At 42.8% G+C, this 57,671-nt stretch carries 42 protein-coding genes and 1 tRNA gene (1 of these 43 running past the window's edge); 32 read left to right on the top strand and 11 right to left on the bottom strand.

What is annotated here, in order from left to right:
- The 5 genes from AC1DQW_RS14865 to AC1DQW_RS14845 form a co-directional block, all read left to right on the top strand.
- A protein-coding gene (locus AC1DQW_RS14865) for a sodium:solute symporter family transporter (RefSeq protein WP_477454799.1) crosses the window boundary here: on the top strand, window positions 1-1,364 show its 3' portion. The gene continues 226 nt to the left of window position 1, outside the view; the window shows 1,364 of its 1,590 coding nt (coding positions 227-1,590); the start codon falls outside the window, past its left edge; it ends in the stop codon at window positions 1,362-1,364.
- Window positions 1,365-3,560: an alpha-L-rhamnosidase-related protein gene (locus AC1DQW_RS14860; RefSeq protein WP_477454798.1), complete on the top strand. Its 2,196-nt coding sequence runs from the start codon at window positions 1,365-1,367 to the stop codon at window positions 3,558-3,560.
- A gap of 45 nt (window positions 3,561-3,605) precedes the next feature.
- On the top strand, window positions 3,606-6,836 hold the full coding sequence (locus AC1DQW_RS14855; RefSeq protein ID WP_477454797.1) for a glycoside hydrolase family 2 TIM barrel-domain containing protein: 3,231 nt from the start codon (window positions 3,606-3,608) through the stop codon (window positions 6,834-6,836).
- 31 nt (window positions 6,837-6,867) lie between these two features.
- Window positions 6,868-10,275 (top strand): glycosyl hydrolase, encoded by a 3,408-nt coding sequence (locus tag AC1DQW_RS14850; RefSeq protein ID WP_477454796.1) that lies wholly within the window; start codon window positions 6,868-6,870, stop codon window positions 10,273-10,275.
- Window positions 10,276-10,363: 88 nt separating this feature from the next.
- Window positions 10,364-12,406, top strand: a complete 2,043-nt coding sequence (locus tag AC1DQW_RS14845) for an aceric acid hydrolase (RefSeq protein ID WP_477454795.1) — start codon at window positions 10,364-10,366, stop codon at window positions 12,404-12,406.
- Window positions 12,407-12,563: 157 nt separating this feature from the next.
- Here the strand turns inward: AC1DQW_RS14845 and AC1DQW_RS14840 are convergent, their stop codons facing one another.
- Genes AC1DQW_RS14840 through AC1DQW_RS14810 form a run of 7 tightly spaced genes read right to left on the bottom strand, consistent with a single transcriptional unit; the run spans window position 12,564 to window position 22,242 of the window.
- The gene (locus AC1DQW_RS14840; RefSeq protein WP_477454794.1) at window positions 12,564-14,891 is read right to left on the bottom strand and encodes a DUF5703 domain-containing protein; all 2,328 of its coding nucleotides are present in this window, start codon (window positions 14,889-14,891) and stop codon (window positions 12,564-12,566) included.
- Window position 14,892: 1 nt separating this feature from the next.
- The gene (locus tag AC1DQW_RS14835; protein ID WP_477454793.1) at window positions 14,893-16,317 is read right to left on the bottom strand and encodes a sialate O-acetylesterase; all 1,425 of its coding nucleotides are present in this window, start codon (window positions 16,315-16,317) and stop codon (window positions 14,893-14,895) included.
- 32 nt (window positions 16,318-16,349) lie between these two features.
- Window positions 16,350-17,933, bottom strand: a complete 1,584-nt coding sequence (locus AC1DQW_RS14830; protein WP_477454792.1) for a sodium:solute symporter family protein — start codon at window positions 17,931-17,933, stop codon at window positions 16,350-16,352.
- A 12-nt stretch (window positions 17,934-17,945) separates the two neighbouring features.
- Window positions 17,946-19,097, bottom strand: a complete 1,152-nt coding sequence (locus AC1DQW_RS14825) for a four-carbon acid sugar kinase family protein (RefSeq protein ID WP_477454791.1) — start codon at window positions 19,095-19,097, stop codon at window positions 17,946-17,948.
- Window positions 19,094-20,140, bottom strand: a complete 1,047-nt coding sequence (gene pdxA, locus AC1DQW_RS14820; RefSeq protein WP_477454790.1) for a 4-hydroxythreonine-4-phosphate dehydrogenase PdxA — start codon at window positions 20,138-20,140, stop codon at window positions 19,094-19,096. The genes AC1DQW_RS14825 and pdxA overlap by 4 nt, the downstream gene beginning before the upstream one ends.
- Window positions 20,137-21,069, bottom strand: coding sequence for a dihydrodipicolinate synthase family protein (locus AC1DQW_RS14815; protein ID WP_477454789.1), 933 nt, complete (start codon window positions 21,067-21,069; stop codon window positions 20,137-20,139). The genes pdxA and AC1DQW_RS14815 overlap by 4 nt, the downstream gene beginning before the upstream one ends.
- Before the next feature lie 6 nt (window positions 21,070-21,075).
- The gene (locus tag AC1DQW_RS14810; protein WP_477454788.1) at window positions 21,076-22,242 is read right to left on the bottom strand and encodes an iron-containing alcohol dehydrogenase; all 1,167 of its coding nucleotides are present in this window, start codon (window positions 22,240-22,242) and stop codon (window positions 21,076-21,078) included.
- Between the two features lie 448 nt (window positions 22,243-22,690).
- Here AC1DQW_RS14810 and fbp point away from each other — a divergent pair, with 448 nt between their 5' ends.
- The 3 genes from fbp to AC1DQW_RS14795 all read left to right on the top strand — a co-directional run bounded on the left by fbp (window position 22,691) and on the right by AC1DQW_RS14795 (window position 25,353).
- Window positions 22,691-23,713: a class 1 fructose-bisphosphatase gene (gene fbp / locus AC1DQW_RS14805; RefSeq protein ID WP_477454787.1), complete on the top strand. Its 1,023-nt coding sequence runs from the start codon at window positions 22,691-22,693 to the stop codon at window positions 23,711-23,713.
- 314 nt (window positions 23,714-24,027) lie between these two features.
- Window positions 24,028-24,507 carry a GNAT family N-acetyltransferase gene (locus AC1DQW_RS14800; protein WP_477454786.1) on the top strand — a complete coding sequence of 160 codons (480 nt, stop codon included), beginning with the start codon at window positions 24,028-24,030 and terminating at the stop codon, window positions 24,505-24,507.
- Between the two features lie 372 nt (window positions 24,508-24,879).
- Window positions 24,880-25,353, top strand: a complete 474-nt coding sequence (locus AC1DQW_RS14795) for a MarR family winged helix-turn-helix transcriptional regulator (protein WP_477454785.1) — start codon at window positions 24,880-24,882, stop codon at window positions 25,351-25,353.
- 622 nt (window positions 25,354-25,975) lie between these two features.
- Here the strand turns inward: AC1DQW_RS14795 and AC1DQW_RS14790 are convergent.
- Together AC1DQW_RS14790 and AC1DQW_RS14785 are read right to left on the bottom strand one after the other, a co-directional pair.
- Window positions 25,976-26,674: a Crp/Fnr family transcriptional regulator gene (locus AC1DQW_RS14790; protein ID WP_477454784.1), complete on the bottom strand. Its 699-nt coding sequence runs from the start codon at window positions 26,672-26,674 to the stop codon at window positions 25,976-25,978.
- 58 nt (window positions 26,675-26,732) lie between these two features.
- A complete protein-coding gene (locus AC1DQW_RS14785) occupies window positions 26,733-27,176 on the bottom strand; it encodes a DoxX family membrane protein (protein ID WP_477454783.1) in 444 nt (147 codons plus the stop codon).
- A gap of 130 nt (window positions 27,177-27,306) precedes the next feature.
- On the opposite strand from AC1DQW_RS14785, the gene AC1DQW_RS14780 reads away from it, so the two are divergent.
- The 23 genes from AC1DQW_RS14780 to AC1DQW_RS14670 all read left to right on the top strand — a co-directional run bounded on the left by AC1DQW_RS14780 (window position 27,307) and on the right by AC1DQW_RS14670 (window position 54,073).
- Window positions 27,307-29,169, top strand: coding sequence for a chloride channel protein (locus AC1DQW_RS14780; protein WP_477454782.1), 1,863 nt, complete (start codon window positions 27,307-27,309; stop codon window positions 29,167-29,169).
- A gap of 23 nt (window positions 29,170-29,192) precedes the next feature.
- Complete coding sequence (locus AC1DQW_RS14775; protein WP_477454781.1) at window positions 29,193-29,474, top strand: 2Fe-2S iron-sulfur cluster-binding protein; 282 nt, start codon at window positions 29,193-29,195, stop codon at window positions 29,472-29,474.
- Window positions 29,475-29,787: 313 nt separating this feature from the next.
- Window positions 29,788-30,093: an ArsR/SmtB family transcription factor gene (locus tag AC1DQW_RS14770; RefSeq protein ID WP_477414258.1), complete on the top strand. Its 306-nt coding sequence runs from the start codon at window positions 29,788-29,790 to the stop codon at window positions 30,091-30,093.
- A gap of 12 nt (window positions 30,094-30,105) precedes the next feature.
- The gene (locus AC1DQW_RS14765) at window positions 30,106-30,582 is read left to right on the top strand and encodes an SRPBCC family protein (RefSeq protein WP_477454780.1); all 477 of its coding nucleotides are present in this window, start codon (window positions 30,106-30,108) and stop codon (window positions 30,580-30,582) included.
- Between the two features lie 26 nt (window positions 30,583-30,608).
- Window positions 30,609-31,172, top strand: a complete 564-nt coding sequence (locus AC1DQW_RS14760; protein ID WP_477454779.1) for a dihydrofolate reductase family protein — start codon at window positions 30,609-30,611, stop codon at window positions 31,170-31,172.
- A 174-nt stretch (window positions 31,173-31,346) separates the two neighbouring features.
- A complete protein-coding gene (locus tag AC1DQW_RS14755; protein ID WP_477454778.1) occupies window positions 31,347-32,015 on the top strand; it encodes an ABC transporter ATP-binding protein in 669 nt (222 codons plus the stop codon).
- A 344-nt stretch (window positions 32,016-32,359) separates the two neighbouring features.
- Complete coding sequence (locus AC1DQW_RS14750) at window positions 32,360-35,542, top strand: histidine kinase dimerization/phosphoacceptor domain -containing protein (protein ID WP_477454777.1); 3,183 nt, start codon at window positions 32,360-32,362, stop codon at window positions 35,540-35,542.
- 5 nt (window positions 35,543-35,547) lie between these two features.
- Complete coding sequence (locus tag AC1DQW_RS14745) at window positions 35,548-36,288, top strand: LytR/AlgR family response regulator transcription factor (protein ID WP_477454776.1); 741 nt, start codon at window positions 35,548-35,550, stop codon at window positions 36,286-36,288.
- A gap of 353 nt (window positions 36,289-36,641) precedes the next feature.
- A complete protein-coding gene (locus AC1DQW_RS14740) occupies window positions 36,642-37,307 on the top strand; it encodes a peroxiredoxin (RefSeq protein ID WP_477454775.1) in 666 nt (221 codons plus the stop codon).
- Between the two features lie 245 nt (window positions 37,308-37,552).
- Window positions 37,553-38,680, top strand: a complete 1,128-nt coding sequence (locus AC1DQW_RS14735; RefSeq protein ID WP_477454774.1) for an NAD(P)/FAD-dependent oxidoreductase — start codon at window positions 37,553-37,555, stop codon at window positions 38,678-38,680.
- 43 nt (window positions 38,681-38,723) lie between these two features.
- Complete coding sequence (locus tag AC1DQW_RS14730) at window positions 38,724-39,017, top strand: hypothetical protein (protein WP_477454773.1); 294 nt, start codon at window positions 38,724-38,726, stop codon at window positions 39,015-39,017.
- A 655-nt stretch (window positions 39,018-39,672) separates the two neighbouring features.
- Window positions 39,673-39,798 (top strand): hypothetical protein, encoded by a 126-nt coding sequence (locus tag AC1DQW_RS14725; protein WP_477454772.1) that lies wholly within the window; start codon window positions 39,673-39,675, stop codon window positions 39,796-39,798.
- Window positions 39,799-40,396: 598 nt separating this feature from the next.
- Window positions 40,397-41,113: a 5-oxoprolinase subunit PxpB gene (gene pxpB, locus AC1DQW_RS14720; protein WP_477454771.1), complete on the top strand. Its 717-nt coding sequence runs from the start codon at window positions 40,397-40,399 to the stop codon at window positions 41,111-41,113.
- Between the two features lies 1 nt (window position 41,114).
- Window positions 41,115-42,107 (top strand): 5-oxoprolinase subunit C family protein, encoded by a 993-nt coding sequence (locus tag AC1DQW_RS14715; RefSeq protein ID WP_477454770.1) that lies wholly within the window; start codon window positions 41,115-41,117, stop codon window positions 42,105-42,107.
- Window positions 42,108-42,117: 10 nt separating this feature from the next.
- Window positions 42,118-42,879: a LamB/YcsF family protein gene (locus AC1DQW_RS14710; protein WP_477454769.1), complete on the top strand. Its 762-nt coding sequence runs from the start codon at window positions 42,118-42,120 to the stop codon at window positions 42,877-42,879.
- Window positions 42,880-44,061, top strand: a complete 1,182-nt coding sequence (locus tag AC1DQW_RS14705) for an NRAMP family divalent metal transporter (RefSeq protein ID WP_477454768.1) — start codon at window positions 42,880-42,882, stop codon at window positions 44,059-44,061.
- On the top strand, window positions 43,977-46,658 hold the full coding sequence (locus AC1DQW_RS14700; RefSeq protein WP_477454767.1) for a M1 family aminopeptidase: 2,682 nt from the start codon (window positions 43,977-43,979) through the stop codon (window positions 46,656-46,658). The genes AC1DQW_RS14705 and AC1DQW_RS14700 overlap by 85 nt, the downstream gene beginning before the upstream one ends.
- Window positions 46,648-46,788: a hypothetical protein gene (locus AC1DQW_RS14695; protein ID WP_477454766.1), complete on the top strand. Its 141-nt coding sequence runs from the start codon at window positions 46,648-46,650 to the stop codon at window positions 46,786-46,788. The genes AC1DQW_RS14700 and AC1DQW_RS14695 overlap by 11 nt, the downstream gene beginning before the upstream one ends.
- A gap of 213 nt (window positions 46,789-47,001) precedes the next feature.
- Window positions 47,002-47,352, top strand: coding sequence for a hypothetical protein (locus tag AC1DQW_RS14690; protein WP_477454765.1), 351 nt, complete (start codon window positions 47,002-47,004; stop codon window positions 47,350-47,352).
- A 224-nt stretch (window positions 47,353-47,576) separates the two neighbouring features.
- Complete coding sequence (locus AC1DQW_RS14685; RefSeq protein WP_477454764.1) at window positions 47,577-50,741, top strand: SusC/RagA family TonB-linked outer membrane protein; 3,165 nt, start codon at window positions 47,577-47,579, stop codon at window positions 50,739-50,741.
- An 11-nt stretch (window positions 50,742-50,752) separates the two neighbouring features.
- Window positions 50,753-52,273, top strand: coding sequence for a RagB/SusD family nutrient uptake outer membrane protein (locus AC1DQW_RS14680; protein WP_477454763.1), 1,521 nt, complete (start codon window positions 50,753-50,755; stop codon window positions 52,271-52,273).
- 31 nt (window positions 52,274-52,304) lie between these two features.
- Entirely contained in the window at window positions 52,305-53,018 is a 714-nt protein-coding gene (locus AC1DQW_RS14675) for a hypothetical protein (RefSeq protein ID WP_477403134.1), read from the top strand.
- Window positions 53,019-53,086: 68 nt separating this feature from the next.
- Window positions 53,087-54,073, top strand: coding sequence for a hypothetical protein (locus tag AC1DQW_RS14670; RefSeq protein ID WP_477454762.1), 987 nt, complete (start codon window positions 53,087-53,089; stop codon window positions 54,071-54,073).
- A 941-nt stretch (window positions 54,074-55,014) separates the two neighbouring features.
- Here AC1DQW_RS14670 and AC1DQW_RS14665 read toward each other — a convergent pair.
- Window positions 55,015-55,088: transfer RNA gene (locus tag AC1DQW_RS14665), tRNA-Ile, on the bottom strand.
- Window positions 55,089-55,152: 64 nt separating this feature from the next.
- On the opposite strand from AC1DQW_RS14665, the gene AC1DQW_RS14660 reads away from it, so the two are divergent.
- Window positions 55,153-55,794, top strand: a complete 642-nt coding sequence (locus tag AC1DQW_RS14660) for an HAD family hydrolase (protein WP_477454761.1) — start codon at window positions 55,153-55,155, stop codon at window positions 55,792-55,794.
- 89 nt (window positions 55,795-55,883) lie between these two features.
- On the opposite strand, the gene AC1DQW_RS14655 is transcribed toward AC1DQW_RS14660, so the two are convergent.
- Window positions 55,884-56,861 carry a GlxA family transcriptional regulator gene (locus AC1DQW_RS14655; RefSeq protein ID WP_477454760.1) on the bottom strand — a complete coding sequence of 326 codons (978 nt, stop codon included), beginning with the start codon at window positions 56,859-56,861 and terminating at the stop codon, window positions 55,884-55,886.
- Between the last annotated feature and the right edge of the window lie 810 nt (window positions 56,862-57,671).

The raw sequence follows: 57,671 nt of genomic DNA, 5'->3' as shown, positions 1-57,671 counted from the left end.
ATAGCACGGGCATAGTAGCCGTAAATTTTGATTGGTATGCCTTTGTATTCCTGATGCTGCTGGCCCTGGTTTTCGCGCCCAAATATATTGCTGCTAAAGTATCTACCATGCCTGAGTTTATGGGCAACCGTTACGGCGACTCAACCCGGAACATCCTGGCCTGGTATGCACTTATTAAAATGCTCATTTCCTGGTTGTCGTTAGGTTTGTTTGCCGGCGGTTTTTTGGTAAGGCAGATATTAGGAATCCCCATGTGGCAATCGGTTATTGTATTGGTTTCATTTGCGGGGCTGTTTGCATTTGCAGGAGGCTTAAAAGCTATTGCCAAAGTGAATGTATTCCAGATGTTATTGCTCATCGGTGTATCATTAACCTTAACGGTTTTAGGTATAAACAAGGCGGGCGGTTTGTCGGCGGTATTTCATAAAGTACCCGGCAATTACTGGAACCTTATTCATCCGGCCAGCGATGTTAAATATCCCTGGTATGCCATATTGCTGGGTTACCCGGTATCTGCCATCGCGTTTTTTTGTACCGATCAGGCTATGGTACAATCTGTGCTGGGTGCTAAAAACCTGGAGCAGGGCCAGCTTGGGGTTAACTTTATAGGCTGGCTCAAAATCCTGTCGCTGCCCCTTTTTATCCTTACGGGTATCTTGTGCTTTATCCTTTACCCGCACCTGGATGATCCTGCATTTGCCTACATGACCATGGTAACCAACCTGTTTCCTCCCGGTATGAACGGGCTGGTGATAGTAGTGCTGATAGCCGTTTTGGTGGGTACTATCGGCTCGTCATTAAACTCGTTAAGCACGGTTTTTACCATGGATATTTATGCCGAAAAGATAAACCGGAGTGCCAGCAACCAGGACCTGATCAGGGTTGGGCGTTGGGTGGTTGTGGCAGGCTGCCTGTTTGCAATAGGCATGGCACTGGCTATTGATAGCATTAAAGGGCTTAACCTTTTCGATGTATTTCAGTCGGTACTGGGCTTTATAGCCCCGCCGCTGGCAGTTGTGTTCCTGCTTACCGTTTATTGGAAACGCACTACACGTAAAGCGGTAAATACGGTTCTTTCGGCAGGTTCGGCTTTTAGTTTGGGTACGGGAGTGGTTTACCTGTGGGTGCTGCCATCTGCTAAGTACCATTTCTGGCCGCATTACCTGCTACTGTCGTTTTACATTTTTGTTTTTCTTGCTGCCCTGGCCGTTGCCATTTCCTTACTGGATACCTCGCCCGAAATTTATAAACCGGATGCTTCAGAAATCAGCCGGATAGCCAAACCAACCAAACGGGTAAAATTAGCCTGGACATTACTCACCATAGTAATGATTGTTTTATACCTCATTTTTAACGGACACTAAATGAAAAACACTACTACATATAAAAAATTACACGGCTGGCATTATGTGATGCTGTGCCTGGGTTTCCTGTTTTTTGCTGACACGGCAATGGCGCAAAAAGCCACCTGGATCTGGTATCCCGGCGACTATGAAGTATGGCTGAGCAATAGAATGCAAAACAGGCGTACAGAGCGGGGAGCATTCCTGCCCCCTTTCTGGAAGCTGGACAGCCATTACGTGCTGATTGATTTCCACAAGGATTTTGTGTTACCTAATGCGGAAAAGGTGGAATTAGCCGTTGAAGGGCAGTACAACGTAAAGCTGGATGGTAAAGCTTTATCAGGTTATCCAAAATCAATAAATATCCCTGCAGGTAAGCACCGGTTGAGCCTTAAAGTATCTAACCAGGCAAGTGTACCGGCCATATATGTAAAAGGACAATACCTGGTATCGGATACCTCATGGCTGGTTACCTATGAGGATAAGGAGTGGATAGACGAATCCGGTAAAACATCTGATGTATCAGCCACAAAATATGTATCAGCCGGAGCCTGGAATTTTGATTCATCAGCGCGGCTGCCTTCAGCGTTCCGTTTGCCTGTGGAAGAGCATCAACCCGAAAAAACTGAGAAAAAAGATCAATCCATACTGGTAGATTTTGGCAAGGAAACCTTTGGTTATGCTAAGCTGATCGGCTTAAAAGGCAAAGGCAACATCAGGCTTTGCTATGGCGAATCAAAGGAGGAGGCCTTGTCTGCCGCTACCTGCGAATTGCTGGATAGCATCCAGGTTGATCAGCCGCAAAAGACCGATCTTACGATGGAAGGTTCGCGCGCGTTCAGGTACATTAATGTATTGTTTGATGATGATGTGAGCATAGATAATGTATCCATGCTTTACGAGTACTCGCCGGTGCAGCAGCGGGGAAGTTTCCGTTGTTCTGATGAGCAGGTTAATAAGATCTGGGATGTATCGGCCTATACGCTGCATTTAAATACCAGGGAATTTTTTATTGATGGTATAAAGCGCGACCGCTGGGTATGGTCGGGAGATGCCTACCAAAGTTATTTAATGAACTACTACCTGTATTTCGATTCGTCCACGGTAACCCGCACACTGTACGCCCTGCGCGGAAAAGACCCGGTAACCAGTCACATCAATACCATTATGGATTATACCTTTTACTGGTTCATGGGTATTTATGATTATTACCAGTATACGGGCGATAAGGCTTTCATTAAACAAATGTACCCCCGTATGCAAAGTATGATGAACTATTGCCTCTCCCGCAGGGATAAGGACGGCTTGATGGAGGGCCTGCCCGGTGACTGGGTGTTTATTGACTGGGCTGATAAACTAAGTAAAAAGGGAGAGGTGAGCTTTGAGCAATTACTGCTTTGCCGCAGCCTGGAAACCATGGCTTTGTGTGCCAATATTATGCAAGATCAATCCCAGGCTGCGCAATATCAGCAATTATCAACCGGTTTAAAATCAAAAATATTTGCTTATTACTGGAATAGTGAAAAGCACGCCTTTGTACACAGCCGGGTAAACGGCGCGCAAACGGATAACGTAACCCGCTATGCCAATATGTTTTCCATCTTCTTTAACTATTTCACCGAAGCCCAAAAGCAGGAAGTTAAAAAATACGTGCTGCTGAACGATAAGATTCAAAAAATAACCACCCCATATATGCGCTTTTACGAACTGGAAGCCTTATGCGCTATGGGCGAACAAAGTTATGTGCTCAAAGAAATAAAGGATTACTGGGGAGGTATGCTCAACCTTGGGGCTACTACTTTTTGGGAGGTATATGACCCGGCTGAAAGCGGCGCGGCACATTATGCCATGTATGGCCGCCAGTTTGGTAAAAGCCTTTGCCACGCCTGGGGTGCAAGCCCTATTTACCTGTTGGGTAAATATTATTTAGGGGTTAAGCCAACAGCTCCAGCATACCAGCAGTACCTTATTGAGCCAAAACTTGGCGGCTTGCAATGGATAGAAGGCAGTGTGCCAACCCCACATGGCGACATTAAAGTGTATTGCAGCACTAAACAAATAAAAGTAAGTGCGGGTAGTGGCACAGGAACATTACGTTTTGCCAGCAAAACAACACCAGTTTGTAAGGATGGTGTGATAGTAGTAAAAGATAAAGGCCTGTATGAAATAACCATTCAAAAGGATAAAAAATACACGGTAGCATATAGTGCATTGTAAGTGATGATGAAAAGACTGATTTTTATTTTATTCGTTTTGGGATTTTTGCCCTGTAGGCTTTACGCCCAACTGGTTGATAAAACCCCGGCGCCTATACCCAATGTGCCGGCGGTTTATGATGCCGAACCCTGGGAAAACCCATCTGTTGATGGTATAAACCGCGACCCGGCCAGGGCTACAGCTTATTCATACAGCAGTATTAAAGATGCGCTTGCGGGCAACCGTGAAAAATCGGGCAGAATGATGTCCTTAAACGGTTACTGGGATTTTAGCTATGCCGTTAAACCGGCTGATGCGCCAAAGGATTTTTATAAAGGCCGGGTAAGCGGGTGGAAAAAGATCATCGTGCCCTCCAGTATCGAGATGCAGGGTTATGATAAGCCTATTTATAAAAGTGCTGTTTACCCGTTTCGGCCGGTGAACCCGCCGCATGCGCCACAGGATTATAATGGCGTTGGCAGCTATCAGCGTGCTTTTACCCTGCCTCAAAACTGGAAGGAACTGAACATCACGCTGCATTTTGGCGGTGTAAGCTCGGGTTTTAAGGTATGGCTTAACGGCAAATTTTTAGGTTATGGCGAGGATAGCTTTCTGCCGTCTGAGTTTAATATCACCCCTTATTTGCAGGCCGGTGAAAACGTAGTATCTGTACAGGTGATCCGCTGGAGCGATGGCTATTTTTTGGAAGATCAGGACCAGTGGCGCATGAGCGGGATTCATCGCGAAGTAATGCTGCTGGCCGAACCTAGATTGAGGATTGCCGATTTTCAGTGGCAGGCTAAGCTGGATAAACAATATAAAGATGCCGTGTTCTCCATCCGCCCGCGGATGGAGAACCTTACAGGCAAAGCTGTTCCCGGTTATAAAATTGAGGCCCGGCTTTTCGACAAAAACAACAAAGAAGTATTTCAAAAGCCGCTTGAACGCAGTGTGGAGAGTATGATTAACGAAATCTATCCCCGGCTGGATAATGTAAAGTTTGGTTTGCTGGAAACAACGCTGAAAAATCCTGGTAAATGGAGCGATGACCGGCCTAACCTTTATACGCTTACCCTGTCGCTGTTGGATAGCGCCGGGCAAACTTTGGAAGTTAAAAGTTGCAAGGTAGGCATCAGAAGCATTGAGTTTGGCAAGGATGATGGCAAATTACTCATCAACGGAAAAGTTACTTACCTCTACGGCGTAAACCGGCCCGATCATGACCCGGTAAAAGGCAAGGCATTATCCCGCGAGGATATTTTAAATGATGTGCGCACCATTAAACGCTTTAATTTTAACTGTATTCGTACAAGCCATTACCCAATGGACCCTTACCTGTATGACCTGTGCGATGAATATGGCATTCTTGTAATTGACGAAGCTAACCTGGAAACACACGGCCTCGGCTCCAAGCTAAGCAACGACCCCATGTGGACGGGCGCTTACCTTGACCGTGCCACCCGCATGGTGATGCGCGACAAGAACCACCCAAGCATCATCACCTGGAGTTTAGGGAACGAGGCAGGCAGGGGACCAAATCACGCGGCTATGGCTGCATGGATCCATGATTTTGATATTACCCGCCCGGTGCATTATGAACCCGCCCAGGGAACCCCGCAGGCCGAAGGTTATATAGACCCAACCGATCCGCGTTATCCCAAAACAAACGATCATTCACACAGACTGCAAAATCCAATTGATCAGCCTTATGTAGATATTGTGAGCCGGATGTACCCCGGTTTATACACGACGCCATTATTGGCCAACCAGCAAAACGGCGATAACCGGCCAATATTTTTTGTGGAATATTCACATGCCATGGGTAACTCCAACGGCAATCTGAAAGAATTTTGGGATCAATGGCGATCAACCAAACGCATCATAGGCGGGGCCATATGGGAATTTAAAGACCAGGGGCTGTTAAAAAAAGATTCTGCCGGGGTATCATACTACGCCTATGGGGGCGACTACGGTGAACGGTACTTTGATAACTTTACCATCAAAGGAATTGTTGCGTCAGATGGGCGACCAAAACCTGCTATTTACGAATGCAAGCATGTTTTTCAGCTTGCAGAATGTGAGCTGGCGGATGCGGGTAAAGGATTGATCAAAATTAAAAACTGGCATAGTACGGCTTCATTGAGTCAATACGATGTATATCTCCAGGTGCGGGAAGATGGCCATATCATTGCAAAAAAACAATTGCCGCATATTGATTTGGCTGCCGGTAAGGATACCGTCATCGGCATAAAACAATACCTGCCCCGTTTTAAAACGGACCACGAGTATTTGGTCGATATTCATTTTACACTTGGCGAAGATAAACCCTGGGCTGCAAAAGGGTATGAAATTGCGGAAGATCAGTTTGCGCTGACGGGTTTGCCTGTTGTTAAATCAATTACTGCTGATTACCGGGAGATTGCCGTTGATGATGCTAACACGGCCTATACATTAAGCGGGAAAAATTTCAAGATCCAGGTAGATAAAACAAACGGCGCCCTAAGTTCATATGTATTGCAGGGACAGCAGCAGATATTCGCGCCACTGTTACCACATTTTACACGGCCCGTTACCGATAACGATCACCGGGGATGGAAAGCCGAAAAAAAACTAAAGCCATGGTTTATCAACCAGCCCCAGTTAAAAAATATCAACATTGACCGCTCTGTAAAGGGCCTGGTGAAAATTAACAGCACTTACACGCTTATTAATGACAGTGCTTCTGTTAAAGTTACTTATACCATAAACGGAAAAGGTACTATCAAAGTTGATTACAGCCTGGTCGCCGATAAAAACCTGCCGGGTCTTCCCAAAGTAGGTATGCAAATGGGCATTTTACGAGCCGATAGCAATATCGCCTATTATGGCCGCGGACCTTACGAAAACTACACAGACAGGCGCACAGGTTCCGAAGCCGGTATTTACAATCAGGTCATCAGTCAGTTTATGGAGCCATATGTGGTACCACAGGAAAACGGTAACCGGACTGATGTACGCTGGATGCTGCTGCATAATAAAACTAATGGCCTGCTGGTAACTGCCGATAGCCTGCTCAGCATGAGCGCCTGGCCTTATACCGAAGATAATATCCTGCATGCTAAACATACCAACAAGCTAAAAGATGCTGGTTTTATTACCCTTAATATCGACCTGGTACAAATGGGACTTGGTGGAAATGATAGCTGGTCGGAAGTAGCGGCGCCATTGGAACAATACCGCATACCTGCAAAGGATTATCATTATACGTTTTATATCGCGCCATGCCGTATAACGGAGGTGTTGATAAAGCAAAAGTAGTGGCTGGTAAAACAAAATTTAACTGATGTTTATGAAAAGGTTCATCCTGGTACTTCGTATATGTATTTGCTGCTTCGCATTGCAGGGCAGGGCCCAGGTGCGGAGTGTTTCCTATGCAAAGGACGAATTAAAACAAACTTTTTTGCACCCCGGCGAGGTCGCGAAGCCCTGGGTGTTCTGGTACTGGATGCAGGCCGCCGTAACACATGAGGGCATCACCGCCGATCTGCAGGCTATGAAGCAGGCAGGCATTGGCGGCGCTTATCTTATGCCAATAAAAGGAGCCGCAAATCCGCCATTCATAACCCCGGCGGTTGAACAGTTGACGCCAGAATGGTGGGCCATGGTGAAATTTACCATGCAGGAAGCGGATAGGATAGGTGTTAAAATGGCAATGCATGATTGTGATGGTTTCGCGCTTGCAGGCGGGCCATGGATCACGCCCGAATTATCAATGCAAAAGGTGGTTTCGTCGAAAGTTAAAGTAGCAGGTGGTAAAGCCTATCGGGATACTTTACCAACCCCGGCGCATTATAAAAACTACTATAAAGATATCGAAATACTGGCCTATCCATCTCCGCAGGGTGAGGGCATCAGCAGTTGTGATGCGCAACCCAAAGTAAGCACCAGTATTGCCAATACCGATGTTCAATATCTTGCGGAGAAAAACAATAAAAAGAGTTTTACAAGCAATGAGCCCTGTTGGATCCAGCTGGAGTTTCAAAAGCCTTTTACCTGCCGCTCGCTTGTTATCCATACGGCGGCCAGCAATTACCAGGCAGAGCGGTTACTTATCGAGGTTAGCGATGATGGTAAAAACTTCCGGTCCTTAGGCAGACTTAATCCTCCCCGGCATGGTTGGCAGGATGGGGACTCGGAGATCACCAACGAAATTCCTGCTGCTACTGCTAAATACTTCAGATTTATTTATGATAAAGCAGGATCAGAACCCGGTGCCGAGGACCTTGACTTTGCCAAGTGGAAACCAACATTAAAATTATCGGGCATTGAGTTATCGTCCGAAGCGCGCATCCATCAGTATGAAAGCAAAACCGGCGAAGTATGGCGGGTAAGTAAAAGAACGACAGCAGCACAATTGCCCGGTGAACTTTGTGTTGATAAAAGCAGGATCATTAACCTCACGGATAAATTGAGCCCCGATGGTAAACTCGATTGGGACGTACCAGCAGGCGAATGGACAATATTACGCATAGGCCACACCTCAACAGGCCATACCAACGCTACAGGTGGCGCAGGCAGCGGTTTGGAATGCGATAAGTTTAGTCCCGAAGCCGCCAAAGTGCAATTTGACCATTGGTTTGGCGAGGCCATCAGACAGGGCGGGCCCGATCTTGCAAAAAAGGTGTTAAAGATCTTTCATGTCGATAGCTGGGAATGTGGCAGCCAAAACTGGTCGCCCGTTTTTGCCGGGGAGTTTAAAAAACGCCGGGGGTATGATCTGTTGCCTTACCTGCCGGTGATGGCGGGTGTACCTGTGCAAAGCGCCGATGTATCTGAAAAGGTATTAAGCGATATAAGGCAAACTATTGCCGAATTACTGGTTGATAATTTTTACGGCACCATGGCCAAACTGGCCCATGAAAACGGCTGCGAATTTACTGCCGAAAGCGTGGCCCCAACAATGGTAAGTGATGGTATGCTGCATTACAGCAAGGCAGATATCCCGATGGGAGAGTTTTGGTTTCGCAGCCCTACGCATGATAAGCCTAATGATATGCTGGATGCGATATCGGGAGGGCATATTTATGGTAAAAATATTATTCAGGCCGAAGCATTTACCGAGTTGCGGTTGTTATGGGACGAGCATCCGGCCATGCTGAAAACGATGGCTGACCGCAACTTTGCCCTGGGTATTAACCGCCTGGTGTTTCACGTAAATGTGCATAACCCCTGGCCCAACCGTAAACCGGGAATGACCCTGGATGGCATCGGCGTGTTTTTTCAGCGCGATCAAACCTGGTGGAAACCCGGTAAGGCATGGTTTGACTACCTTCAGCGATGCCAGGCGTTATTGCAAATGGGACACCCTGTTGCGGATATAGCTGTATTTACCGGTGAAGAAACACCACGCCGGGCTATTTTGCCTGATAGGTTGGTTGCTACCCTGCCGGGGATCTTTGGTGCCGAAAGAATAAAACAGGAAGCCGAAAGACTGGCCAACAAAGGCGAACCGATAACAAACAGCATCTCAGATGCCAGTCACTCGGCCAACATGGCTTTGCCCGAAAACTGGATTGATCCTTTACGTGGCTACGCCTATGATTCCTTTAACCGGGATGCGTTGCTGCGTTTGGCCAAAGTAAGGAATGGGAGGATTGGGCTTCCCGGTGGTGCAAGCTATGCCATGTTGGTAATTCCGGGCGCGCATTCCATGTCGCCTGATCCGGGTTTAATGTCGCCGGAAGTTGTAAAAAAGTTGCAGCAATTGGTTAACGATGGCGCAACTGTACTGATTAATAACAAACCTTTAAAGGCAAATGGCATGACCGATGACAAGCAAGTGAAACAAGCCGGCGAAGCATTATGGGCATCGGCTAAAGACAAGACCATCCGGGGCAAAGTTTTAATTGGGCCATATAAAGAAGAAACTTTTGATAAAATAGGCATATCTCGCGATGTAATTGTTAAAGACCCCGCCGGGAACTACACTGATGGTATCGCCTGGACACATCGACTTGCGCCAGATTTTGATATTTACTTTATAGCTAACCAGCAGGAGCAACAACGTACGATTGAATTATCCCTAAGATCAACAAAAGGCCGCCCGGAATTATGGGATGCTTTAACCGGCGAAAATGTTTTAGCTGCTAATTGGCAGGTAAAAAAGGGCCGCACTGTTTTGCCGTTGCAACTTGCGGCAAACGGATCTGTGTTTGTGGTGCTTAAAAAAGGCGCTACCCCGCTTAAAGTGGCTCAGCAGGTTAAAGGCGAAAAGGAAACGCTATTGCAAACGCTTAAACCACAATGGGAACTTAGTTTCGACCCTAAGTTTGGCGGCCCGACAACGCCTGTTATGTTTGATAGGCTGGATAGCTGGCCGGAAAGGCAGGAGGAGGGTATTAAGTATTATTCGGGCACGGCAATCTATAAGCAAACTTTTATCAATAAAGGTGTCGTGGCCGAAACATGGCTCGACCTGGGCAGGGTCGCCAACATGGCACAGGTTTATGTAAATGGCATTGATTGCGGTGTAGCCTGGACTTACCCTTACCGGGTAAATATAACCAGGGCAATAAAGCCCGGCACTAACAAGCTAAGCATCGAAGTAACCAATACGTGGACCAACCGCCTGATGGGCGACCACATCAAACCCGAAAAAAATAGAATTACCTGGACAAATGCGCCATACCGTTTAGAAGGAAAAACTTTATTGCCCGCCGGTTTATTGGGGCCTGTAAAGCTGGTATCGGTACAATAGGGAGTGGTAAGGTGTACAAGATGTCGGGGTGAGTCGACTCGCCATGCAATACAGGCAGCATATTAAAAAAAGAAATAAAATATCGAATATGAAAAATATATGGAAATGTGCGGGGATTTTGTTGTGCCTGGCATCAGCGGTTAAAACCTCGGCACAAAATAAATCGCTTGTTAATACCACTAAAAGCCCCTTTGCTCAATTGAGCAGTGTGGATATGGGTAATGTAACCTGGACGAACGGCTTTTGGGCAGACAAGTTTAAAGTTTGCCGCGATACCATGATCCCCAACCTGTGGCGCGTTTATACCGATCCGAAGATCAGTCACGCCTACCGTAATTTCGAGATTGCGGCCGGGCTGGATACCGGCTCGCACGAAGGGCCGCCCTTTCATGATGGGGATTTTTATAAGCTGTTTGAGGCGGTTGCCAGTATGTATGCCTCAACGCGCGATGCTAAATTAGATGAGCTGATGGATAAAACCATCACCGTGATTGCCAAAGCACAACGTGCGGATGGCTACATTCATACCCCTACAATTATTGAAGAGCGCAAGCATACCGGCAAGGAGAAAGCATTTAATGACAGGCTCAACTTTGAAACCTATAACCTGGGCCATTTAATGACCGCCGCATGCGTGCATTACCGGGCAACAGGTAAAACTACCTTGTTAACAGTGGCCATAAAAGCAACGGATTACCTTTACAAATTCTACAAAACGGCATCGCCAGAACTGGCGCGGAATGCCATTTGTCCGTCGCATTATATGGGCGTGATAGAGATGTACCGCACTACGCGCGACCCCAAATACCTTGAGCTGGCTAAAAGCCTGATCAATATAAGGGGCCTTATGGAGAACGGTACCGATGATAACCAGGATAGGATCCCTTTCAGGCAGCAAACCCAGGCTATGGGCCATGCCGTGCGGGCCAATTACCTTTTTGCCGGCGCTGCCGATGTGTATACAGAAACAGGTGATACAACCCTGATGCATACGTTAAACCTGATGTGGAACGATGTGGTAAACCGCAAAATGTACATAACAGGTGGCTGCGGCTCGTTGTACGACGGCGTATCGCCCGATGGTACATCCTATAACCCCAATGATGTGCAGAAAGTACACCAGGCTTACGGGCGCGATTACCAGCTGCCAAATTTTACCGCGCATAACGAAACCTGTGCCAATATTGGTAATGTATTATGGAACTGGCGAATGCTGCAAATTACCGGCAAAGCCCAATATGCCGATGTGATGGAGCTGGCTTTGTACAATAGTGTACTATCGGGCATCAGTTTAAGCGGGCGGAATTTCCTGTATACTAATCCCCTGAGTTATTCGGATGATTTGCCATTTGCCCAGCGATGGTCGAAAGATAGAGTGGGGTATATCAAACTTTCCAATTGCTGCCCGCCGAATGTGGTACGTACAATAGCGGAGGTGAGCGATTATGCCTATAGCGTATCCGACAAGGGCCTATGGTTTAACCTGTATGGCGGCAACACCTTATCAGCAAGGTTAAAAGATGGCACGCCAATTAAGCTTACGCAAACTACCAATTACCCATGGGATGGTAAAATTACTATCCGTTTGGATGAGGTGCCGGGCGATAAAGCGTTTTCAATTTTTCTGCGGATACCGGGTTGGTGTAAGGGTGCTGGTATTAAAATAGCAGGGCAGCCGGTACCGCGGCTGGATACTTCGCCAGGTGCATACACAGAACTAAAAGCGGTATGGCAAAAAGGTACGGTGATTGAGCTTGACTTACCAATGCCGGTAACTATGATGGAAGCTAACCCCCTGGTTGAGGAAACCCGTAACCAGGTAGCCGTGAAACGTGGCCCGGTGGTGTATTGCCTGGAGTCGGCGGATCTGACCAAAGGGCAAAAACTATTCAATATTGCTTTATCGGCCCAAAACGAACTGAAGCCGGAAATGATCATGATTGATAACAGCAGTATCATGAGCCTTACCGGCAAAGCCGACGTGCGCAACGAGGGCAATTGGAAAAACCAGCTTTACAACGAAGTATCAGCCCCAAAACAAAACGCAGTGGATGTAAGGCTAATCCCTTACTATGCCTGGGGTAACAGGGGTCACGTAGATATGGAAACATGGATTCCGTTGGATAGGTAACTTTTGGGCGCCTTTTAGGTGAAAGGTAAAAGGCGAAAGGTAAAAGGTTTTATGCAGTTTCGGCAACGGCGATTTAAAACTTGCGAAGTTTTTGAAACTTCGCAAGTTTGGTTGATGCGCTTTTAAGTTCATTTTTAAGGCCGGGTAATTTACTTTACTATTCTGCTTTTTGATCTTTAAGCATCAGTATAATATCCTTCTTTCTTTCCTCCGGGATGACCGTTAAATTTTCCACTTTTCCGTTCTTCAAAATGCCTTCAACCGTTGTATTGTAAGGTGCGTGCAGCTTAAAATGTACATCCCAATCCTTTGGCCATGCCGGGAAGAGGTAGATTTTTTTATCGTCAACCTGCATCAGCATTTCCTGCAAACCGATCATGCCCGAACCTCCCCAATTATGGTCGGGCGTCCAATCGAAACCTGGCCCCCAAAAAGCCGGGAAACGCCTGCCGGAGTCTTTGAGCTTAAAGGTGGTTAGTTCGGCGGCTTCTTTGGTTAAACCCAACCTGGCTGCAAATATGTTATCCTGTTTCCAGCCCATACCACTCCTGAATTTGATGGCAAGGGTGTCATATTTCCAGCTATTAAGGGCTATGTCTAACCCTGGTTTGCCAATGCCGTGTATACCCCAGGGAAAAACAGTGTAAAATTGGGTACTCTCTACATTACTCACCCGTTCCCATGACTTTGCTGGAGTTAGAACCTTATGGCCATCAATTTCATTATAAGTAACAGGAGGGATGCGTTTTAAAAATCCGGCTAATTTTAACCGTTCATCTTTGTCTAAATAATTATCGGGCAAAGCCAGCAGACGCCGGGTAATGGTTTGTAAAGCTGCAATGGTAGAGTTGGAGTTATAGGCCATCTTAAACGTTTCGGCCCCCGCCCCCGGGTATAATACCAAATGGCCATCGCCATCCAGCGGTTTGATGCCCCGTTCAAGGGCAAAGTACTGGTAATGCTCATCAAAAAATGTTAAACAGCTCCCGATAAAGGGAATATACCGGTGGATGTCTTTACCGGCATACCGTTCGGTTTCCAGCATCATGAGGCAAAACTCAAAAACGGTATCCCAGGTATATTCCAGCCATTGGTTGTATTCCAATCCCTTATCAAAACCAAGGGGACGTTTCCAGTTATATTCGGCACTGTTGGGCAGACCGAAATTTTCCAGTTGCTCGGTAAAAGCTGCCCCTTTATGCCCCCAGTAAACCTGGCTGCGCAGTTCGGCGTTATGCAACGAGCGCAGGTAGAAATCGAGCTGCGGTTTCATCATATCGATATCCCCGCTTTTAAGCATCGGGAAATAAACCAGCCGCTGGTTTTGGGCTGTCATCAAACCGCCGCCCCAGTTACGAAAATCGGGGGTGTAATTGGTTTTGTCACTTACAAAAACCGGGTCGTAGGTGAATAGTCCGCCATTAAATTTTGTAGGATATTGCCCGTAAGCATTGCAGCCCAGCATATACCTGAACAATTGGTAATTTTTGCCGGTTTGCCATGCGGCCGTGTCCTGGTTGTTTTTAGGGTTGATGTAGATAAAGCTTCTGTCCCAATATTGCTGCCACCAATTGGCTGTATGCTGCCATGCGGTTTTGTTATGGGCATTGGCTTCAAGGACAACTTTTTGAAGGTTATTTTTCCATTCGGAAACAGCTGCTGTTTGTGTGGTATTAAGATAGATAGCTATGTTTTGGGTACGGGCTGGTTTAACACTTTGCAGTTTCCAGCCCTCAAAATCAGTATCCATGTACCTACCGCTATAAGTGCCGGCGGCTTTAAGGTTTTTACCCAGCATTAAACCGCYGAAAGTGAGATTTTTAAGCGGGTTAAACAGCTGGTCTTTCACAACATCCATACCTTGCTGCTTCACGGTTACATCAAATATGGTTGAATCGAGGTTATGATGGTAAAACAGGATCCCGCCATCCCGGAAAGCGATTGAATCTTTTAGCGTTTTAACATTACCATGCGCACCAAATTTCCAGGAGCCCTGGTTGTTTTCGACACCTTTTACAGGTCTGTCTTTATATCGCCAGCTTTCAAAGGAGGCCTCTGATTTTATGGCTTTATTGCTGTTGATCTCCAGATGGATCACCGGCCGGTATACATCAACCCAAAGCTTTATTTCTGCGTTGATACCGCCATTTTTCCCTGTGACAAGTACCGCTCCGTTTTGCAGCATTAACTGTTGCTTAAATTCGGTACCATCAAAAGGATTTGGGGTGAGCTTTACCCTTACACGGCCAGGTTTGAGCATAGCATTGTTTTCATCAAACGTACCGCTGCGGGCTATATAGAAAAACAGTTCGCCTTTTTCAACCCATACGTTTAAGCCTACATCACCACCGCCACAAGGCATGGATTGGCCTGAATTTTGGCTTTGGCTGGTCCAGGTAACATTATACTGCTCAATCCCTTTTTCGGTTTGCGCAAAGGCAACATTGCCCCATAATATAAATATAAGCAACCACAGGTTTTTCATATTACCAATCGTCGGTCCTGAATGAAGATACCGGCAGTCCATTGGTTCCAAACAGATCGCCGGTTACAAAATCGCTAAAAGCATAACGCACAGCAACGGGCTCTTTTACCAGTGGAGATGAAACCACAATGGTACTGCCCGAAATGGCGGCCTGCGCCGGGTAAAATTTTTTGTCTTTCCCGGCAATTTCAAAGTATTGGAGCGGTTTGTTGTATGATGTCAGGCCATTTTCGGCATGCTCAAACCTGATAGTGGTTCTGCTGCCTTCAATGGTCATGGTTTTATATAGCGGACTTGCATAGTCGAAGCCGGTTATTTCATATGTTTGGGCAAGGGCAAGATAAGCCAGGCGCGTACCTGCCGGTTCTTTCCGCGGCGGATGAATGGTTGCCTGTTCGCCCACATCAAGCAGTACGGCCATACCGCTATTGGGGATTATATTTAATGATTTTCGCTGGGCATCGCGCAAGTAAGCCGAGTTGTATTTGCCGCCTGAATTGTATGGCGGAAGCTGGGTATAATCATAGGGCGCTATCTGTACATAATAAAAAGGAAAATCGCCTCGTTGCCATAATTCGCGCCAGCGCTTCACCATAGCCGGGAAGAGTTTTTCATACTGATCGGGGCGTTCGTAGTTTGATTCGCCCTGGTACCAGATACAACCTTTAATGCCATAACCAATTACCGGGTTAAGCATGCCATTAAACAGCGTTGTTGGCGTGCGCGATACCGCTTTAATGGAGTCTGTTTTGGCGGGGATTTTTATTTCGGGAAAGTTTTTTAATCCTTCAGCATCCATCCAGGCTTCTGCGCTCGAGCCTCCATAGCAATCGCTGATAAGGCCGATGGGGATATGCAGTATATCATTAAGCAGGCGGCCAAAATAATAGCCCGTAGCACTAAAATTAGCCACAAACTCCGGCGAGGCCACATGCCATTCGGACGGTTTACTGTTTTCATGTGCTTCGGTTACAGATGAACGGGGAACTGTGTAGATATGAATATTATTGTTCGCCGATCTTAATATGGCATCAACCGAACCGCTGATAGGCTGGCTTTTATAACCCTTCATCGGGATCTCCATATTTGACTGCCCTGTACAAAGCCAAACTTCGCCAATAAGTACATTATCGAGCTTTATGGTATTGCCATCGCTGATAGATACAGTATACGGACCTCCATACATTGGGGTCGAAATTTTTACCATCCATTTACCCCTTGCATTTGCCCTGGTTTTATAGCTTTTTTTATTCCAGGAAGTGCTTACTGTTATACTGGAACCGGCTTTGTCCCATCCCCAGATGGGTACATTGCTTTGCTGCTGCAATACCATATTGCTGGTAAACAAGGAAGCCAGTTTTACTTGCGCGTTCGCAGGTGCATATAAAAATAAGATAGGGGCAAACAGGATGATTAATTTCTTCATTCGTTTTTTTTATAGAGTGCCGGTCAACAATCTCAAATTGTAACCTCATGTTGCTCACCGATCTTACCGGCGCGCTTAGCTTCGAGCCAGCCGCTGAAAAGCAGGTTTTTGTTGATATTAGGTTTTGGCCAAAACAGGCTGGCTACCGATCCAACAATGATCACAACCAGGTGACTGTAAACACCCAGCATGTATTTATGCTGATTAAAGTTGTATTCTTCCAAATCGAGCAGGATGTGTTTTTGATCACCTAAGCCAATTTTGGTAGATGTTAAAAAGGCATAAGCCGTAAATACGATACAGGCTGCTATGCCAATATTAACCCCTTGTCGGTTAGCACGGCTGCTAAACAATCCTAACAGGAATATACCCGCAATCCCTCCCGAAAATATGGCATATAAGGTGAATACGATACCTAAAGCCCCTTCATCACCTGCAAGCAGGTAAAGCGAGGCAATCATTATAGCGCCTATACCTGCAATTACTACTATCCACCTGCCCGCTTTAAGGTATTCTTTATCAGTTTTATTTGGCCTGAACTTTTTGTAATAATCTTCAACCCCGATGGCCGAAAGACAGTTCAGATCGGCGCCAAGACTTGATATGGCAGCTGATATTAACGCAGCCAAAATAAGGCCGACTACGCCTGTAGGCAGTTTGCTCATAATAAAATAAGGGAAAACCGCATCGGCTTTAATACCTGCAGGTAAGGGGTTTTGCTGGTAGAAAGCAAACAGGGCCGTGCCTATAAACATAAAAAGCGCCCATAGCGGGACTGTAAGGGCTACACCCATTATGGAGGCCCGGATGGCTGCCTTATCTGTTTTGGCCGTCAGGTAGCGTTGCACCATGGTTTGATCTGTGCCGTATTTTTGTATGGCATAAAACACCCCGTTAATGGCCATTACTATAAAAGTGAGCTTTTTGAAATCCCAGGTGTAGGGGCCAAAATTGTTTTTATGATTGATACTGGCAATATGCCAAAGCTCGGGCAGGCCGCCTTTTATAGAACATATGAGTATAATAAATGATACGATGCCGCCGCCAATCAGTAGGAAACCCTGTACCACATCAGCCCAGATCACAGCCTCAATACCGCCAATGAGGGTGATAAGGATAATGACAAATCCTATGATCCAGATAATGGCGTAGGTATTGGTATCTGTCATATTGGCAAGGGCGAGGGCGAGTAGGAAAAATACCGTGCCCATTTTTGAAAAATGGGTTAATACAAAGCTTATTGAGCTATAAAAACGGGCAAAAGTGCCAAAACGTTTTTCGAAGTATTCATAGGTGCTTACCCCAATAACTTCGCGGTAAAGTGGCACAATAAACCATACTATTAAAAGCAATACTATGGGCACCATTAAACCCTGTACAAGCAGGATCCAGTTTGATGAAAAACCTTCCCCGGGATAAGCCAGGAATGTTACACTACTAATCAGCGTAGCCATAAGCGACATGCCAATTGCCCAGGCGGGTATTGAGCCGCGCGATACAAAGTATTTTTTGGTTGAATTTTGTCCTTTTGAAAACCTTATGCCTATGGTTAATGAAATGGCCAACGCTAATGCTATAATAATATAATCTGCCAGGTGTAGGGTTTCATGTTTCATAATCAGGTATAATTAATTGGTTACCCAAAGCGGGGCGGGCCACTCATAGCTGCCGGGCTTTAAAGTTACATATAATTGGGTATCACCAGGTACGCTCATACGGATAACACCCGGAGCTAACTGGTTAACAGGATACATTTTTTTAAAATTTAACTGGCTTAAAACCGACCATGCAGTTGCACCGCCTTCAATTAACAGTTCATTTAGCGTAGTATATTGGATCACCTGTTTTACAATGGTGGCTATTTTATTACTTAGTAAAACGGGATCGATTTTTATGCCACTGATAGAATCAGGATTTATGGCGATTATGGCATTATTTTGCTGAATAATACTTGTGGCAACATGACTGGCAAACAGATAAATTATTGGCTTGTCATCATCTTTACTGCAAACGATGGCCGCCGGTACATAATGTACAGCTATATTGTTCAGGAGGCCATTATTAACCACAAGTTTGCCCTGGTAAAATGTGCTGCCAAATACAAACAAACGCCGGCCTGGCAAGCCTGGATATGAATAACCGGCCGGTTGTGCAGAGAACAGGTGTTGAAGCAGGTTGCTAAATAAACCTGATGCACCGGCCAAAAGTGTATCGCCATCAGCTTGTTCAACCCAATAGTTTAAATCAATTTCATCAAATACCTCACCAACCATAATGCCGGTTTCCGGTAATTCTTCCCCGGGTTTTAATAAGTTTATCGGGTTGGCTGCCCTAAGCATTTCTTTAACATTTGATGTTGTTGCCGGAAATGCAGGATCATTGGCATAATCGCTAAGGTGTATCGGCTCATTTTTATAATAATAAATACCGTCAACAATCTTTTTTTCATGCAATGGATTGCCCGGGATAATTAATGTCCTTTTTAATCCGGATACCGCTAACTGGCTTTCAATTTCATTTAAAATATGCCCGCGTAAAACAGAATCTATCTTTTTAAAAATGAGCCTGGGTTTAAGCGACATCAATTGAATGGTGAGTTCAGCCATGATGTGCCTGGCTTCAGCTTCGGGTAATGAACGTGTATTGGTTGCAATGATAAGCAGGTCGGCATTACAGCTTGAATCAATAACGGTACTAACCTCGGTTTTTAGCTTATAACCAAGCCCAATACCAGCAAGTTCTGCTGCTCCTGTTAAGTCATCTGCAATTACAGCTATCATGCGTTTTGCATTATCCTGTTTTTACTAAGCTGTACGGCCGATTCAATAGCCAGTACCATTGCATCGCTGCTGGCTACTCCCTTTCCTGCTATTTCGAAAGCCGTTCCATGATCAACCGAAGTGCGAATAATAGGCAGCCCCATGGTAATATTCACTCCTTTTACACTATCCATCTGCTGTTTTTGCGCGTTCCATTTAAAGCCGGTAAGCTTAAAGGGGATGTGCCCCTGGTCGTGATACATGGCCACAACGCCGCCGTAATATCCTGTTGAAGCTTTTGAAAATAGCGTATCGGCAGGTACAGGACCCTCTACGTCATAACCTGCCTTAAGCGCTTCCTGTACGGCAGGCAGTATTTCCTGGTCGTCTTCCGTTCCAAATAAGCCGGAATCGCCCGCGTGAGGGTTAAGACCGGCAATGCCTATTTTGAGGTTGGTTTCACCCAATTGAATCAATCCATTATGTAGCAGTTCAATTACCTGTACTATGCGGTCTTTTTTTACCAGGTCGCAAGCCTGCCTTAGCGATACATGGGTTGAAACGTGGATCACTTTCATGTTATCCTCAACCAGCAGCATGGCGTATTTTTTAGTACCTGTAAAATGCGCGTATATTTCTGTGTGGCCGGCAAAATGATGCCCGGCCTCGTTTACTGATTTTTTATTGATGGGCCCGGTAACGGTGGCATCAACCTCACCTGCAAGGGCAAGATCAATCACTTTTTTTACGGCCTCAAAAGACGCGTTACCGGCCATAGCCGATATTTCGCCAAAACGGAGCTGGCTCATATCAACATTTTGAAGATCATACACATCGGGTTCGCCGTAAATAAAGGCGGCATCCTTTATATTTTTTATAGGGTTGATGGTGGCTTGCATGCCAAGCCTTTTAACAATATCATTAAAAACAGCGGCATCGCCAATAATTACAGGGCTGCAAATATCAAACAATCGTTTGGTAAGCAGGGCCTTTATAGCTATTTCGGGCCCTATACTTGCCGGATCGCCCATGGTGATGCCTATAATAGGTTTTTTATTGATCATTGGTAAATTGGTAAATTAAGATTTTCGCGGGTAACTATGTTTTGCAGGTCCTGTTGTAACTGGGCGGCACTTGCTTCTGATACCGGTTGCAAAGGCGGCATCATGTATGGTTGGCAAAGGCCGGCACTTTGCATTAATGATTTTAAAGCGGCCAACGAACTGCCCAACAGACGCTTGCCCTGGTACAGATCGCCAATTAAGTTTGAATGTTTTTGTAAAAGCAGCGCGGCTGGCTCGTTATTATTGTCGGCAGCTACAATCATTTTATAGTAAATATCCGGAAACAGGTTGCCGGTACTTGGTACAAGCCCATCGCCCCCGGTGAACAGGGCATGTGCAGATTGTGCCCCCCATCCTAAAAAGTGGCTGAAATCGGGCCTTTTAGCCCATAAACTGAGCGATTGCTTCAAACGTTCATAATTGCGTTCAGAATCCTTTGTGCCTACTATATTTTCATGATGGCTTAACTCATTAAGTAAATTTAACTGTATAGATACATTGGTTGTAGCCGGTATATTATAAATAATAAGCGGCAACGGAATGTTATTGGCCAGGGTTTCAAAGTAATCTTTTATTTCTGCCTCTGTTAATGTAAAATAAGTTGGTACGTGTGCTACGGCTACATCAACCCCTTCATCGGCGCATTGCTTGGCGATTTCAATTGATTCGGTTACGCAATTTGATGATATGCCCGCATACAGCAGTTTATGGGGTTGCTTAAGTCTTGCAGCCAGCTTTATAAAGTCGCGTTTAACATCATTTGGCAATGATGGAGATTCGCCCGTAGTACCCAATATAAAGGGGACACCTCCATAATTGAAAATATTGTCAAAAATTTTCTCAACAGCTTCATGATCCAGCTTGTGATTTTCGGTTAAGGGGGTTATTGACGGTACCACTAAACCGTTGTATTTCTTTTTTACTTTCATTTTATTTCAATAAGCTGCTTCATAAATACTTATAGCATCTTTAAAAGCTATTGTACGTGGGTTATTTTTAAGTAATCGTGTAATTTTCATTGCATCAGTAGCCATTATTGGTATAGCAGCTTTATCTATGCCCGCCTCGCTCAGCCCTCCGGGGATGCCACATTGTTTTAACAGGTTGCGGACTTTTTCGACACCGGCATAGGCGGTTTCAATGTCACTATCAAAGCTGTTACAGCCGAGTGCACGGGCCACATTTGCATAACGGGCAGGAGCAGCCGGTATATTAAACTTCATTACATGTGGTAAAAGCAAAGCGTTTGACAGGCCATGTGCTAAGTGAAACATACTGCCTAAAGGATAGGAGAGTGCATGTACCCCTGCTGTATTTACCGGTCCTAAACAAAAGCCGCCCATCATACTGCCAATGGCCAGTTGAGTGCGGGCAATTTCATCGGTCCCGTTCTTAACCGCTTTTACAAGGTTGCCCGCAATAAGCCGCATGCCTTCATAAGCATACATATCAATAAATGGATGCCCAAATATGTTTGTATAAGCCTCAAGGCAATGTGTAAGCGCGTCAAGCCCGGTGGCGGCTGTAACATCAGGCGGCAGGTTAAATGTTAGTGACGGATCAATTATTACGGTATCCGGAATTAGGTACGGACTTATAACTGCCTTCTTTTGATTATCGGCATCATCAATGAGTATGGCATTTGGCGATACCTCGCTGCCTGTACCAGCGGTTGTTGGTACACATATTAATTTTATACTGCGGTTTTTAAGCAGGCCAATGCCGGCAATGTCGCTTAGGCTTTGGTCGTTATTAATTTGAGCGGCTAATAATTTTGCAATATCAAGTACACTGCCACCGCCAATACCAATAACTACATCAATAGGATTACCAGCTACAGACTTTAATAAAATATCAAGATCATCGTACGATGGTTCCTGTATAACAGAGGTGTTTACCAGTATATTAATACCCTGTTGCCTTAGTTGTTGTATAAGCGGGTTAAGCCTTGTTAAAAGTGGATTTATAGTAATTATTAATGCATTGGTATACCCGGCGCCGGCAATTTCGTCTTCCAGTTTCAGGATAGAATTTGTTCCGATAATAATTTGAGCCGGGAATCTTATCGTAATATCCCGGAAGGCAGTATTTGTTTGTATCATTTAATAGATATACGCTGTTTAAAATTGAACACCACTTTGCCAGGAAAAAAATAATGAGTTTGGTTGCTTAGTTGGTATAGACAAAGATGTGTAAAGACGTATATGGTTTTTACCTATCTGTTATCAAATTATTGTACGATATTATCTAAAGAGTTACCGCCTTTTATGATGAAAAGAAGTATAATAATTAAGCTTTAAGTATAAATATCTACGTCAAGGTTATATTAACAGGGCATACAGTGTTTAAAACCTTAAGACAGTGCATGACAGTTAGGGGATACAGCCCAACTACCTTAGTAAAAAGGGATTTGGATAATAACCCGGCTATAATTGACCTGTAAAAACAGGCACCACAAACCTGCCTGGTATTTAAAAATCACCTTTTGATACCTTATAAACCACTTTGCTCCAATGCAAAGGTTATGTTAACAAACCAGTAAATATTTATATGAAAGCAGTAAAAACGTTAGGACAATTTATTATAGAGAAACAAAGCCATTTTCCTTATGCAAAAGGGGAGCTTTCCAGGCTTTTGCGGGATATTGGTATTGCTGCAAAAATTGTTAACCGTGAAATAAATAAAGCCGGCCTTATGGATATTATAGGTGAAACCGGCGAAACCAATACACACGGCGAACAGCAAAAGAAAATGGATATTTATGCCAACGAGCAATTTATTGCGGCCCTTAAAAGTGGAGGCGAATGCTGCATTGTTGTATCAGAGGAAAATGAAGAACATGTATATATTGACTCAGATATATCAAAAAATGCCAAATACATAGTGGCCATTGATCCTTTGGATGGCTCATCAAATATTGATGTAAATGTGAGCGTAGGAACTATATTTTCTATCTATCGCAGAAAGTCAAATACCGGAAAAGCTACGCTTGATGATGTTTTACAAAACGGAACCGAACAGGTTGCAGCCGGGTATGTAATATACGGTTCATCAACCATGCTTGTTTATACCACGGGGAAAGGTGTTAATGGTTTTACGCTTGATCCTTCCATAGGGGAGTTTTGCCTGTCGCACCCGGAAATGAGTATTCCTAAAGAAGGCAACACTTATTCAATAAATGAAGGCTATTATATGCATTTGCCGGCCGGGGTAAAAAAATATATAAAATATTGCCAGGTGGAGGATGATGAAACCAACCGGCCATATACCTCAAGATATACCGGTTCGATGATTGCCGATGTTCATCGCAGTTTAATTAAAGGGGGCATATTTATATATCCAACTACTTCAAAATATAAAAACGGAAAGCTGCGCCTGGTTTATGAATGTAACCCTATGGCATTTATAGTTGAGCAGGCTGGGGGGATAGCCTCAAATGGATATGAAAGAATACTTGAGTTAGAGGTGGAGGAGCTTCACCAACGTTCGGCTATTTTTATTGGCTCAGAACAGATGGTGGAAAAAGCACAGGAATTTATGAGGTCTTTTTCACCTCAAATAGTTAATGTTTAATTGAAAAGGGGAGGCGGGGATCTGGCGGGCGGCACCTTGCTGCAATAAATATTTTACCATGCCCAACCGTGATTCTGGCCTGGAATCGCGGTCGTATTCACTCGGGTGCGGCCAACTGAGCGCTTCCCGAACCATTTTATGGATGATTTAGCTTTATTCGCTAACATTGAGCTTAAAAAAAAACGGACAACAAATAGACCTCGATATTATTTTCCTAAATCAGTGCTGACCGGACGGAAATAGATTTTAGAACGCGCAAGGTTATGCTCCATTATTGTACCTCCGGCCAACAGTGTTTCGGTTTTTACAGCTCAATGCATTTTATTATTTTAAATTTGAAGATGTTGTCAACCGATAGCCTCAAATTAATAGAATTTACGGATCTGAATTTTTTCCTCGTTCATAGTTTGTTGACGGAATCGAAGATCAATGGGAATAATTTCATACAACGAACAATCGATGATTGGAACAGCGGAGCAAATAAATTTTCCAAGCCGGGTGAAAAATTATGGGGACTGGTTTTAGCAAAAGATTTGGTTGCCATCGGCGGCCTAAACCATGATCCTTATGCCAGGGATTTAAACATTGGGCGGGTTCGTCATTTATATGTTCAGGAGGCTCATCGAAGAAAAGGTTACGCGTCGTTACTAATGGAAACCATCATTGATAAAGGAAAGCGACATTTTACTGTTCTCCGGCTGTTTACTGATAATCCTGCTGCAAGCGAATTTTATGAAACTTTAGGCTTTCAAAAGATTAACGAACCTAAAGTAAGTCATGTCCTAAATCTTTGAACTGAATTACTGTTATGCGGTTATATCAAAAAAAACAAAGCTATTCCCAAGTATAACAGCGATTATTCGCAGTCTTACAAAAATACCGCTGTTCGGAGTTTATAACTTCAAACCAATATGCCGTAGATCCCATTTATGAGCCCAAAGTCAAACCATAAAAAAGCGAATAATCAATGGCTATTCGCTTCCGGTGCACCCACCTGGGTGCTTCCCTAACCGCTTATGCACGATTTGATGATATAGGCCTTGCCGGAAATATAAAATAACCCTGGAAAGTTTTTTGAGTTTTATGAAAAATTAATTTGAAAAAAAATGTTCAGTTTATTATCTTTGTAACTAAGATACTTATATTGTAAGATAAATGATTGTTCTATGAAGAGGGAATTAGACAAACAGGATATACAAGCAATTTCCGATATGGGAAGACAGTTCTCAGATATTACTATCGCAATGCACGAAGCAATTGCCCATAGTGCAGGTTTGTCTGGAACAGATCATAAATATTTAGGGATTTTAATAAGAAATGGTTCTATGTCAGCGGGTGACCTATCGAAAATTACAGGCTTAACAACAGGTGCAGTAACAGGAGTAATAGATCGGCTTGAAAGAAACAATTTGGCAAAAAGAGAATTTGACAAGCATGATCGAAGAAAAATTATAATAGTACCTAATACTCAAACTGCAATGAAGCTATTGGGTGGGCCATTTTCAGATTTACAAAAAAAGATGGTAAGCATGATTTCAAAATTAAAAGAAAACGAAATTGAAATTATAGAAAGATATATGCTTTCAGCGATGGAAATAATGAAGGAAGTGACAGACAATTTAAATAAATCTAAAAAATAGGAATATGGATAGTATAACATCAAATTACTTGTTAAGGGCAGAAATATGGCTTTTCGTTACTACACTTATTTACTTCTTAATGAATGGCGCTCAAATATTTGAGACAATAGTTATCGTCCCAAAATGGACGGCATCACCACCTGATTCATTCCAAATATTCAAGGGCAAATATGGACTCGACTTTAAACTCTTTTGGATAGTATTACATTCCATTCACGAAATAACTTTTATCCTTGCAATTATATTTTGTTGGAAATTAGACTTAATCAGAAATTGGCTTTTAATTTTATTTGCAGTACATTTTGTTGTCAGAGTATGGACATTACTATATTTTGCGCCTAATATTATTGATTTTCAGAAGATTGCAAATACCTCCTCTGTAAGAACTGATTTATTAAATAAAACTATGCTTTGGAAGAATTTGAATTATGTAAGGGTTGGTTTATTTATTCTGGTATCAATTGGACTTATCCCATTGTGCGTTAAATTAATGACCTTCACTCTTAATTGAATTCAAACCAAAACAGCTTCCTTGTTATACTTTGCCTTGTAATCCAAAGGAGCCAGGTCGGTTATTTTTTTGAAAAAGTGAAAAACGTAATATATAATTTAAATAAAGCGGCTATTTGATTTTTAAATCCAGGGTCATTTCCATCAAAGCGTTTTCATTTGTGATGCTGAGATTTTTGCCCTTAACTTCTATCAGGTTATTACGGATAAAGTCGTTTGTAACTTTGAATAGTGTTTCATAGGAAACAGCCGCAAAGGAAGATAGATCCTGCCGGGAAAGCTCAATATTTAGCGCGCCGGTATCATCAACCCCAAACTGCTTTTTTAAAGTAAGCAGGGCTAATGCAATACGTTCTTTCACAGGCATATGAACCAAATTTCGCATTCGTTTTTCAGATTCCTGAAGTTCATTGGCAAAAAACTTCATTAGCGAGTAAGTAAACTTCGGGTTCATGTTCAATGAAGATTCGAAGAACGGCAATTCAATAAAACAAACCGTTGCAGGTTCAATCGCTGTTGTCGACACGGGATATACCGGCTCATTTCCCAAACCTAAATGACCCAGGATATCTCCTGGTTTTGCAAACCGAAGTATGATCTCTTTATCGGCATCCCATCGTTTATGTACCTTTACCTTACCCGAGAAAATAAAATAGATTCCGGTAACCGAATCGCCTTCGCTAAAAATCCGCTGCCCCTTTTTAATGGTGAAGTTTTTTTTATGAACAGCGATAGCTGGTCTCCAATCCCCGGCGCAGTGCGTACAAAGATAGCAGCTGGTTAAGTCGCAACCGTTTTTTGTTTCCTTCATTCAGGGGCTAAATTGCAAAAATAAATGTGACATAACAGCATGCCGTGTTGAACTTGCTTCATTCCGCTTTTAATTTATTAAAGTAGTTATCGAGCGATAATGGCCCGGAACCAAGCAGTAGAAACACCAATAACAATATTCCACTTAAAACCGAAAGCCATAGCTCGGTATTAAGAGAAGATTTAAAAATATTGATCACAAATATGGCGGCTAAAATAATCGGCAATTGCATTAAACAAACCAACCTGGTTAAGATCCCCAGCATTAACAATGCTCCGCCGGTCATGTGACAAAAAATTACATAAAATATGATAAAGGAAATTGCTTCCGGCGATAGGTTGGCAAGGTCCTGGGTTGAAAGCATCCACCTTAAATAAGCCATGTTTTGTAAAAAAGCATAGCCCTTCAAAAGCAGGAATAGCCCAAGCAATATCCGCACAACATCTATAGCGGCAGGATGATGCCGGTTACCCCAATCTTGAAATTTATTGATAGTTTTCATGTTTTACATGATTGTCGTTTTTGAATAAGTTATATGCTTGTTTTATTTAAAGCATTGTTTATGCAATAAAATTATCTAATTTTGCAATTAAAATTAATAAATAAACATTGTTTAAACAATATAAATATCAATGATCAACAGTAAGCGTGCTGACAGTATTCCCATTTCGCCAATTTTAACATCATTAGCAGAAGACGTAAAATATGTAAGCTTTAAAAAAAGCCGTTTAATAAAAATATCCATCTATGCGGTATTGGTAGCTGTAGCCATAAGTTTTATAGCTAAATTCCTGGTGCTGCTCATCAACCTTGTTACCAATATTTCCTTTTACGGAACATTTGATTTAAGCTTTCATAGCCCGGCCAATAATCATCTGGGTATTTGGGTAATTGTAATACCAGCCATCGGTGGCGTTTTAGTTGGCTTAATGGCGTTATATGGCTCCAAAGCAATCAGGGGGCATGGCATACCAGAAGCAATGGAACAAATTTTAGTGAACCAAAGTAAAATTAAACCGTCGATTACTTTTTTAAAGCCAATATCATCGGCTATTGCAATTGGTACCGGCGGGCCTTTTGGCGCAGAGGGGCCAATTATTGCTACAGGCGGCGCGCTTGGTTCAACGCTGGGGCAATTGTTAAAAATTACTTCAAGCGAACGTAAAGTTATATTAGCAGCAGGCGCTACGGCTGGTATGTCGGCCATATTCGGTACGCCTATCGCGGCTGTTTTTCTGGCTATTGAGTTGCTGCTGTTTGAATTTTCGCCTAAAGCTATCCTTCCTGTTGCCTTGGCCTGCATTACGGGTGCGGCAGGTCATCATTTACTTTTTGAAGCCGGACCGGTGTTCCCGATGCCTAACCTCGAGACGCCGTCTAATTTAGCCTTAGCTGTATACAGCTTTATCGGGATACTTATTGGTTTTCTTTCTTTAGCATTAACAAAAGCCGTTTATTTGATTGAAGACTGGTTTGAAAAATTACCTGTTCATTGGATGTGGTGGCCGGCATTAGGCGGTTTGGCGGTTGGGTTAATTGGCTACTTTTATCCGCATACGTTAGGAGTGGGGTACGATAACATAACTAATTTACTTACCGGCAATGTGCCTTTATCCTTAATTTTAAGTTTATGTTTATTTAAGTTCCTTTCCTGGGCTATTGCTTTAGGTAGTGGAACATCAGGCGGTACCCTGGCTCCGTTGTTAACTATTGGCGGCGCTGCCGGTGCAATTATCAGCACCGTGTTACTGGGTTTATTTCCAGATATTGGTATCAGTATACCAATGGGGGCATTAATTGGCATGTCGGCCATGTTCGCGGGTGCATCGCGGGCTTATCTTACAAGTATTACTTTCGCGTTGGAGGCCACTATGCAGTCACATGCCCTGCTGCCATTATTGGGCGCCTGCACGGCATCGTACATTGTTTCTTTTTTCCTGATGGAGAATACCATTATGACCGAAAAGATAGCGCGGAGGGGTGTTGTTACGCCTGATTCCTATGAGCCGGATGTGCTTCAAAAAATCAACGTGTCACAGGTAATGAGTAAAGAGAACATTAAACTCAACGCAGGCATGAGCATCCGGCAAGTAAAAGAATGGCTGGCCGTAAACCCGGTTAAAGATAGTTGGCTCGCCGTGTTTAATGATAAATCAGAATTTCAGGGCACGGTAAAAGTCTCAGATATATATTCTGCCAAGTACGACGATGGTTTTAAGGTTGCCGGGTTATCGAAAAAAAATAATGGTGCAATAAAAGTAGGCGATAGCCTGCGAAGCGCTGTTGAATTAATGGCACAGCAGGATGTTGATGCGCTGCCGGTATTTGCCGGTAATAAAGTAGTGGGTGTATTAAGCTATAGGGACATTATATCGAGCTACAAACAACAATTTGATGAAAATGAAACGGCCATTACGCATATCTCTTTAAAGCGCCAGCGGATGAAAATGGTATTAAAAGGGAAGACCATTTTTAAAAAAGTATCTGAAAAATAGGACAGAAGTGCTCCCGGAAGCCTATGGAAAGCCCAAAAAGAAATATAACATTAACACTCATATTCAGGGATGAAAGACACCTCATCCCGGTTCATTATAACGAATACCACAGCCTGATGACATTAATCGCCGATCGTTTGGCTATTCCGGGTTTTGGCTTGTGCTGTGGTATGGGCAGCTGCGGCACATGTGTGGTTGAATTGTGCGATAAATACACCAAAAGCAAAAGAAGCGTATTGTCATGTGATACTATGGTTAATGATACCCTGGCTAATACAGAAGTATACATTAGAACAATTTATTAACGGTATTTATTTGAACGATACAAAAACTATTAACGCCTCGTATTCTCCTTTATTAGGATCGGGGAGGTGATTCGGGACCTGTAAATGTTCATCTCATAGGTGCCTTTTCCTTGTTGACAGTATGGAAACATAACTGGGTTATTGGGAAATGGTTACCTTTCTAAGGGTACACTAAACGGCTTTGCCGTCTTCAATCTACAAGGATCACTTTTATACTTCCGCACACACTAATTATATTGCCAAAAATATTAAAAAAAAATTGCGCAACTGAATAATTGCATATATATTTGCAATCAAACAGTTGCATATATATATGAGACGCGATATTTACCAGGCCATAGCCGATCCTACCCGCCGGGCCATTCTTACCTTGCTTACCGTAGGCGCCCTGACTCCCAACGCCATTGCCGGGCATTTTGGCAGCAGCCGGCAAGCGGTGTCTAAACACATTCAGATATTGGCCGAATGTGGCGCCGTTGACCAAACACACAGCGGCCGCGAGATCTATTACCAGCTTAACATAGAAAAGATGAAAGAGATAGACCATTGGATGGAAGCCTTCCGTAAGCTTTGGGAGACCCGTTTTGACCAGTTAGACAACCTTTTAAATAACATTTAAAACAAACACAACATGATCAGCATCAGCAAAGACACCGCGAACAAGACAATGCACATTGTTAGGGAATTTAAGGCGCCGCGCCAAAAGGTATGGAGCGCCTGGACGGAAAGCAATAAATTGGATCAATGGTGGGGGCCCAAACCATGGAATGCCAAAACAAAGACCATGGACTTTAAAGAGGGTGGGCACTGGCTTTATGCCATGGTAGGCCCGGAAGGTGATACGCATTGGAGCATAAGCATCTATAAGGCCATTGACGCGCCGAACAGTTTTAAGTCGACCTGTAAATTCTGTGATGAGAATGGCAAGCCCTTAGACGACTTTCCCGCTATGTATTGGCTGGTGGAAATGAGCGAGAACAACGGCGTTACCATTGTAAACGTGACCATCACCTTTGATGATACCTTTGGGTTGGAGCAGCTTGTAAAGATGGGCTTCGAGACGGGCTTTACCATGGGCCTCAACCAACTGGAAGAGCTGTTAGGATAATACATCACTTTTTAAAAACGATTACAATGCGAAAATTAAAATTACAGGTAAACATAACACTTGATGGCTTTGTAGGCGGGCTTAATGGCGAAATTGACTGGGTGTTTCTGGCTGGCCCGGATGAAGCCGGTTTTCAGAAAATAATTGAGTTGGCCGACAGCAGCGATACCATTTTGCTGGGGCGTAAAATGACCCCCGACTTTATCGCTCACTGGGAAAATATGGTTGATAACATGCCCGACAACCCCGCTTATCCTTTGGCGCAACGGATGGTAAATATGCGCAAGATCGCCTTCAGCCGCACGGAGACAGCCTTCACCGGCAGGAACCTGGAAGTAGAAAACGGCGACCTGGCTACTGCAGTACAGGCGCTGAAAGAACAACCAGGTAAAGATATCATCGTTTATGGCGGCGCCAATTTTGTAAGTTCGCTTATCAGCCTTAACCTTATTGATGAATATTATATCATCGTTAACCCTGTAGCCATCGGTGCAGGGCTTTCCATTTTTAAGGAAAGGAAGATCCTGAAATTAGAAAGTTCAATAGCCTTCAAACACGGCAAAGTGCTCAATAAGTACCTGCCGGTGTAGGCTAGGGGTAAGTTGTACTATATCATATTTTTTTTACCCCTAAAGAGTGATTGTGATATTGTATTGACCTGATTTTGTGGTATTTTACCTATCTTGCTTCTTCTGTTTTTTAAAAATAAAAGACAGAATAACGTTAGCTTTATAATGATTTTAACCCTCTAAAATCTAAAGCATATGATAAAGATCTCTGATATCGAAAAATGCTACCATACCGATGAGTTGGATATCGTGGCATTAAACAAAATGTCCATCGAGGTTGATGAAGGTGAATTTGTGGCGATCATGGGCCCATCAGGCTGCGGAAAATCAACCCTGCTGAATATTTTAGGGTTTCTTGACGATCCCGATAGCGGAAGCTATGTTTTTAACGGTGTTGAAGTAACCCATTTTAATGAGCGTAAACGCGCAGACCTGCGTAAACAAAATGTTGGCTTTTTATTCCAGAATTTTAATTTGATCGATGATCTGACCGTATTTGAAAATGTGGAACTTCCTATGATCTACACCGGTTTGCCAACTTCAGTACGTGCAAAGAGGACCGAGGATATATTGGATAAAATGCATATAAATCAGCGTCGAAAAACTTACCCGCAGCAATTATCGGGTGGTCAGCAGCAGCGCGTTGCATTGGCAAGGGCAGTGGTGAACAGGCCTAAATTGATACTTGCAGATGAGCCAACAGCAAATTTGGATTATGAGAATGGCAAGGAAGTTATGGACTTATTGGACGAGCTGAATAAAGATGGAGCGACTATCATAATGGTTACCCACTCTGAAAACGATGCCAAATATAGTCACCGGGTTATCCGGTTGCCTGATATTCCGATATCTGTAAAAAAATAATAGCCTACAAAAAAAGCGGATAACCACCGGTTATCCGTTTGTGCGCGCCCAGCTGGGTGTTTCTTGCACCATTTTATCAATGATTTCAAGAAAATTAGCCTTATTCTCAAACTGATAAACTCGTTTGAATGCCGGGGCGAAAAGATTATGAATCCTCCAGTCATTTTTTTTCTGAGTAGTTGATTTATGCGTACTGATTTTAACCCCGAAATGTAGAGCTGAAGCCTTCAAATTTTTTGTACTACATGGTGCCCTATTGATGAGTAAATAGCTGCAAATCTTAATCGGTGCCCGTTAACAGGGCAATGGGATTATAATCAAAAAAAAGTATCTTCAACAATATTATGAGCCGCCTGTTTCTTTCTCGCTACATATTGATTTTGGTTTTAATATTAACCGGCGTATTTGTTTTTGGGCAAAGCAAATTTGAAAATAATACTACCGGCTATACCATCACCAAAAGAATGATTTCTATTGAAGATGGGCTGGCTTCTCACGAGGTGTTTTGCGGACTACAGGATAAGGCGGGTTTTATGTGGTTTGGTACACGCAACGGGCTTAATCGCTACGATGGTAAAAATTGTTTGCTTTTTACCCGCCAGAGAAATCATCTGCAGGACAACAAAGTGGTACAGCTTGCCAAAGATGACGCCAATAACCTGTTCATTGAATACGGTAGTACAGGCTTTCAACTTACAACAAACGGTAAGGTGGATGTGATGAATACTGTGACGCAGGAAGTTAAAACACTAACGGATGCTTTTCCAAAACTGCCTTTTAAGGAGTCGGATGTTTACTGGATCTCGAATGACGGCACCAATCAAATTGATTTCCTTACAGCCCGTCCTTTCAGGCTTTGGCAATACACTTCCCAAAAAGGGTTTACGCTTCGCTATGAAATGAAAGACTGGGATAGGCCGGGTGTCACGTCCTCTTTGGATTATAGGGCCACAGGTCGTTTCTGTATGTTCGGCATGGGAAAAGCGCTGCTGAAAATATTCACCCAGTTTACACAGTATTTGGTGACGAAAGATACCGTGATTGCCTTTACTCAAAAGGATGCGCAAAGATCGCTGCCGGTTGGTTTTAACAGTCGGCATGATCTTTTAATTACCTATACCACTACCGCCGAACCCAATACATTTAATATTGGGATGATAACGGGTAAGGGTGAAATTAAGTTCCCCGCCGATATAAAAGGATTTAATACAGACAGCATAAAAGGAAAATATTGGTACCAGGCCGCAAACTCAACGGATGGCACATCCAGTATTCTTGATATTCCCGATGGGCTATACCTCTGGAATGAAAACATTTTTTTGAAAGTAGCCTCAAACTCAGAAATAAAGACTTTTGAAAATCTTTTCATTTACAACCTCATCCCTGACAATTTTGGGAACCTCTGGCTTYGCACTACGCTCGGCGTGTTGCAATTGAAGATAGAGAAAAATCGCTTTAAACCCTATTTTACAACCAGGCAACAATCTGTTGAAAAAAACAACCAGGCCCGTGGAATATACGCCGACGAAACCGGCAAGGTAGTGGCGAATATCTGGACGCATACTTTTCAGCAACAAGGTAGTAAAATGCAGTACGTTACCGACGATCAATACAAGTACGCACTTACCAATCATCATTCGTCGTTGTACTGTGGTGGCTATAGTCTGTATGAGTATAATGACAAAAAAAACACACTGTCTAAATACACGGGCGGGCAAATGGATGAAATATGGTCCTTGTTTTCTGTGAATGACAGCCTGCTGTTGTTGGGAAGAACCAACGGGTTTTCGTTATTCAATTCCAACAGCAAAAAGTTTGATTCACTTGAGTATGAGTCTAAAAAACTTCCCGAAGCAAAATTTGTGTACCGTTTTTTTACAGATAAGGCGGGAACGATATGGGCAGTGGCGGAGAACGGGTTATACAAAATTATTGATGGTCATAAACAAGGCAATCGGCGATGGACAATTGTTAATGAACGATCACCAGTCATCGCTCAGCTTAGTTTATTAGATGCTTATGCCGATGCTAATGGCATTATATGGCTGGCCACTAATGGAGAAGGCCTATACCGCTGGGACAGGAAAGCAGGTACATTTCAGCAATTCAATATCGCCAGCGGCTTCCCTTCGGACGTGTTGTACAGGATAGAGCCGGATGAATATAATAACCTTTGGATCAGCTCCGATTATGGCTTGATCCGTTTCAATAAGAAAACATTTGCTGCAAATACCTATACTATAGCAAATGGTATATCGAACAACGAGTTTAACAGGACTTCTTCGTTCAAAGCAAAGGACGGACGGCTTTTTTTTGGCGGATTAGACGGCATCATTGGGTTTAACCCAAAAGATATGGTAGAAGATATCCGCTCGTTTAACGTGCCGTTACGTGTAATTGCTTTTAACCAGTTTATTGGTTCGCAAAACAAGCTGGTTAATGAAACCACGGAGTTATTGAATAGCTCACAAATTACGCTGGCGCCGAATGATCGTTTTTTTACACTTGAATTTCAGTTGCTGGATTTTGCAAAAGATGAAGTGCACCATTATGCCTATAAGATCGAAGGGGTGGACAAAGATTGGATCTATTTTAATGAAAACTCTATTCGCATCAGTGGTTTGCCATATGGGCAGTTCATATTACATATCAAAGCACAAAATCGGGAGGGCGCCTGGAGTAAAAGCGAGTTAACTATCCCCTTGTTTGTGCTAAAGCCATTTTATTTTAAATGGTGGTTTATTACATTGCTTGCCGTTTTTCTGATAATGGCAGTTTACCGGATAATAAAATGGAGAACAAAACAATTGGCAGCTGATAAAAGTAAGCTGGAGCAAATTGTAAGCGAAAGAACCGCACAGCTAAAACAATCACTATCAGAAAAGGTGGAACTGCTTACGGACAAAGATGTGCTTATGAAAGAAATTCATCACCGCGTAAAGAATAATTTGCAGGTTATTTCGGGGCTGCTGGAGTTGCAAAGTAAAACTGTGAATGATGAAACCGCAAAAGATGCATTGATGGAAGGTCGCAACCGCGTAAGAAGCATCGCGTTGATACACCAGAACCTCTACCAATTTGAAAATCTAAGCAGTATCGAATTAAAACGCTTCGTAAACGATCTGTGCCGACAAGTAGAGAGTGTTTATAAAAAGCAAAATAAGATAGTGATAAATGTCGGGGTGCCTGTTTTCCATCTTGACATTGATTCTGCAGTTCCTCTTGGCCTGATTATGAATGAATTGTTATCCAATTCTTTCAAATACGCATTTAATGATAGTACTGCAGCAGGTGAGATAGACCTCGAAATCCATGTTGTAGCTGAAGGTAAATATGAACTATTTTATTCCGATAACGGCCCTGGTTTGCCTGCAGATTTTGATTTAGCCAGTGCGACTACACTCGGCTTACAATTGATTAATGACCTGAGCAGGCAAATTGGTGGTAGTGTGAGATATAAGTACAAAAACGGCGCTTCATTTATTATTAACTTTACTAACCGCGACTTGCGTAAAAAAGAAGACTAAAGCCCATGAGCGTTTTAAAAATAGGTATTGTAGAAGATGAACTCGTAATAGCCAGAACCATTTTGAACACCCTGGATGAATTGGGCTACCCTCATTGTGGTCCTGCTATTAATTATACCGAAGCACTGAAAATGCTTGATCAGGATAAGCCCGACCTATTATTACTGGATATCCAGTTATCAGGCAAAAAAGATGGGATAGATGTCGCTGAAAAGCTTAATGAATTGTACCGCATACCATTCATTTTTTTAACTGCTAACAGCGATGGCGAAACGATTGACCGCGCTAAAAAGGTGAAGCCTCATGCTTATATTGTTAAGCCTTTTACAAAAGAAGAATTGTTTGCCGCTATTGAAATTGCATTCAGCAATTTTACCGCTAACCGCGATAACGCAAGGCATGACGATCCAAATACTCATCATCCAAAAGAGTATATGTTTGTGAGAGATGGGTACATATTCAGGAAGATATTTTTTAATGACCTGCTATACCTGGAGAGTGATGCGAATTACGTCACATTGAATCTCAAGTCGCACAAAAAAGTAATGGTTCGGTCTACGCTTAGCGATTTTATTGAGCAACTGGATATGCGAACGTTCATTCGTACCCATCGCAGTTATTCTGTAAATATCAACCTAATTGATGATGTTTTTCCTACCGAAGTTTCGGTTAACGGAACTAAGATCCCCGTTGGGAAATCGTATAAAGAGGATCTCTTTAAAGCTTTAGGAATAAAAGAAGCTTAATAGCCCGATACTTTTCTTTTTCACAAACTTCCGGTAGTTCGTCCCTAACCGGGGGCGTTTATCCCTTTTATTTCAGAATCATTTTAAACGTATGCAATTTCATACCTGTTATGACACTGATAGATTTAGACAAGATAATTATTAAACGAACAGTGATAGGGGTACGCTGCACAGTGTGCGGTGGTAATTTGGTTGATTCAAAAAAAAAACACTTATAAGCCGCTTTATAACGCTGATCACATTCGGAGCCGTAAAGCCCCAAATTTACGAATGCGAAAACTGCAAAAAGAGACACATCTTATTATAATAAGACAATTCACTTCATCATTATCAAACAATTAAAATACAAAGTCATGAGCATCAGATTAGGCGATATCGCACCAGATTTTCAAGCCGAAACAACAAAGGGCACCATCAAATTTCACGACTGGATCGGCAATGGCTGGGCTGTTCTTTTCTCTCACCCGAAAGATTTTACGCCGGTTTGCACTACCGAGCTCGGTTACATGGCAAAAATGGCACCTGAGTTTGAGAAAAGGAACTGCAAGGTCATCGGTCTTAGCGTCGACCCTGTAGAGAGTCATTTAAGATGGGAAAAAGACATTGAAGACATACAAGGAGTGGCAGTAAACTATCCCATGATTGGTGACCCTTCACTAACCATTGCCAAATTGTATGACATGCTTCCTGCCGACGAACCCGGTACTTCAGAAGGCAGAACGCCTCTTAACAATCAAACTGTACGCACTGTATTTGTTATTGGCCCAGACAAAAAAGTAAAGCTGCATTTGACTTATCCAATGTCGACCGGTCGTAACTTTAACGAAATATTTCGTGTGCTTGATTCTATGCAACTTACCGCAGCATACCAGGTTTCTACGCCGGTAAACTGGAACAACGGAGATGATGTGATCATTCCGGCAGCATTAGCTGAAGCAGATGCACGGGAAAAGTATCCGGTGGGTTTAAAGATTGTTAAACCTTACCTGCGTTTTGTTCCGCAGCCAGGTAAAAACTAATCTGAAATTACTCATTTATTCCAACATGGTAAAGAAATTATGAGAGTGTCAAAATCAATGCGCATATGGTTTGCCTTTGTGGGTACGATTTTGTGGACAGGCATTTATCTTACGGGTTTCTCCAGAACAAATTGGGTGCTTTATGTTCCTGCCGCTGGTTTTACTCTTGGAGCTGTTACAGGGTTATGCCCGTCCCTGACTGTTATCTCAAAAATATTTTTTAAACAAACATAAAAAAATAGGAAATGAAATTACGTGTCGTGGTATTGGGCGCTGGTTTTGGAGGGTTAGAGCTCAGCTCCATACTTTCTGAAACGATAGGGGAGAACCTTGATCTTACGCTAATAGATCAGAATGATTCCTTTTATTTTGGCTTTTCAAAGCTGGATGTCATGTTTGGTTACAAAGCACCCGATGCAGTCAAAATATCTTATAGCAGTATTGCCAAACCGGGCGTAAGGTTTTGTAAAGAAACAATCACGGCTATTGACCCGGTAACCAGAACTGTTACTACGCAAAACGGAACTCATGAGGCTGATGTATTGGTAGTTGCGCTTGGTGCCAATTACAACATTAATGCAACCCCCGGACTCGCTGAACACGGCAACGAATATTATACTTTTAAAGGTGCAGAAAAATTGAGGGATCACATCGCACGGTTTAGGAAAGGTCATGCTATTGTAGGTGTATGCGGAGCGCCTTTTAAATGCCCGCCGGCACCCAGTGAAGCCGCGCTGATGTTGCACGATCATCTTACCAAAGCCGGCGTGCGTAATGCCTGCACAATAAGTTTGGTGATACCGTTTGGATCTCCAATTCCTCCGTCGCCAGATTCCTCGAAAGCTTTGATCAAGGCTTTTGAAGAAAGAAGCATTCAATTCATACCGCAGCACAAAGTGGCATCACTTCGCGCAAATACTGTAGTTCTTGATGATGGGACTGAAATGCCTTTCGATCTGTTTCTGGGTATTCCAAAGCACGTTGCGCCGGATGTAGTATTGCAAAGCGGTTTGGCTATTGACGGATGGATACCAGTTGACAGGCAAAATCTATTAACCAGGTTTCCAAATGTTTACGCAATTGGCGATGTAACCAGCGTGGGCACACCAAAGGCCGGCGTATTCGCCGAAGGCGCTGCAAAAATTGCCGCGGCTTCTATCATTGCGGCTTATCGGGGAAAAGAAAACGAAAGCGCTTACACTGGTGCAGGCTCTTGCTATATTGAATTCGGTAAAGGTGAGGTGGCGCGTGTTGACGTTGACTTTTTCTCTGGCCCCAAACCCTTTGGCATTCATCATGATGCTTCTGAAGCCCTGGTAATTGATAAGCAACATTTTGGCTCGAGCAGAAAAGCCCGTTGGTTTGGATTATAGCAAAGCGACCCTAATGATTATTTCACCAATTAAACCTGAAAAAATGACAACTTACCTAATAGAAATTCCCCACTCAGAAAACACTATTGAATGCCAGCATGTGATCAAATTGTTTGTAGAGTCGGGCTCACACCTGCTTTCACATGCCTGGTGGGGCTGTAAATCGGGCGTTCACAAATCGTTTTTCATCAGCGAGTTCGAAAGCAAAGAAGAGGCGCTTCAAATTGTTCCCCCGTTTTTACGGCGCCATGCAAATGTTATTGAGTTGGTAGCCTTCAATAAAAACGATATTCAGCAGTTTGCGGAAGCTAATAAACAAAGGGGATTGGTTGAATAGAATTTATTCATCTTATGAAAGGAAGATTTGTCTGAGTTGCTGAAATATCGAACCTGAAAATTTAAAAAACCAAAGTCTAATTAACTTAATTACAGTCGCTTATTTGGCTCTAAATAAAGGTCAAGAAAATTCTCCAAAATAAAAAACCACGATTCCTAAGCTGGAATTGTGGTTTTTTATTTTTTGTGCGCCCACCTGGGCTCGAACCAGGGACCAAAAGATTATGAGTCTTTTGAAAACCAATTTTAAATTGGGCGAAAATCTGCGTTTCTGATTTACAGAGGCCAATTTAGGGTTAAATTTTTGAAAAATCAAAATTGGCTGTAACACAATTGTAACACATTTGTAATGCATTTTTAATCACATATGGTCTTTTGCTCCTATCAAAATTCAACAGATCAGTTTTTCCGAACTGTTGAATAATTGAATGTATAACACTGTGTTTAAAACAAACATATTAAGTTTCAAATTTTAAATTTGCAACAGTCAAGATTTCCTTGGTTGTTCAATCTGTAATTTAACCAGATTATCGTGGCACAAAAGCGGACCTGTCTCCGAAAGACCGGGCCTGAAAAAAGGTTCGCCGGCAATTTTACCAGGTTTTGGCGTGATATAAAAAGCTATATCGCGCCAAAACTTATAAAATTATAAATCCATGGAAGACGTAATTGGCAGAATTGCGGAAACCACTGAATTTTTAAAAGCAAGAAAAGTCAAGCTCGATAAATACCAGATATTACAAATCTATATGGCAATGGGAGGGATACCGCGTTGCCTTTAAATCTGTCGATAATTATCATAAAACGGTCGACGAATATCTGGATAAAGATTAGACGATTGTGGAGGTATGTACTATTTATTATTTACACTCATATTTCCAAGAGGACAAGAGCGAGGCGGAAGGTTCAAGTGAAAACATCCAGCTTGGTATACTCCAGTTCAAAGTATTTTTCGCATATACCATCCTTTTTTTAGGATTTTTTTGCGATATGTCAGATAGCTCGGAAAGTCTGTCATGTCATCGGGTGTTTTTACTCAAAAAAACTTTAAATAATACAGTCTGAAAACTAATAGAGCTGTTTTGGTATATGCATAAAAAAATTACTGGCTATAGCTTAGTAATTAATCAGTGATGCTTAATAATAAAGGCTTTATGGCTTGCTTTTGTTCGTTAACCTGCAACTTTTTAAACCCGCCCGTTCCAGGTTATTTATATTTTTTCTTTGTCTTTAACCTGCTGCAGTCCATCCGGGTATTAAAACAAACCAAAACCTGATTTTCATAAATTTTATGGAATGCCGGCGTATAATTGCAACTGTAAACAGTATTGCCGAGATTTATCCAAGTAAAACCCGGTTGTTTAACAGTTAAGTATATCCATGCCTGACGGAGTCTTTAAAATTTATCATTTAAGCGAAGTAGCCGTTACGGTTGAGTTTGGACAACAAATTGCCGGGAATTTATCAGACGCAGTCAATAGTTTAAACGCATTGCTTTATCAGCAGCCATTTCCGGGTTTCCATACAACCGTACCGGCCTATTCCACCCTGACTGTTTTTTATGATCCTGTTATAGTTGTCAAATCTCGTTTACCGGGCGCGGGCTGCTTTGAAAAAGTATCGGCCTACCTGAATGATTTAAATCTTCAAAAGAAAACGGTTAAACCGGTTAAAGGGGATACCATTATTATCCCGGTATGCTATGGCGAAAACCTCGGCCCTGATTTGGATGAGGTAGCCAGTTTGCACGGGATGAGTACAAGCGAGGTAATTAAACTCCACAGTACAGCCACCTATATAGTTTATATGATAGGCTTTGTACCTGGTTTTGCCTATTTGGGCGGAATGGATGAACAATTGGCCACACCACGCAAAGAAAAGCCACGAAAGTCCGTACCGGCCGGAGCAGTCGGCATAGCCGGGCAGCAAACAGGCGTATATCCCTTGGAAACCCCTGGTGGCTGGCAGATAATCGGGCAAACACCTTTGAAATTGTTTGACCTGAATCGCAGGCAGCCATCATTATTAAAGCCTGGTGATACGGTGATCTTTAAGGCCATCGATGTAAAGGAATTTAACAAATTAATGGCCGGGTAATATGCAGATAAGGATAGTAAAGCCCGGTTTAATGAGCACTATACAGGATTTGGGGCGTAACCTATACCGCTCACAGGCAGTGCCGTTATCGGGAGCTATGGACACACTATCGGCGCGCATTGCCAACAAAGCCGTAGGTAACGGAGACAACGCAGCAGTAATTGAATTTACTTATGCAGATGCGGAGTTCATTTCCGAAACCGACTTGCTGATCGCTTATGCCGGCGATGGAGCACTATTACAATCAGGCGAACAAAGATTACCGGCCGGACGCCCTCTTTTCATTCCATCGGGAACAAACATAAAATTAACAAATAACCCATACGGCAGCCGCACCAACCTGGCCGTTGCAGGGGGCTGGGATGTGCCGGAAATTTTAGGAAGTAAAAGCACTTTCCTAACTGCCGGTTTTGGCGGGTTAGATGGCCGGGCGCTTAAAAAAGGAGATGTCTTAAAAAACGATGAGAGACTATCTGACAGAACACAAAAAATATTAAAAAGCCTTAATAACGTAAAAATCAGTTACCCCGCATGGAGCATATCGCGGCAATGCTTTTTACCTGCCGACCGTAAAACGATAAGGATGGTACCGGGAAACGAATTTGGCTGGTTTGATGGCCGGTGTATCACCGATCTTTTGTCAACACCATATCGCATTGGTCAACAAAGTAACCGTATGGGGTATCATTTGGAAGGTGCATTGATAGCGCGTCTCAAGAAAGATGAATTGCTGAGTACGGCCGTAACGCCCGGCACCATACAGGTTACCGGCAGCGGCACTATGGTACTTTTAATGGCCGATTGCCAGACCACAGGCGGTTATCCGCGCATTGCACAGGTGGCCGGAGTAGATATGCCTTTATGCGCCCAGCTAAAACCAGGCGATGCCATTTATTTTAAAGAGATCAGCCGGCGTGAAGCAGAAATGCTGTATATTGAACGTGAACAACAGTTACATCAGCTAACTACTGCTGTACAAATCAAATATTTATAAATTGATATCAATGCAAAGCATAGACCTGAACTGCGATATGGGTGAGGCCTTTGGCAACTACCCCATGCCCAATGATGATACCCTGATGGACTATATCACATCGGCCAATATAGCCTGTGGTTTTCATGCCGGTGATCCCGAAGTAATGCAGCATACGGTTGGCATGGCGGTTAAAAAAGGCGTAGCCATTGGCGCTCACCCCGGCTTACCCGATTTGCAGGGATTCGGCAGGCGGGAAATGAAAATATCTGCTAATGAAGCCTACCAGATGACCCTGTACCAGATAGGCGCCTTATCGGGCTTTGTTAAAGGTGCTTACGGAAAACTTCACCACGTAAAGGCACAYGGGGCATTATACAATATGGCCGCTAAAGATATTAATTTAGCTAAAGCTATTGCCGAGGCTGTGCATGATTTTGATGCCTCGCTGATCTTATACGGACTGGCCAACAGCGAAATGRTTACCTGGGCTAAAAAACTGGGTTTGGCTACCGCATCAGAAGTGTTTGCCGACCGCACTTACCAGGACGACGGCTCGCTTACCCCGCGCACCCAAAGCAACGCGCTGATTACCGACGAACAACAATCTATCAACCAGGTGCTGATGATGGTGAAACAACAACAAGTCATATCGGCCAATAAAAAAAACATCAGCCTGACAGCCGAAACACTATGCCTGCACGGTGATGGCACACATGCGGTTGAATTTGCCAAAAAGATCAGCGAAAGGCTGAAAGCCGAAGGCATCAGTATAAAAGCCCCGGCCCAATAAATGAAAAAACAGCACAATTGGAGCGTTTTAACAGGCGCCGCTTTCCTGATGGCATCATCAGCGATAGGCCCCGGGTTTTTAACACAAACCGCCGTATTTACCGCACAGTTAGGCGCCAGCTTTGGCTTTGTGATCTTATTATCTGTTGTCCTTGATGCCATTGCCCAGTTAAATATCTGGCGCATTATTACCGTAGCCGATCAGCCAGCGCAGGATATCGCCAACCAGCTTTTACCCGGCCTGGGTTATTTTATTTCGTTCCTGGTGTTTTTGGGCGGTATGGCTTTCAATATAGGGAATATCGCCGGGGCCGGGCTAGGCCTGAATGTATTGTTTGGCGTTAGCGCAGGGCAAGGGGCCGTCATGAGCGCTATTGTAGCGATAGGCATATTTATTTATAAAGAATCCGGCAAAGCCATGGACTTGTTTGCTAAATGCATGGGTTGCCTGAAAATAGGGCTGGCCTTGTATGTTGCTTATATCAGTAACCCGCCACTGGCCGAAGCGGCAATCCGGGCGGTGAATCCCACCCAATTCAGCTTTACAGCCGTGCTAACCATTGTGGGCGGCACAGTAGGCGGCTACATTACTTTTGCCGGGGCACACCGCTTACTGGATGCCAGGATAACCGGACAACAAAATTTGCCTGTCGTTAATCGTGGCGCGTTAAGTGCCATCGGGTTAGCATCGCTCATGCGGCTGTTGTTATTTATCGCCGCTCTGGGTGTTGTAACTACCGGCGGCCGGCTCGATCCCGCTAATCCGGCGGCCTCCGTATTTCAACTGGCCGCCGGGCAGCTTGGTTATAAACTATTCGGGGTGATCATCTGGGCAGCAGGTATATCTTCCGTAGTCGGCTCCGCTTATACTTCCGTTTCGTTTATCAGAAGTTTTAGTCCGCTGATATTGAAATGGAACCGCGAAATTATTATAGGCTTCATTATCATATCCTGCAGTATTTTTTTAGCGATAGGTAAACCGGTAAAAATACTACTGGCCGTTGGCGCCATTAACGGCTTTATATTGCCCATTGCGCTGGGCGTTATGCTGATTGCGGCTTACCGGTCAAAGATCATAGCAACATATCAGCAACCTTTATGGCTTACTATTTTAGGCGTGCTGGTCGTGGGCACCATGACCTGGATGAGCATTGGCGCGATAACCCAGATGTTAGGATATTAAATCAACGCATGAAATTATTAAAACTGATATTATTATTGCTGAGCTCAAACGCGGTAGCCATAGCGCAACAAAAAGTTAAACCCATACCTGTTGCGGCAGGCGTGTCGTACCAATTGGCACAGTACAGGCATTCGGTCATCAGTAAGGTAGAATATACCCTGTCATTTATAGTCCCTTTAAACCGGGCTGATGATATCACCGGTGTGGCGCATATCACATTTAATTTAAAAGACAACGGCCAGCCGCTACAAATGGATTTTAAGCAGGATGCGCAGCACATTAAAAATGTATGGTCGGCCCAAAGGAAAGCAATCCCTTTTGAGGCGAAGCACGAACATATCATTATTGCCCCTGAATATTTAAAGGCAGGGCATAACGATATCACGGTTAATTTTATTGCCGGTAACGAATCATTAAACCGTAACGATAATTATTTATATGCATTGTTTGTGCCCGACCGCGCCCGTACCGTTTTCCCTTGTTTTGATCAGCCTGACCTGAAAGCAACTTTTAATTTAAGCCTGAAGGTGCCAAAGGAATGGAAAGCATTAGCTAATGGTACCCTAAAGAACGTAAATGATGAGGGCGAATTCAGGAATTACCTTTTTAATGCCAGCGACAAACTGCCTACCTACCTGTTCTCCTTTACCGCAGGGAAGTATACGGATGTAAAGCAGGTGACCGGCACACGAAGCACCGAATTTCTGCACCGGGAAACCGATTCCACCAAAATCAAATTAAGCACCGATTCCATATTCAGGGCACACCGGGATGCCGTCAGCTTTTTAGAGAACTGGACAGGCATACCTTTCCCCTTTCAAAAAGTAGGATTTGTGGCCATACCTGATTTCCAGTTTGGCGGTATGGAACACCCGGGCGAGGTACAGTATAAGGCTTCCAGCTTGTTTTTAGATGAAGGCGCGACCAAAGATCAGTTGATCGCACGATCCAACCTGATCTCGCACGAAACAGCGCATATGTGGTTTGGCGATTTGGTGACCATGGCGTGGTTCAACGATGTTTGGATGAAGGAAGTGTTTGCCAACTTTATGGCCGATAAGGTGACCGAAAAACTGATGGGCGCCGAAACCTTTAACCTTAAGTTTTTGCAGGACCATTACCCCGCGGCTTATGGAGTTGACCGGACCATGGGTGCTAACCCTATCCGTCAGCAACTGGATAATTTGCAGGAGGCCGGTTCGCTCTACGGCAATATTATCTACCATAAAGCACCCATTATGATGCGCCAGCTGGAAAACCTGATGGGTAAGACCAGTTTCCGGAAAGGCGTACGCGAATACCTGAAAAAATACGCCTACGGCAATGCAACCTGGCCCGAACTGATCGCCATACTGAGTAAATACAGCACGGCCAACCTGTATACCTGGAACAAGGTCTGGGTAAGTCAGCCCGGCAGGCCGGTGTTTGATTATAAAGCGAATTATAGCGGAAACAAAATCAGCCGCCTGGTCATCAGCCAACATCCGGAAGCAGGGTCGCTACGCATATGGCCGCAGGTATTTCAGCTCACACTGGTTTACCCGGATCACAGCAAAGCCATTCCGGTAAATATGAATGCACAACAAATTGTACTGAAGGCAGCGGCAGGCCTCGCAAAACCCTCGTTCATCCTGTTTAACTCGGATGGGACGGGCTATGGACTGTTCCCGCCGGATAAAGCAATGACGCCCAGTCTGTTTAACCTGGAAAGCCCCCTGCAACGCGCATCGGCTTATATAAATGCGTATGAGCATATGCTGGCCGGGCGTACTTTCAAACCGGCTGAATTATTAACGCTTTACCTGCACCGTATCAGTATAGAAAAAAACGAGATGAACCTGCGCCTGCTTACCGGTTATCTTACCAGCATATACTGGACATTCATCTTACCCGAAGACCGGCTTGCTTTAAGCACCGCGTTGGCGCATACCCTATGGGAAGCAATGGAGCAGCAAACAGCCGCGAATAATAAAAAAATACTCTTTGGCGCTTACCAAAACATCTCTTTAAGTGCCGAAGCTACAAACCGTATTTACCAGATATGGTTAACCCAAAAACCGCCCGCCGGCATTAAACTGGCCGAAGATGATTATACTGCCATGGCACTTTCCATAGCCCTGAAAAGTGACACAGTTACTTCGGTACTAAAACAGCAGCAAGCCCGGATAAGCAATACTGAACGCAGGAACCGACTGGCTTTTCTCATGCCGGCACTCTCCTTAAATGTACAGGAACGCGACGCATTTTTCAACAGCCTGTCTGAACGCACAAACAGGGCAAAGGAAGCCTGGGTAACCACCGGGCTGAGTTACTTAAATCACCCGTTAAGACAACGCACATCCATCAAATACCTGCCCAGAAGCCTGGAACTGCTTGAAGAAATTCAACGAACCGGCGACGTTTTCTTTCCGCAATCATGGCTGGCCGCAGTGTTCGGCAGCTACCAAAGCAAAGAAGCCTGCCAGATTGTACGCGATTTCCTGAAACAGCACCCCAGCTATAACCCGAAATTAAAAGCCAAAATACTGCAGGCTACGGACAACCTGTACCGGGCGCAGCAAATCCTAAAACCCATCCCAGGGGCAAATGGCACTTAATCAATTTGAGCGAACAGCCGGCGACGACTTATTTGCAATTACCCCGCATCGCGTGGGTGTTTCTGCAATGCTGGGTTTCTTTGAAAACAGGCAAGACGATTTCCTGACCCCATATGTTGCAGCGTTTTAATTTAAATATTAGATCGCATCAACCTGGTGAAAACTGTGATCTGAAAAGCATAGGATGTAGAATTGAAACTATAAAGAACTCCTTTTGGTAAACGCTTTTATCAAAAGAAAGCCAATATTATTAACAAATAGATAATTATTGGTCAATAATTGATAATTTATTGAAATTTCAGGGGCCGGTTTCAGTTAATTTAGTGAATCCAATCTTATCTCTATGCATGGCAGACGTTTGTACCTGTTCCCCTTTTTGTTTACTGCGGTGTTTACTGCTGCTGTAGGCTATGCGCAGCAAAGCGGGGTTACACCGTACTTACCCAGCCATGCACAGATGTTGCAAACCTATGCCAATGTTGATAAGCTCGATTCGGCATGGAAAAAGCTGCCGCTTAATTATAGCATCAGGCCAAACTGGCAATCAAACGGTAAACAATTCTGGTACGGAAAAAGAGTGGCCGGCAACCAAAGCGAATACTATCTTGTTGATGTCGAAAAAGGAATAAAACATAAAGCTTTCGATACCCAAAATATGCCACGTGGGCGGGGTTATTTAACTATATATTTCTAAGTTTTTATATTTATTATTAGTAATAATATGTTAGTGCGGCAAATGGTTGTAGTGGCTATGCTATGTTCTTTTAAATAGGTATAAATGAGGTATTTGCAAAAGTTAAAGTGTTAAGAAATGTTAAAATAATGTTGAAATTGGGTAATATAACGCATGTATAATTTGATATTGAAATATATATTTGATTTTATTAATTAACACTATTTATTAAAAAACTATTAACTATGAAAAAAAAAATTACTTTCTACAGGAAACTCTTGATTGTATGCCTTTTTCTTTGTTGGCTGATTCCCCGGCTAGCGTTTGCTCAAACGGTTGTAAGGGGAAAAGTAGTAGATAAAGACAATTTGCCTATTATAGCTGCTACTGTGACCGAAAAGGGTACCACAAACGTGACTACTACAAATGAAAAAGGAGAATTTACCATCCGGACCACCAAAGCCGCAGCTATTTTGGTTGGTACAACCGTAGGGTTTTTACCTTTTGAAGTAACGGTTGGCGACAAAAACACAGTTACTTTAGTACTGCAGGAAAATCAGCAAACACTGAGCGAGGTAGTACTTATCGGTTATCAGAAAATTACCAGGAAAAAATCAACAGCGGCTATTTCCAGTATATCGGCAAAGGAGCTTGCCAACCTGCCATCCGCAAGTTTTGATCAGCTTTTACAGGGCAGGCTTTCTGGTGTTAACGTGCAAAACTTTTCGGGTATGCCCGGTGCAACACCAACGGTATCGGTTAGGGGTAACTCATTAGTAAGCAGCGGCTATGATGAATATAACGTGGTAAACAGCCCTTTGTATGTTGTCGATGGTGTGCCACAGCCAACAGAACAATACGTAGGGCCGGGCGCAGGTACCGGTGCCAACTACCTGGCTGGTATAAACCCGGCTGATATTGAAACTATCGACGTATTGAAAGATGCATCGGCAGCGGCAATTTATGGTTCAAGGGCGGCAAATGGGGTTATATTGATTACCACCAAAAAAGGCCTATCCGGCGAACCGCGTGTTACGCTGGGGTCATATGTTGGGCTTACACAACGCCCTAACCTAAGGGACGTAACCTTAGGTACTACAGAACGTAGGCAAAAAATGGGTGTTTTGCAAAGCCAGCTAACCTATGACCAGCAACAACAACTGCCTTACATCTTAACAGATAGTTTAAATTCGGCTTTTAACGGTAACACCGACTGGCAGAGCCTTTTTTATCAAACCGGGAAAATTAACAACACCGATCTCAGCTTAAGCGGTGGCGGTAACGGAAATTCAACTTATCGTTTCAGTACCGGTTATTATAACGAGCAAGGTATTATCAGGGCCACAGGATTTAAACGGTTCTCAACCAGGTTAAATCTTATTTCTCACGCGCTTAACGGTAAATTAACTATTAACCCATTGGTAGCTTATTCACGCACGGATAATGCCAGGGGTAATGGTAATAACGCCAGCCCAATAAGTTTGGGATCGGGAAATATGCCTTCATCATTGCTGAATTTAGATCCTGATAAAAAGGCGTATTATTTGGGGGCTTACAGCCAGAATTTAGATAAAAACATAAGTAATCAATTTACATTCAATTTAAATTTATCTTATGATTTTTCTAAACACCTTTCATTCAACTCGCAGTCATCCTATTTATATAACACAAACCGCAGGGATTTAAGCAGGAGCGATCTGTTACAAAATAACCAGGGTAACTATTCATATAGCTATGCCGACAACTCTATTGCGGTAACCACGTCTAACTTTTTAACTTATAATAATGTATTTAAAAAACATACCATAAGCTTTATTGTAGGGCAGGATATTAACTATAACCAATTTCAAAATACTATAGCCTCTGGTTATAACGGCCCGTCAGATAATATCCAGGTTGTTAACGGTTTCCAGCAATCAAAAATTGGTGCCAGTTCTGATTACCAGGCGTACGGCTTAGTATCTTATTACTCAAGGCTTTCTTATGATTATGATAGCCGTTACCTGTTTTCACTAAGCGCAAGAACTGATGGTTCATCCCGCTTTGGCAAAAATCATAAATGGGGCTTTTTCCCGGCCGCATCAGTTGGTTGGTTAATATCCGAAGAATCATTTATGAAAGATAATCCAAGTACTATTTTCACCCTGATTAAATTAAGGGCAAGTCTTGGTACATCTGGTAGCTTGCCTAATAATAACTACCTGCAGTATAACCTTTACAGTGTAAATAACGGTGGTTTTGATGGCAATGGCGGTGCTACCTCCTATAATGGCGTAACATCTGTAACCCCTAATTTTTATGATGGCGCGGCCCAGGATAACCTAAGCTGGCAGCGGTCGAAACAATGGAACATAGGTACTGATCTTGAAATACAAAACGGTAAATACGCAATTCAATTTGATGTGTATAATAAAGAGAATTCATTACAGCTTTTTGGAGTAAATTTGCCGGTAACAACCGGTTACGATATAGCGTTAACCAACTCTGTTGGTGTGCGTAACTCAGGCGTTGAATTAACATTATCGGCAAACCCGCTTGAAGGTGCTTTCAGATGGGGTTCCCGCTTAAACATCTCTTACAATAAAAATATTATCACCAGCTTGCCAAATGGCGGCCGGGATTTGGTTTTGAGCGGCGACAGGTTTGATAAATCGCACGTTTTATCAGTGGGTAGTCCTATCAACGCGTTTTACCTGTACCAAACTAAAGGTGTTTTCCCAACTAATGCAAGCGTGCCTCAAAACCCGTTAACGGGCGAAAAATACCGTAATGGTAACGGCACATACCAGGCGGGTGATTTTTACGTGGCCGATTTGGATGGAGATTACTTTATAGATACTTTTAACAGTGGTATAAACCCCGATAAAAAAGTATCCGGCGATCCAAACCCTAAATACACAGGTGGCTGGACCAACAACTTCAACTACAAGAATTTTAGCCTCGGCATTTTCTGTACATTCACTTTTGACAGGGATGTACTGAACTTGTTTGACTCAGACAGGTTTGCAAATTCACAGGATGGTAATGCTGTAAACAATTTTGTTTACTATTCAACACCAGATTTARGCAAGGTTAATATTTGGACCCCTACTAATACAAATGCAACGTATGCTAAATATGATATAGGAACCTACAGATATTACTATACCAGTGCCCAAACATTTTTTCTTACAAAAGGAGGATATTTTAGGATTAAGAGTATAAACGCCGGGTATGATTTTCCAAAAAATGCATTAAAAAAACTTGGCTTAAGCAAATTTAGAATATACGTTGTTGCCGATAACGTGAAAATGTTCCAGCAATCTAAAAACCTGCCGGATGCCGAAGCTGTAAACCCTTACGGCGAATATAATGGCGGGGGCTATCCTATTCCAAGTAAATATACATTAGGTTTTGAAATTAATCTATAACAGAAATAACGATGAGAAATACATATAAAAAATTAAGCATATTTTGTGGTATACTGGTTTTTATAAGCCTAAGTTCATGCAAGAAATTGCTGGAACAAGTACCTAAAAACTCAACATACCAGCAGGTATTCTGGAAAAATGCGAACGATGCCCGTTATGCTATATCCGGTAATTATGCACTGGTGCGCGCTGCGATAACTAACTATAACGATAGGTATTATATGTACGGCGAAGCCGTTGCTAAAAATTATTTTACTATTCAATATAATGGCGATGGGCTTGAAGGTATACAAAATGGCGATTACACATTTCAATATAACCTGCAGAATTTGGGTAACTATACCAATTACTATAAAGCTATTGCGATGTCTAACATTGTGATTAAAAATGTGTCGAAAATGACTGATGATCAGTTGAAAGCTGTAGATAATCCTACTGCGTTCAGAAACGACATACTTGGACAGGCTTTATTTTTAAGGGCACTAAGTTATTTTATGATGGTTAGGGTATGGGGCGATGTTCCGATTGTTACCGAAGCTTATGACGATCCGCTTACTGCTCCTCAATTAGCAAGAAGCCCAAAAGCTGATGTAATGAAACTGRTAGAGGATGATTGCCATAAAGCGGCACGTTTGTTAACCTGGTCATACGCCAGTGCGGGTGATGCCAAAGTTACTGCCAACACTGGTGCGGTTTACGCGCTGCTTGCTCATTTATACCTTTGGAGAGCAACAATGCTTGATGTAACATCAGATGTGCCAAACCCTACCGATGTAAACAGTGCCGATACAACAATTAATGTGTTAATGGCCCGCGGAGGTTACTCACTTCCCGATACCAGCAAATACAAAAGCGTTTTTGTTGGCAGGTCGTCAGAAGGTATTTTTGAAATTAACATGAGTGAAAACACACTTGAAGGTTCAAACGCCGGCATTGGGATCAATTTTTTAAACCAGAGCTATATAAACCAGGGCACTACAAACCCGCGCGATTTTGTAGTGCCAAGGTACCTGAGTGATCATTACGGTGACGGATCGACCGATATACGTTATAAAGAAAACTTTGAACTGGTTTCCTCTACCCAGCCCATGTGTACCAAGTATAGTAATGTTATATACAGAAACCTGGCCCAAAAGCTTGACCCGTACCTGAGCAACAACATGATCATCTTTAGGTTAAGTGATTTTCTGTTGTTAAAGGCCGAAATAGCTTTATACAAAGGAAATAAAGCCGCCGCAATTACAATCATAAATAACTGGCGCACAAGGTTTGATAAGAACCCGTATTTGATAGACGACAGTTGGTCGTTAAGCGATGTGATGTATGAATATGGTATTGAGCGTGGTAAAGAGTTTTACCTGGAAGGCGAGATATTTTATGACCTGCTACGAACCAGGGAATACCAAAATCATGTGGACTGGTTAACATTGCCCCGATTTAAAGCCGAGGGTTATTATTGGCCGGTTGATCCTGCTTTATTCAGGCAAAACCCGTTATTAAAACAAACTAAATACTGGCTTGGTAAAGTGTAATAAAATGTATAGTACTAAACAAGAGAATATCATGAAAAAATATATAAGTATATTATGTTTATGCTTTGCAGTCTTTTTAATTGCTTCGTGCAAAAAAGATGCCTACAAAAACGATGGCGGCGTAAGCGACCCCCATGTTAATATGACAACATACGATTACCTGAAATCAAAACCCCAGTTTGATTCTTTGGTCAGGATCATTGACAAGGCCGGCTTAAAGGACGTAGTTAACAGCAACATTACCTTTTTTGTTACCACCAACTATGGTATTGTACCCTATGTAGCAGCCAAAAAGTTTCAAAAGTCGCTTGAAACGGGGAACGAAAACTTTGATTTTGGCATTAAGGACATTCCATCAAAAGAGTTGAGCGATTCATTAAAAACCTACATGTTTGCAGGCAAAATAAACCGGGACCAGATCACCGTATCGGGTAAGCTTTATAATAGTTTACTTGGCCCTATCCCGGCAAAGCCAGGAAAGCCTAATTCTGCCATACAGTACCTGATCAAGTTTCGTCGGTCATTTGACTATGGCAGCTACGTAGATCATGTTGATTATGTTAATTACATAAAGGTAATCGGATCAAGGGACGATTTGCAGCTTGACCCAAGCACTATTCCCGATGACGAAAAAGACCAGGCTGTTGATGTTCAAACTTCCGGCATTATTACCACTACCGGGATAGTTCACGTTTTAAATGGCTACCATCGTTTGTTTTTCAATGCACAATCAACCGGTAATTAATTAACAACAATCTAATACAGTGTGTATTAGGTAGATTTTATATACACTGTATCTAAAAAATAAATTATATGCAAGTAAAGAAATATATTTTTGGCATAATGCTTTTAGGAAGTGTTGTTGCCTGTAAAAAAATCCCGACCGGTTTTCAAAGCGACGCTATCCGTTATAAGGATAACGAGCTTTTGGCCAAACGCGGGCTGATCCTTTACCAGTCTGACAGGATAAATGCCGATGGTTCAACGCCGCCATACAGCTTTAAAATGCTTAATTTAAGAGGTGTTGATGGCAGCCCTGCCCCAAAGGAATTTACCACGCCATACCAGATATTGACATTTAAAGAAGGTTTATCTTTTGATGCCGCAACAGATACCACGGTGGCACAGTTAAACGCGAAAAGGGAAACCAAAACAGTACCCCCTATGTCATTTAACGAGGTTAGCGGCCAATTAACATTTAATAAGGCATCGATAAATTTACCGCTTGGCAGGTACACATTTGATATACAGTTTACAAACCCTACCGGTACTAAAGTATTCCCGTCGTTGGCTAACATTAACGTTGTTGACCCTACCACCGATGACCTTTTTGCAATTACTGATGATGTTGCGAATGCCTTTAATGATGCCACCGGGGCCGTTACACCGCTTAAAAATCCTGTAGTAACCTGTACCAGGATATCTGCCGACGGCGCAAGGGTAATTTTAAAAATGGTTGATAAAAATAATAAACCATTTAACCCCAGGACAGGCGAGATCATACAGCGGGGCGACAGGCCGGTATTTGAAAACTATGCCAAGTTTAACCCGGTTACAAAGAACGATACTTCCATGATCTGCGACTTTGAAGTGGCTCCTTTCCCATTGGCAAAGTATGTAACACCAACAACCGACTGGGGATTTTTGATGTATTACAGGATACCAAGCAAGTTTGTTAAACCAATTGCCGGCCTCCCCACCACAGCAACTTTCTCTGTAAATCCAAGATGGTCGTGGCAAGTCAAATTGGAAGGAACGTATGTAGTGCTGGTTAAATTTACTGACGTAGAGCATATATAATAGTTGGTATTATCTAGCATTCAGGCTATATTTTACAGAAACCCCAATTAATATTACAAGCTTATAACTACTACCGGCGGCTAATGTTTCTCAATTAGTTGCCGGTTGTTTTGTTATCAGGTAATTTTTGTCCTTTAGGTAAAGTGCAGAGAATATTATTATGAACTAAGCTATTGCTCATTTTATTTTCGAACTAACAGCAAGCCTAGCTTGCAGCACCACATGCGTAAATACCTTTGTTCATAGAACTCATGACAGCGTTGCTTATTATGTCATTCTCCCTTTAAAGTCCCCAGACGAACAAGTTATGGACAGTCAACCCGTACATTTTTTTCAAACGAAACAAATCCAATTCTTCTAGTCGATTTTTCAGGTGAGAAGATTTTTGAATCAGCAACTGTAAACACCAACATATTACTATTATCTAAAGATCGGAACTAGGGTAAAACCGTCGCTTGTATTGTTAAGGAAAAGGTGTTAAATAAATTGAGCGTTTCTGTTAGACAGAACGGTTTTATCTGCGATTTTAAAAATGGGCAAAGCTGGGTAATTTTAAATCCAGCGGAACAACAGGTAGCCAGTCGCTGTGTGTTGAGATAAAGTAAAGATAAGAATTACCTATTTAATATTCAAAATTTTTAAGTCTATGTTGGTCTCAGATAGGGGGCCTTCATCGACAAAAAGACTACTTGTTTTTTGCTTTTCAATGACCCTAATTACTGAAAAACCGTATTTACAATGCGCAAAGGCCATTTTTCGTAATGAGGATTGAAGCAAGGTTAGTTTTTTGAGATGTATTTGAGACGTCTCAAGGTTTATTTTTTTAAAAAGTGCATTTAAACGCTAAAAACGCGGTTTTTGATTTTTCGAAAACGCATTGAATTTTTAAGAAAAATTAAGGTTTTAAATAAGTAAAGCCTTGATTATCAAGGCTTTACTTGTGCGCCCACCTGGGCTCGAACCAGGGACCAAAAGATTATGAGTCTTCTACTCTAACCGACTGAGCTATAGGCGCGGTTATTTGTGTTTATTTAACGGGTGCAATTTTACATATTTGCAGGCAAATAACAAAACCCTTTATGCAAAATATCAAAAATATCATCTTCGACTACGGTAACGTTATATTCAATATCGATTTCCTGAAGGCTCAGCAGGCATGGAACAAGTTGGGTATCAATAACGCAACTGAATTTTTCGGCCATAAACAGCAGGACGAAATTTTTGATAAATTTGACAGGGGAGAGGTCTCTGCCGGGGAGTTCAGAGACTATATCAGGCTAAAATCTGGTAATTCCGAACTTGCCGATGAGCAAATTAATGCTGCCTGGAACAGTATGCTGCTCGGAATTGAACCAGGCAACCACGAATTATTATTGAATTTAAAGGGCAGATACCGCACTTTCCTACTCAGTAATATTAATGCCATCCATTATGATCATATCATGAACTACCTGAAAACTGATTTTGGTTTTGATGGTAACGATCATTTGTTCGAGAAAACTTATTACTCGCACCTCACAGGGCAGCGCAAACCAGAATCAAGGATATTTGAATTGGTATTAAACGAAAACGGCCTTGATCCTGCCGAAACTTTGTTTATTGATGATAGCCCGCAGCATTTGGCAGGGGCAGAGAAACTGGGCATAAATACTTTTTTGATGACAAAGCCCGATACCATTCAGCAATTTTTTAAAAGAAACGGGGGCATGAATGGATGTTAAGTTCTGTATATAAAGCCTTATCGACCCTTTTTATCGAGTCGGAATGATATGCTCCTGCCAGGTTCATGTTGTTATCAGGGGGCTTATTATCAGTTCAGATACTCGCGCTGGTATTTATTCCTGTAATCAATGGGCGACAGGCCTGTTATACGTTTAAATGTAGTGCGGAAGGCTTTATTATCGGTATAGCCTACATTATACATCACCTCGTTCACATTATCGCGCGACCTTTCCAGGCTTACTTTGGCAGCTTCGATCTTTACCCGCTGAATATATTCGGCTACGGTATTGGCGGTGGCTTTTTTAAAGCGGCGTTCCAGGTTTCTCCTGCCTAAAGCAAACATGGATGCCAGTTGCTCTACGCTGATCTTTTCCTGGTAATTGTTTTCAATAAATTCCTGTGCTTTTTTTATAGGGTCATCGGCATGGTCTTTTTGTCCCTGGAAAATAATGAACGAAGACTGGCTGGTACGTTCCATTTCAATAGCGAACACCTTAGAACTTAAAATAGCCATGTCACGACCGGCAAATTTTTCTATCAGGTATAAAATAAGGTTAAGATAGGAGAATGCTCCACCGCTGGAATAAATGCCCTGTTCATCGGTGATTATTTTTTCGGTAACCAGGTTAACATCCGGAAACATTGTTCTGAATTGATTGGCGGCCATCCAATGAGTAGCACATTTTTTACCTTTTAACAAACCTGTTGAGGCCAGCAGGAATGCCCCCATGCATAAACTGGCCACCTCGGCGCCACTATTATATTGCTCAATTATCCAGGGTACAAAAGCTTTATTATTTTCGATAGCTGCGTTAATTTCTCCATCAACGGCAGGGATTATAATCAAGTCGGTCTTCTTAACATCTTTAAATAAAACGTTGGCATTTGCTGTAAAGCAGCCACCGCTAACAGGGGTTTCCATTTCAAGGCCAACCAGTTCAACCTTAAAAACGGGTTCTTTGCCCATTGCTAAAAAAAACTGGTTCACTTGTGTTAGTAGCTGCCGCGAACCTTCAAGGCTACCTAAAATTGCACCCCTGGGTACTAAGATGGATATATGCTTCATATCTCAAAAATATGATAAAGCGCCATTGCAAACAAGATTTATTATGAACCCGGGCTTGTTTATGTCCAATACCTTTCCGGTTTTTTTAATTCAATTTTGAACCCTTTCCGTAGCCCGTTGGATTACAGCATGCCTGATTTTCTGCGGTAATCTTTCAATGCAAACTGCTTCTTGTTTTGGCACGCTGTAAAATGGGCTGTTTAAAGCTATTTTTTTGATCTGTATTAAGGATTGGCTGTGCTTTGTCATGGTTTTTCAAGATTTTTGTCAGTGTAATCTGCCTGTGTCATGCCTGGTGACAAATTGTCAAAAAAAATTCACGAAATACTAAGGGCGTCAAATATGTGGGACTGAAGTATTGTTTTTTCATAAAAAATGATAAATCAGCTGTAATTTAAATCCGAGATGGTTTTTGGAAGGCTAATTTTGAATTTTTCGATGCTGAAATTCCTGATTTTTCATAATGTCAGGTTTTTGCATCAAGAATTTGTAACTTTTCTACGATCTTAATTTTTACTTCTTTAAAACTGGTGATATTTTTTTCATTGATCGAAAAGCATCTTTAAATTTTAAAAAACCTCAAATCAGTTTTTGTCATTTTCTTAAATCCTCAAATTTAATTTTCGGCCATTTTTCAGGTACAGCCGCCATAATTTTTATGGCATGTTTTTAGCCGAAACACGTTCAGGAAACCGGAATTGTTTATCACTTAATCCTGTAAAAATTAGGGAATTACGTGGTAAGCAAAAGCGCTTCCACAAGCTATTAATAATATAAAAACGCTTCCACAAGCTATTAATAATATAAAAA

The sequence above is a fragment of the Mucilaginibacter sp. P5_A4 genome, from assembly GCF_056400605.1.
The sequence above is the reverse complement of the archived record's forward strand: the minus strand, read 5'-3'. Positions and strand labels throughout refer to the sequence as shown.

Bases quoted from the DNA above. Each gene is read 5' to 3' on its own strand.
- AC1DQW_RS14780 (WP_477454782.1), top strand. From the start codon at position 27,307: ATGATCAACAGTAAGCGTGCTGACAGTATTCCCATTTCGCCAATTTTA.
- AC1DQW_RS14745 (WP_477454776.1), top strand. From the start codon at position 35,548: ATGAGCGTTTTAAAAATAGGTATTGTAGAAGATGAACTCGTAATAGCC.
- AC1DQW_RS14765 (WP_477454780.1), top strand. From the start codon at position 30,106: ATGATCAGCATCAGCAAAGACACCGCGAACAAGACAATGCACATTGTT.
- AC1DQW_RS14700 (WP_477454767.1), top strand. From the start codon at position 43,977: ATGGCTTACTATTTTAGGCGTGCTGGTCGTGGGCACCATGACCTGGAT.
- AC1DQW_RS14670 (WP_477454762.1), top strand. From the start codon at position 53,087: ATGCAAGTAAAGAAATATATTTTTGGCATAATGCTTTTAGGAAGTGTT.
- AC1DQW_RS14860 (WP_477454798.1), top strand. From the start codon at position 1,365: ATGAAAAACACTACTACATATAAAAAATTACACGGCTGGCATTATGTG.
- AC1DQW_RS14730 (WP_477454773.1), top strand. From the start codon at position 38,724: ATGACAACTTACCTAATAGAAATTCCCCACTCAGAAAACACTATTGAA.
- AC1DQW_RS14770 (WP_477414258.1), top strand. From the start codon at position 29,788: ATGAGACGCGATATTTACCAGGCCATAGCCGATCCTACCCGCCGGGCC.
- AC1DQW_RS14660 (WP_477454761.1), top strand. From the start codon at position 55,153: ATGCAAAATATCAAAAATATCATCTTCGACTACGGTAACGTTATATTC.
- AC1DQW_RS14810 (WP_477454788.1), bottom strand. From the start codon at position 22,242: ATGATACAAACAAATACTGCCTTCCGGGATATTACGATAAGATTCCCG.
- AC1DQW_RS14825 (WP_477454791.1), bottom strand. From the start codon at position 19,097: ATGATAGCTGTAATTGCAGATGACTTAACAGGAGCAGCAGAACTTGCT.
- AC1DQW_RS14690 (WP_477454765.1), top strand. From the start codon at position 47,002: ATGCATGGCAGACGTTTGTACCTGTTCCCCTTTTTGTTTACTGCGGTG.
- fbp (WP_477454787.1), top strand. From the start codon at position 22,691: ATGAAAGCAGTAAAAACGTTAGGACAATTTATTATAGAGAAACAAAGC.
- pdxA (WP_477454790.1), bottom strand. From the start codon at position 20,140: ATGATCAATAAAAAACCTATTATAGGCATCACCATGGGCGATCCGGCA.
- AC1DQW_RS14735 (WP_477454774.1), top strand. From the start codon at position 37,553: ATGAAATTACGTGTCGTGGTATTGGGCGCTGGTTTTGGAGGGTTAGAG.
- AC1DQW_RS14790 (WP_477454784.1), bottom strand. From the start codon at position 26,674: ATGAAGGAAACAAAAAACGGTTGCGACTTAACCAGCTGCTATCTTTGT.
- AC1DQW_RS14835 (WP_477454793.1), bottom strand. From the start codon at position 16,317: ATGAAGAAATTAATCATCCTGTTTGCCCCTATCTTATTTTTATATGCA.
- AC1DQW_RS14815 (WP_477454789.1), bottom strand. From the start codon at position 21,069: ATGAAAGTAAAAAAGAAATACAACGGTTTAGTGGTACCGTCAATAACC.
- AC1DQW_RS14785 (WP_477454783.1), bottom strand. From the start codon at position 27,176: ATGAAAACTATCAATAAATTTCAAGATTGGGGTAACCGGCATCATCCT.
- pxpB (WP_477454771.1), top strand. From the start codon at position 40,397: ATGCCTGACGGAGTCTTTAAAATTTATCATTTAAGCGAAGTAGCCGTT.
- AC1DQW_RS14795 (WP_477454785.1), top strand. From the start codon at position 24,880: ATGAAGAGGGAATTAGACAAACAGGATATACAAGCAATTTCCGATATG.
- AC1DQW_RS14655 (WP_477454760.1), bottom strand. From the start codon at position 56,861: ATGAAGCATATATCCATCTTAGTACCCAGGGGTGCAATTTTAGGTAGC.
- AC1DQW_RS14850 (WP_477454796.1), top strand. From the start codon at position 6,868: ATGAAAAGGTTCATCCTGGTACTTCGTATATGTATTTGCTGCTTCGCA.
- AC1DQW_RS14775 (WP_477454781.1), top strand. From the start codon at position 29,193: ATGGAAAGCCCAAAAAGAAATATAACATTAACACTCATATTCAGGGAT.
- AC1DQW_RS14755 (WP_477454778.1), top strand. From the start codon at position 31,347: ATGATAAAGATCTCTGATATCGAAAAATGCTACCATACCGATGAGTTG.
- AC1DQW_RS14695 (WP_477454766.1), top strand. From the start codon at position 46,648: ATGGCACTTAATCAATTTGAGCGAACAGCCGGCGACGACTTATTTGCA.
- AC1DQW_RS14760 (WP_477454779.1), top strand. From the start codon at position 30,609: ATGCGAAAATTAAAATTACAGGTAAACATAACACTTGATGGCTTTGTA.
- AC1DQW_RS14725 (WP_477454772.1), top strand. From the start codon at position 39,673: ATGGAAGACGTAATTGGCAGAATTGCGGAAACCACTGAATTTTTAAAA.
- AC1DQW_RS14740 (WP_477454775.1), top strand. From the start codon at position 36,642: ATGAGCATCAGATTAGGCGATATCGCACCAGATTTTCAAGCCGAAACA.
- AC1DQW_RS14830 (WP_477454792.1), bottom strand. From the start codon at position 17,933: ATGAAACATGAAACCCTACACCTGGCAGATTATATTATTATAGCATTA.
- AC1DQW_RS14845 (WP_477454795.1), top strand. From the start codon at position 10,364: ATGAAAAATATATGGAAATGTGCGGGGATTTTGTTGTGCCTGGCATCA.
- AC1DQW_RS14675 (WP_477403134.1), top strand. From the start codon at position 52,305: ATGAAAAAATATATAAGTATATTATGTTTATGCTTTGCAGTCTTTTTA.
- AC1DQW_RS14715 (WP_477454770.1), top strand. From the start codon at position 41,115: ATGCAGATAAGGATAGTAAAGCCCGGTTTAATGAGCACTATACAGGAT.
- AC1DQW_RS14800 (WP_477454786.1), top strand. From the start codon at position 24,028: ATGCATTTTATTATTTTAAATTTGAAGATGTTGTCAACCGATAGCCTC.
- AC1DQW_RS14705 (WP_477454768.1), top strand. From the start codon at position 42,880: ATGAAAAAACAGCACAATTGGAGCGTTTTAACAGGCGCCGCTTTCCTG.